Here is a 55,639-nt window from a genome sequence, read left to right on the forward strand (position 1 = left end):
CGTGGACTTGAAGAGTTCAGCGGCGAGATTCTGGCTGCTGCCGACGTTGATCGTACCCACGTTGAGCATGCCGGGCTCTGCCTTGGCCGCCGCAAGGACATCGGCCAGCGTCGAGAACTTTCCTCCCTTCTTCGCCACGAAGACGAAGTCGAAATAGGCGAGGCTCGAGACCGGGACGAAATCCCTCATCGGGTCAAATTGCAGGTTCTCGAAGAGCGGCACGCTGATCGCCGTGCCGTTGGAGAGAAGTGCAAGGGTGTAGCCATCGGCCGGAGCGTTCAACGCCGCCCTTGCCGCGACCGAACCTGCCGCGCCGGGCTGGTTCATGATGATGATCTGCTTGCCGAGCTTCTTGCCGAGCGATTCGGCGACCACCCGCGAGGTGATGTCGGCGATGCCGCCGGGACCGAAGGGAAGGACGAGCGTGATGTCGCGCTCCGGGTAATTTTCCTGTGCCCAGCCGACAGCAGGATCTGCCGTCGCCAGCAGCATGGCCGGCAGCAATGCCTTGATCATCGTGCGTCGGAAAATCCCCGTCCGCTTCGTCGTTGTCTTCGTCATGTCTTCCTCCTCCAGGTGTGTTTGTTCAGGTTGTAAAGCCGTAGAGCCGGGCTGGATTGTCGACCAGCAGCCGCTGCTGCTCCTCCGCGGTCGGCACGATCCGGTCAACGAGGTCGAGAAGATCCGCCTCGTCGACCGGCTCCTTCAGGTTGGGATGCGGGAAATCCGTTCCCCAGAGCGTTCTCTCGGGACTTGTCTCCACAAGCGCCCGCGCGAAGGGTAGGGCCGCGTCGAAAGGATACCGGGAGATGCGCTCGGAGCCGCAGACCTTGACCCAGCAGTCGTCGCGACGGGCGAGCTCCAGCAATGACTGGAAGGCGGGCTGCTCCGTCCCCAGCGTCGTATCGACGCGTCCCATGTGGTCGATCACGAAGGGTATGGGCAGCAGGCGGATCATGTCGGAGAGCGGCACGATGTCGACCGCGTCGAGATGCAGCACGACATGCCATCCGCGCCCCTTGATGCGGTCGATGACGCGGTCGAAGACGGCCATGTCCGGCGCGCCGCCCAGATGCTTGACGAAGTTGAACCGGACGCCGCGAACGCCTCCGTCGTGGAGCGCTTGCAGTGCCGTGTCATCGAACGTGTCATCCACGATCGCGACACCCCGGTAGCTGTCCGGACGCCAGGCGATGGCATCGAGCATGGCCCTGTTGTCCGTGCCGTGGCAGCTTGCCTGTACGATCACGGCCCGCTCCAGGCCAAGCCGCTCGTGCAGTGCAGCCAGTGCCTCCTTTGGCGCGTCCTGCGGCGTGTAGCGCCGGTCAGGCGCATAGGGGAATGCGGCGGCGGGGCCGAAGACATGGCAATGCGCGTCGCAGCTAAGCGCCGGCGCGGTGAAGCTGGGCTTACGCTTCTGCTGGTCCTTGGGAGACGGGGCAGAGGTCATTCAGATACTCGCTTTCCTGATAGTTTTGTTGTCGGCAGCTGCGACCACCGATGCAATTTCCGAGAGGCTCCTGAAGCTGGCATAGGTCGCCTCGACAAGATGCTCGATGGCAGCGTCGCGGTCGTTTCCGTCCACTCTTCCATTTGAGAGGCGGGTGATGCGCTCGGGATTGATGAGGGCATAGTAGAGACCGCCGAGGAGGAACTGGCTGCGCCAGACGAGGCTTTCCGGGGACGCACCCGGCACGCACTCTGCCAGCGCCTCGATGAAGGTCCGGCTGGTCTGGTCGAAGGCATCGGCGATGATCGCCTGCGCGTCCGGATTGCCTTCGGCGGAGAGAACGGCCCGCATGCGGGTGAACTCTGCTCCGCCCCCGTCGCCGTCGGAGGACGAGACGAAAGCCGGCACCACGTAGGCCCGCAGGATCGCCATCAGGCGCTCGTCTGCATCGCTGATCCGTCGCGCTTCCCCGAGTAACTCTAGGCGCCGAGCGTTCATGGGATGCGTGTGACGCTCGTAGATCTCCCGCAGCAGGTTTGCCTTCGAGCCGAAATGATAGGTCAGGCTCCCCACATTGACGCCTGCCGCCTTGGCCACATCGCGGAGGGAGACAGCGTTGTAGCCGCTGCGGGAGAACAGCATGGCGGCGTTTCGCAGGAGGGTCTCTTTTACGTTTGCTCGCATTATTTGTACACTTGTCCAAATTATTCGGTCAGTCAATCGGAGAAGATGCAGCGGCTAAAGAATCGCCCGCCGCCGGGCGTGGGGATGCGGGTTGTCCACAGATCGGACAGGCCGTTAACCATAGGTGAGGGTTTGCGTTGCTCTCCCGGTCGAGAGGCCTAGATTGACTTAATCAATCGTTAACCATGGGCGGGGCGAGCCGTTGCTGCAGGGAACCCATCTTACGGATCGCGCATTGCTGGGCATCATGACGATGTTTTTCGCGGTGCTGGCGCTGGATATTGCCATCCCCGCGGTCCTGCTGAGCCTGATGGCTTTGTTGAGATGGCTGCCGATGGTGGAGTTTCACTTCGTACAGCCGGGAAGGAGGACCGCATGAAGTGGTTCCTGATTCTGTGGGGCGGACCGATCCTGCTGCTCGGCAGTTGGTACGGGCTTTCCTACAACGACATGAGCTTCGGCTTCTTTATGTTGACGCGCGAGACGCATGATCTCGTATTCCAGGTCTATAGTGGTGTGCTCGGCATTCCGGCGCAGGACATCCCGCCGCTCGTCGCCAGGGCAATCGTTGTGGATAGCCTGATCGTCTTCGCAATCATCGCCTTCCGCCGCCGCAGGAGGATCGCCGCCTGGTGGCGCGCGCGTCAGGAGCGATCGGCGTTGAGTTCTCTTCCCAGCGAGGAAAGCCTGTCCAGGGCGCCCTGAAGGATGAAGCTCGCGGCCGCCGAATCGATACGTTCGGCGCGTTTTGCGCGGGAGACATCCATTTCGAGCAGGGCGCGCTCCGCCGCCACCGTCGACAGCCGCTCGTCCCAGAAGACGAAGGGCAGGGCGGTCTTGTCCCCCATCGAACGGACAAAGGCCCGCGTCGCCTGGACCCGCGGCCCCACAGACCCGTCCATATTCATGGGCAGGCCGATGATGAAGGCCGCGACCTTTTCCTTCTCCGCAAAGGCCAGCAGCAGTTCCGCGTCCTTCGTAAACTTGGTGCGCCTCAGGACCGGTCTCGGCGAGGCAAAACGGCGACCGAGGTCCGACATGGCGATACCGATGGTTTTCGTCCCGAGATCGAGGCCTGCGATCGCCTGGCTACTCTGAAGCGTCTCAGCCAGTTCCTCGATCGTCAGCACCGTCATCCGTTTTGCATCCTTTGCGTAGAAACAGGCATGGCGCCGCTTCCAATCGGGCGCCGGTGAGATATCTCTTTAGCATTCCTGCCAGCTTTCGCATCACGTACGAGGAGACTTTTCATGAAGATCACCTGGCTCGGCCATTCCGCCTTCCGCATCGAAACGGCCAAGGCAAAGATCCTGATCGACCCCTTCTTCACCGGCAATCCGGGCTTTTCCGGTCTGAATGCGAAGGACGCAGCCGAAGGCATCAGCCATATTCTTCTCACCCACGGGCATGGGGATCACGTCGGGGATACCATTGCTCTCGCAGAGGAAACCGGCGCCATCGTCCTGGCCAATGCCGATCTCGCGGCCTGGCTCGGCAAGAAGGGGGTGGCGAAGGTGGACATGGGCAATACCGGCGGCACGATCTCCTTCGACGGCTTCACCGTCACCTTCACCCAGGCGCACCATTCCTCCGCGCAGATCACCGAGGATGGCGTCTCCCATTCCCTGGGCAACGCCAATGGCCTCATGCTGCATTTTGACGACGAGCCGTCCGTGCTGCACATGGGCGATACCGACATCTTCACCGACATGGGATTGATCAACGAACTGCATCAGCCGGATATCGGCCTGGTGCCGATCGGCGACCGGTTCACCATGGGTGGCGCCGTTGCAGCGCTCGCGTGCCAGCGCTTCTTCGACTTCAAGCATGCAATCCCCTGCCACTACGGTTCGTTCCCGATCATCGACCAGACGGCGGAGAAGTTCGTGAAGGGGATGGAGGGTACGCGGACCCGCGTGGAGGCGCCGGCGACGGGTACGACGCTCAGCTTCTGATTATCCGCTTCCCCGTTGCGAACGGCGGACGTGGCCATTATAGCGGTAGGAAATTCTTGCCCGGAGCCAATGCCATGTCCGTCGATCTCGCCACCGTCAAGCGCGTCGCGCGTCTTGCCCGCATCGCCGTCAGCGATGACGAGGCGGAACGCATGGTCGGCGAACTGAACGGCATCCTCGGCTTCGTTGAACAGCTTGGCGAAGTCGACGTCACGGGTGTCGAGCCGATGACGTCGGTGACACCGATGCTCATGCGCAAGCGCACCGACGACGTCACCGATGGCAGCAAGGCCGATGATATCGTCGCGAACGCACCAGCCACCGATCGCAATTTCTTCCTCGTCCCGAAGGTCGTCGAGTAGCCGCACCTGCTGTCCTCCGACCATTCCCGACATACCCGCTGAGCGATAGATAAAATGACCGAACTCACCAGCCTCACCATTGCCGAAGCACGCGACAAGCTGAAGGCCAAGGACATCAAGGCCGTCGAACTGACGCAGGCTTATGTCGACGCCATCCAGGCAGCAAACGAGGCGATCAATGCCTATGTCGCGGTAACGCCGGACAAGGCGCTCCAGATGGCCAAGGCGTCGGATGAGCGGATTGCGGGCGGCAAGGCCGGCGCGCTCGAAGGCATTCCGCTCGGCATCAAGGACCTGTTCGGCACGCGCGACGTCCATACTCAGGCCTGCTCGCACATCCTCGACGGCTTCCAGCCCAAGTATGAATCCACCGTCACTCAGAACCTCTGGAACGACGGCGCGGTGATGCTCGGCAAGCTTAACATGGACGAGTTCGCCATGGGCTCCTCCAATGAGACCTCCTATTATGGCCCGGTCATCAACCCGTGGCGGGCGGAGGGCTCCAATCAGCAGCTCGTGCCGGGCGGCTCGTCCGGTGGGTCTGCCGCTGCCGTTGCCGCGCATCTCTGCGCTGGCGCCACCGCGACCGACACCGGCGGCTCCATCCGCCAGCCGGCAGCCTTCACCGGCACCGTTGGCATCAAGCCGACCTATGGCCGCTGCTCGCGCTGGGGCGTGGTCGCCTTCGCGTCCTCCCTGGACCAGGCCGGACCGATCGCCCGCGACGTGCGCGACGCCGCAATCCTCCTGAAGTCGATGGCAAGCGTCGATGCCAAGGACACCACCTCCGTCGATCTGCCGGTTCCGGACTATGAATCCTCGCTCGGCCAGTCGGTGAAGGGCATGAAGATCGGCATTCCGAAGGAATACCGTGTCGAAGGCATGCCGGAGGAGATCGAAAAGCTCTGGCAGCAGGGCATCGCCTGGCTGAAGGATGCCGGCGCCGAGATCGTCGACATCACTCTGCCGCACACGAAGTACGCGCTGCCTGCCTATTACATCGTTGCCCCGGCGGAAGCATCCTCGAACCTTGCCCGTTATGACGGTGTCCGTTACGGCCTTCGCGTCGACGGCAAGGACATCGTCGACATGTACGAGAAGACGCGCGCCGCCGGCTTCGGCAAGGAAGTCAAGCGCCGCATCATGATCGGCACCTATGTGCTCTCCGCCGGCTACTACGACGCCTATTACCTGCAGGCCCAGAAGGTCCGCACGCTGATCAAGCGCGATTTCGAGCAGGTCTTCGATGCTGGCGTCGATGCCATCCTGACGCCCGCCACCCCATCTTCCGCCTTCGGGGTCGCAGACGAGGATCTCGCTGCCGATCCGGTAAAAATGTACCTCAACGACATCTTCACCGTGACCGTGAACATGGCCGGCCTCCCGGGCATCGCCGTTCCCGCCGGCCTCGACCACAAGGGCCTGCCGCTCGGCCTGCAGCTGATCGGCAAGCCGTTCGAGGAAGAGACTCTGTTCCGGACGGCCCATGTCATCGAACAGGCCGCCGGCCGCTTCACGCCGAAGAAGTGGTGGTAAGCCAGGTTGCACCTTGAGAAGCCAACCTCCTTCGGGACGCCGGCTTCATCTTCACCTGTTGTCCTGCTCCCCCCGCACCAGCACGAGACCGCGCTCGGTGATGCGGTAGGGCATGCCGCCGATCGAGCGGATTGCCTTCTTCTGCTTCAGCTTGCGGAATGTGACGATGTCGAGCCCGCCGAACATCCAGCCTTCGCGGGTGAAGAGCTGCAGTTTTTCGACCTTTCGGTTGTCGTCACGGACGAGTTCGATCCTGCCGCCCTGGGCAAGCAGGTGGAGAATGCGCTGTTCTGCGCGCGATATGTCCATTGTCTGAGATCCTGAACGGCGCCCACGTGGTGGGCGCACAAAAACGGTACCGGCGTCACAGAGACGTCGGTGGTTCGTTCTTGCGGGGCCAGGCGTGCTGTAGAGCGCGCCGGCCCTTCAGCGGGACTCAGACTGAGTAGACATCCAAACTCCAATAAGGATGCTCAATGGCTAGAGAGGCCGCCGTTTCAAGTCAAGCTTTACGATCTGTGGCAGCCTGCCCACTTGGCAAAACGCCAGACTCAGTGATCTACTGGATGCAAACAGGGGCGGCCATGGCGAGCATTCGCAACGCGCGTGAGGACGAGACCGGGACGCTGAGCGAGATCGGCCTGCGCGCCTGGGAAAAGGCGATGAGCAGTGTCGGCGAGATGGCAGGCATCCGCGACAATGCGCGCTTGGCCTTCGATACCTTCACACGGTCCGCGTGGTTGACGATTTCGGTGATCGAGCAGGGTGGCGTCATAGCCGGCTGGGGGGCACGGGAAAAGCTGGACGAGCTGATCTCCGACTTCTGGATCGATCCGCCGTACCAGCACCAGGGCCTCGGTGGCGCTTTGCTGGCATCGATCGAGGCAGACATCGTGCGTCAGGGCTTCGACACTGCCCGCATCGAGACACACGCCCGTAACGACGAGGCGGTGGCGTTCTTCGAGAAGCACGGCTATCGCATCAATTGGCTGAGCGCCACGTACTCCCCGAAGCTCGATCGCGAAGTACAGACCGTCGGGCTCACCAAGGTTCTCGTGGAGGAGGCGGCGGAAACCTACGGGCCCGCCTACTGATACACATGGCCTCGGAAGAAGGCGGCGACGGCTTCGGGTGCAACCACCCAAAGCCCGGCCAGGAATGTGGTCAGGCCGATATGAAGCGAGGCAATCAGCGCGAGGATCGTCCGGAACGGCTCCTTGCGCGTCTTGTGACGCAAGAGCCGTTGCGCAAGAATTGCCCCAAAGCTGCCGCCGATAAAGGCCAGCAGCAGCAGAGTGCTTTCGCGCACGCGCCACCTGCCTTCGACTGCGGCACGCTTGTCCCACCAGTAGACGAAGAACACCGCAACATTCAGGAGAAGGTAGAGGACAAGTGTAAGTGATGCCGGTTGCATCTCGCTATCGTGGCACGCGGTGGTTAAGTTTCCGCCAAGCGCGCACGATGTTGCTCCCGGGGAAGGTGCCTGCGCTTGCGCCACCGCCCCATTTGCTCTACCTCACCAACTATCCCAACAAGACGATTTCAAGAGCATTCCATGACCATTGTCGATGTCCGCACGCCCGATCCGAAGCGTCTCATTCCCGGTGCCACGGGGGACTGGGAAGTCATCATCGGCATGGAGGTGCATGCTCAGGTGCTTTCGAAGTCCAAACTCTTCTCGGGCGCCTCGACGGAGTTCGGCAAGGATCCGAATGCGAACGTCTCGCTCGTCGACGCCGCCATGCCCGGCATGCTTCCCGTCATCAACGAGGAATGCGTGCGGCAGGCCGTCCGTACCGGGCTCGGTCTGAAGGCGAAGATCAACAAGCGCTCGGTTTTCGATCGCAAGAACTACTTCTATCCCGACCTGCCGCAGGGCTACCAGATCTCGCAGTTCAAGGACCCGATCGTCGGCGAAGGCAAGATCGTGATCTCTCTGGGGCCCGACCGGCAGGGCAACTTCGAGGATGTGGAAATCGGCATCGAGCGCTTGCACCTGGAGCAGGATGCCGGCAAGTCGATGCACGACCAGCACCCCACCATGTCATTCGTCGACCTGAACCGATCTGGCGTGGCGCTGATGGAGATCGTCTCCAAGCCCGACATGCGGTCTTCGGACGAGGCCAAGGCCTACATGACGAAGCTCCGCTCCATCGTTCGCTATCTCGGCACCTGCGACGGCAACATGGACGAGGGCTCCATGCGCGCCGACGTCAACGTCTCCGTTCGCCGCCCCGGCGAGCCCTTCGGCACGCGCTGCGAGATCAAGAACGTCAATTCCATCCGCTTCATCGGTCAGGCCATCGAATACGAGGCACGCCGCCAGATCGGCATCCTGGAGGACGGCGGCAGCATCGATCAGGAGACGCGGCTCTTTGACCCCAACAAGGGCGAAACGCGTTCCATGCGGTCGAAGGAAGAGGCGCACGACTATCGCTATTTCCCCGATCCGGACCTCTTGCCGCTCGAGTTCGACGACGCCTTTGTCGAGGAACTGAAGAAGCACCTTCCGGAATTGCCGGATGACAAGAAGGAACGCTTCGTCCGCGAACTCGGTCTTTCGGTGTATGACGCCTCGGTGCTGGTTTCGGAAAAGGCAATCGCCGACTATTTCGAGGCGGTGGCCGCTGGCCGCGACGGCAAGACGGCCGCGAACTGGGTTATCAACGACTTGCTGGGCGCCTTGAACAAAGCCGGCAAAGCCATTGAAGAGACTCCGGTTTCACCCGATCAGCTTGGCGGCATCATCGACCTCATCAAGGCCGAGACCATCTCCGGCAAGATCGCCAAGGACCTCTTCGAGATCGTCTGGAACGAAGGCGGCGATCCGGCGGAAATCGTCGAGGCGCGCGGCATGAAGCAGGTGACCGACACCGGCGCCATCGAGGCCGCCGTCGACGAGATCATCGCCGCCAATCCGGATCAGGTCGCCAAGGCCCAGGCAAAGCCTGCACTGGCCGGCTGGTTCGTCGGCCAGGTGATGAAGGCAACCGGAGGCAAGGCCAATCCGCAGGCGGTCCAGGCATTAGTGAAGGCGAAGCTCGGGATCGAGGAATAGGCCGCATGGTCTTCTTTGTCCGCACAGCAGCAGAAGGAGACGTGGAGCAGATCCGCGCCCTTCTCGCAGAGACCTTTCATGCCACCTATGACGCCTTCTATGGTCCCGAGAAGGTTGCGCAACTGATCGGCAGCTGGCACTCCCCTGCAGCCATCCGCGCCAGGATCGTCCGGAAGGACGGTGAATTCCTCTTGGCAGACGATGGTCGGAAGCTCGGCGGGCTCGGCTATGCGGCCATGTACCCGAAGATGGAAAAGACGGTGATGCTGCACCAGCTCTACGTCAGGCCATCCTGCCAGGGCGACGGCATTGGCCGCGACATCTTCGCCGAACTGGAAACCTGTTTTCCCTATGCGGAGGTGATGCGCACCGAGGTAGCCCTGCAGAACCTCCGCGCGATCTCCTTCTATGAACGGCTGGGTTTTTCCGAGGTGGATCGCATGGAGGAATGGGGCGGCCCTAACTCCGGCCTGCCCGCGGTCGTTCTCGAGAAGTCCCTTCGGAACCTGTGAGCGGACTTGTGCAGAAGGATGTGCTGATCCGGCGGGCCCGCGAGCGCGACCTTCCGGCTCTCATCGCGATTTTCGCTTCCGACGCTGTGGGTGGTCACGGCGACACCACCGCTTCGGATGCCTACGACGATTATCTCAAGGCGTTCACCGCGATAGATCTCTCGCCCAACGAGCGGCTTTTCGTGGCCGAACGCAGTGGTGATATCGTCGGCACGTTCCAAATCATGTTCAACCGGACGCTGACGGGCCGGGGCGGCCTTTCCATGATCATCGAGGCGGTCCAGACTCGCGCCGACACGCGCGGCCAGGGGATCGGCGCCATGATGATAGACTACGCGGTCTCCGAAGCGAGGCGCCGCGGGTGCCGCTTGGTACAACTCACCTCCAACATGGCGCGGCAGGATGCGCACCGATTCTACGAGCGCCTCGGTTTCGCGAGGAGCCACTTCGGCTTCAAGATGAAGCTTTGACGCGGCTCGCGCCAACCGGAATCGCTGGACATGGCGCGCCGCAGGTTGCATAAGCGGTCGGACAAATCCTCGGTCGCACGCCGTGCGAATGCCTTTGCCAGAGCTGACGAAGAACACATGAAAAATCTCCTGCTGCAGATATTCACCTGGTGGAACGGACAGACGATCGGAACGCGCTTCTTCACCTGGCGCTCCGGCAAGAAGATCGGGGAAGATGAATTCGGGAACGTCTACTACGAGGGTCCCGAAACCTCCTTCGGCGTGCCGCGCCGCTGGGTCATCTTCAACGGTCCGGCAGAGGCATCGGCGATTCCGCCGGGCTGGCATGGCTGGATGCATCATCGCACCAATGTTGCGCCGTCCCAGGAGACCTATCAGCCACGCGGATGGGAGAAGGGGCACAAGTCTAATCTCACCGGTACTTCCGGCGCCTATCGCCCCAAGGGCTCGCTTGCAGGCGCGGGCGAACGTCCTCGCGTCACCGGCGACTACGACGCCTGGACCCCGGGAAGCTGACACCTGTTTTGGCCACATTCGGCCTCTAGGCCGAAGAGGCGCCTTGGGGCCGCCTTGGGAGCCCTAAGGCGCGACGCAGAATGGGAACATCATCCATGACGAATATCATGCGCAAGCTGACCATTTGCCTTCTTGCAGCGGCTGCGTCTGCGTCTTGCGTCACCTCCGTCTCGGCGGCTCGCATCTCCAATCCGGTCGCGGTCTTCGCCGGCATCGACAAGATCACCGGTCGCATCACCACCTTTGACGTCTATATCGATGAAACGGTCCAGTATGGCGCGCTGCAGGTAACGCCGAAGGTCTGCTATTCCCGGGACGAGACGGAAGCGCAGAGGGTGGACGGTTTCATCGAAGTGGACGAGATCACCCTCGACCGCAAGATCCGGCGGATATTCACCGGCTGGATGTTCGCAGACAGCCCCGGCCTCAACGCCGTGGAGCATCCGATCTATGACGTATGGTTGACCGGCTGCAAGCAGGAATCGGACGTTCCGGCCCCGGAAGCCACGAACTGAACCTAGAATTTCAGATGCGGCGACTCCACCGCCTTTTTCAGCTTCTCCAGATAATCGTCCTTCGGGATGTCGATGGCGCCGAAGGTCTTAAGATGCTCGGTAGTGAACTGGGTGTCGAGCAGCGTAAAGCCTCCCGCCTTCAGTCGCTCGACCAGATGTACCAGGCAGATCTTTGAGGCATCGGTCCGCCGGGAGAACATGCTCTCGCCGAAGAAGGCAGAGCCAAGGGAGACGCCGTAAAGCCCTCCTACGAGCTCCGCGCCCTCGAACGCCTCGACGCTATGGGCATGGCCCATGGCATGAAGCTCGCAGTAGAGCTTGCGGATGGTGGCGTTGATCCAGGTGCTCGGACGGTCTCCGGCAGGTTCGGCGCATTTTTCGATTACCTGCTCGAACGCGCTGTCGAAGCGGATGTCGAAGGGTTCCCTGCGCAGCTTCTTGGCAAGGCTGTGGGAGACGTGGAACTGGTCGAGGGGGAGTACACCCCGCACCTCCGGCTCGACCCAGAAGATCTCCGGGTCGTCCGCAGATTCCGCCATCGGGAAAAGGCCGATGGAATAGGCGCGCAGAAGGATATCCGGTGTGATCGCCGGATAATATCTGCCGCGCCGCCCGACCATGTCCCTCCTAATGCGCCTTGTGATGCGCCAGATAGTGTTCCAGCCAATGGATATCATATTCGCCGTTGGCGATATCCTGATTGGACACCAGATCCTGGAAAAGGGGGAGGGTCGTCTTCACGCCGTCCACGACAAACTCGTCGAGGACCCGGCGCAGACGCATCATGCATTCCACCCGAGTACGGCCGTGCACGATCAGCTTGCCGATGAGGCTGTCGTAATAAGGCGGGATCTTGTATCCGGCATAGGCACCCGAGTCGACGCGCACGCCGAGGCCACCGGGCGCATGGAAATGGGTGATCGTGCCGGGCGACGGCACGAAGGTGCGCGGGTCCTCGGCATTGATGCGGCACTCGATGGCGTGGCCCGAGAAGGTTATCTCGTCCTGGGTCACCGAAAGGCCGGCGCCGGAAGCGACACGGATCTGCTCGTGAACCAGATCGATGTTGGTGATCGCCTCGGTGATCGGATGCTCGACCTGAAGACGCGTGTTCATCTCGATGAAGTAGAATTCGCCATTTTCGTAGAGGAACTCGACGGTCCCGGCGCCGCGGTATTTCATCTTCTTCATGGCGTCGGCGCAGATCTGGCCGATCTTCATCCGCTGCTCGACGTTGAGAGCAGGGGAATTTGCCTCTTCCCAGACCTTCTGGTGGCGGCGCTGCAGCGAGCAGTCGCGCTCGCCGAGATGGATGGCATTGCCTTCCCCGTCACCAACAACCTGCACTTCGATGTGCCGCGGCTTGCCGAGATACTTCTCCATGTAGACGGCAGGATTGCCGAAAGCGGCTGCGGCTTCCGAGCGTGCCGTATCGAAGGCCTCCTGAAGATCGTCCTCCGTCTTGGCGACCTTCATGCCGCGACCGCCGCCGCCGGCCGTGGCCTTGATCAGCACCGGAAAGCCGATCTTGCGCGCCGTTTCCAGCACGTTCTCCGATGTCACCTCGCCATCCGATCCGGGAACGACGGGAATTCCCAGTTCGACTGCCGTCTGCTTGGCGGTGATCTTGTCACCCATCAGCCGGATGTGTTCGGCCGTCGGTCCGATGAAGGTAATGCCATGCGCCTCGAGAATATCGGCGAACTTGGCGTTCTCCGACAGGAAGCCGTAGCCTGGATGAACGGCGTCCGCGCCAGTGATTTCGCAGGCCGCGACGATCTGGTGGATGTTGAGATAGCTGTCACGCGACGGCGGCGGGCCGATGCAGACGCTCTCGTCGGCCAGCCGTACATGCATGGCATCGGCGTCCGCAGTCGAATGGACCGCGACGGTCGCGATGCCGAGTTCCTTGCAGGCGCGCAGGACGCGAAGCGCAATCTCGCCGCGATTGGCTATGAGGATTTTCGAGATCATTGGCGGTCCTATTCGATGACGACGAGCGGCTCGCCGTATTCGACCGGTTGCGCATCGTTGATCAGAATTTCCGTCACCTTGCCGGAGCGCGGGGCGGGAATCTGGTTCATGGTCTTCATCGCTTCGATGATGAGAAGGGTCTGCCCTTCCTTGACCGTCGCACCGACTTCGATGAACGGGCGGGAGCCCGGGGCCGGGGAGAGGTAGACGGTGCCGACCATAGGGGCCATGACCGCGTTGCTGTTGTCACGGGCGGCGGGCGCTGCTGCTGCCGGCGCTGCGGCGGCCGCGGCGGGCGCTGCTGCGGGAGCAGCGGCGTGGTGGGCGATCGGCGCCTGAACGTACTGCGTTGCCGATGCGCGGGAGACACGGATGCGCAGATCGTCTTGCTCGACTTCGATCTCGGTGAGGTCGGTGTCGTTGAGGATGTTCGCGAGATCGCGGATCAATCCCTTGTCGATACCGTTCTTCTTCTCAGACATGGCAATTCCTATTGTTCTGTTATCTTGTCAGTCAGTGATGCTTTTCAAGGCGTGCAGCGCCAGGATGTAGCTGGTCGGGCCGAAGCCGCAGATCACGCCCTTGCATGCCGGCGCGATCTTCGAGTGATGACGGAATTCCTCGCGCGCATGAACGTTGGAGATGTGCACTTCTATCACGGGCACCGTTATTGCCTTGATGGCATCGTGCAATGCAACCGACGTGTGGGTATAGGCGCCGGCATTGATCGCCACGCCGACCGAGTGCTCGCCCGCCTCGTGCAGCCAGCTGACTAGATCGCCTTCGTGGTTGCTCTGACGGAAGTCCACGTCCAGTCCAAGCTCGCGGCCAGCGGAAATGCAGTCGGCCTCCACGTCCTTCAGCGTCTTGCCGCCATAGATGCCGGGTTCGCGCTTGCCGAGCATGTTGAGATTAGGCCCGTTAAGGACAAAGACCGTCTTGCTCATCGTTTCGATGTTCCATCAGAATTGAGCGCCACCTATAGCTCCCAAGACTAGCGAGGAAAAGCCCCCGCGGCCTGAAACGCCCGGCTTTCCCTCTGTGCATCGGTTCTGCAATTGGAGGCTAGCAGGTGCTTTTTCCGCAGGCGCGGACGTTGGCGATCTTCTCCTGGAGCGCATCGTCGCCAACGGCCCCGAACAGGGCCTCATTGCCGACGATATAGGTCGGCGTACCCGTCACGCCGAGGTTGGTGGCCAGTGTGTAGGCATCGCGAACAAGTTGATCATTCGGGTTCTCTGCCATCGACTTGCGGATGTCCGCTTCACTGATCCCGAGGGTTGCCGCGACCTCGATGGCGCTCTCCTCTGTAGCCGTGCCGGTGCTGCCAAGCAGAGCACGATGGAAGTCGCCGTATTTTTCAGGAGCGATGAGACGTACGGCATTGGAGACACGATGCGCGTCAAGCGAGTCCGGCCCGAGGATCGGCAGTTCCTTCAGAATGAAACGAACCTTTGGATCGGTAGCAAGGACCTTTTCCATGTCGGCCAGAGCCCGCTTGCAGTAGCCGCAGTTATAATCAAAGAACTCCACGACGGTGACGTCGCCATCGGGATTGCCAAGCGCAACATCGTCCTGCGAATTGAAGATCGCGTCGTGATTGGCGGCAACCGCCTGGCCAGCCTGCTCCAGGCGCTGCGAGTGCTGCTTCGCCTCAAGGGCGGCCTGAACCTCCAGCATGACTTCCGGATTTTCAAGCAGATACTCGCGGATGAACTGCCCCATCTCCTTCTTCTCATCCTCCTCGAGAGCGAGCGCCGGCGTCAGCCACAATGCGGTCATCAGCATCGAACCGAGTGCTAAAGTCTTGGAGCGGGCAAGCATGGATCTACCTCGTGAGATGGGTGTTGCGGCGGGGATATCCGCGATTTGGGGCAAAGCTAAGCCAAGCGCGGTCGCTACAGGAACAAAAAAACAGAAATGTTCCAGCTGCTGACGATCACTTCTGCGTTGCCGACGCCATTCAAGGAAATGGCCGCCTCACGGCGGCCATTTGATTAGCGAGGACGGGGAAGTCTCAGAAGAAACCGCGTCGCTGCCACCAGCCGGCCTTCTTCGGCTTCGGCGGCTCGCCGTCCGATTCATCAACGGCAGGCTCCGAGCTCTTCACCACGGGGTCCGATGAACTGATGTTGGACGCCCGATTGGCACGCGCAGGCTTCTGTTCTTCTTCCGACGGAGCATCAGCTTGCGGAGCTTCCTCGCCAAGAGCGGCATCGACCTGCGGGGCAATGTTCGCTTCGGCTACGGGCTCTGCGGCCTCAGCAACGATCTCAAGTTCGGCTTCGGCGGGCGTCACTTCAGCAGTCACTGCCTTTTTCCTGCTCCGGCGGGGCTTGGCGGGAGCAGGTACTTCCTCCACCGCCTCGGCTGCAGCGGTGGTTTCCGCAGCCGCCGTCTCACCGGTCGGAGTTTCCGTCGCGGCTACGTCAGGAGTTGGCTCGTTCTCATCGCCGGAGTCATCGGCCTCTTCGGATGCGGATGTCTCCATCCCGTCCTCCGGCCGATTGCGCCGGCCACCGCGCTTGCCCCGGCGGCGGCGCTTGCGGCGTCCGTTTTCATCACCTTCCGCACCCTCGGAGGCTTCGGTGCCGGCTTCGGAATCATCCGCATCGCTGCCTTCCTCGATATCCGAACCCCCGTCGTCGGCCTCTGAAGCGGCCACGCCTTCCTGGCGGTCTCCACCCTTGCCGCCGCGCCGGCGACGCCGACGCTTGCGCTTGCGGCCGTTCTGCTCTTCGCCCTGGGCCGAGGAAGCCGTAGCCGGGGCAGCGTTGGCATTGCCCGCCTCTTCGTCTTCTTCATCCTCCTCGATGACGATGTCGTCATCGTCCTCCTCCACGGGGAAGGCGGCGAACTGCATCAGGCTTTCGATCCTGACGGGGTTCTCCACCGGCTCGCCGCGGTCGATGGCGAAGTGGCTGGAGCCGATTCCGTCATCGGATTCGATGTAAATCGACACGCCAAAACGCTTCTCATAATCCACGACGGTGTTGCGCTTCTGGTTGAGAAGATAGAGCGCAGTCTCCGGCGTGGTGCGCACCGTGATGTCGTGAGTCGTATTCTTGAGCAGGTGCTCCTCGACGCCGCGCAGTACATGAAGCGCAACCGACGACTGGGACCGGACATGGCCGGTGCCGCCGCAGTGCGTGCAGATCTGTGTGGTCGATTCCAGCACGCTGGCACGAATGCGCTGGCGCGACATTTCGAGCAGGCCGAAATGCGAGATGCGGCCCACCTGGATGCGGGCGCGGTCGTTCTTCAGGCAGTCCTTGAGCTTCTTCTCGACAGCGCGGTTGTTGCGCTTTTCTTCCATGTCGATGAAGTCGATGACGATCAGACCGGCAAGGTCGCGCAGGCGAAGCTGGCGGGCGACTTCCTCCGCCGCCTCCAAGTTCGTCTGGAGGGCGGTTTCCTCGATGGAGTGCTCGCGGGTCGAGCGACCGGAGTTGACGTCGATGGCGACGAGCGCCTCGGTCTGGTTCATGATCAGGTAGCCGCCGGACTTCAGCGTCACCTGTGGCTGCAACATCCGGTCGAGCTGAGCTTCGATGCCCGAACGCGAGAAGATCGGATGCAGGTCGCGGTAAGGCTGGACCACCTTGGCGTGGCTCGGCATCAGCATTTTCATGAAGTCCTTGGCTTCGCGATAGCCTTCTTCGCCGGCAACGACGATTTCCGAGATGTCCTTGTTGTAGAGGTCGCGGATCGACCGCTTGATGAGCGAGCCTTCCTCGTAGACGAGGCACGGCGCGGTGGAATTGAGCGTCAGCGTCCGGACGTTCTCCCACAGGCGCATCAGGTATTCGAAATCGCGCTTGATCTCGACGCGAGTGCGGTTGGCGCCGGCGGTGCGGACGATCACGCCCATGCCCTGCGGCACTTCCAGTTCGCGGGCGATTTCCTTCAGGCGCTTGCGGTCCTGCGGCTGGGTGATCTTGCGGGAAATGCCCCCGCCGCGCGCCGTGTTCGGCATCAATACCGAATAGCGGCCGGCAAGCGAGAGATAGGTCGTCAGGGCCGCGCCCTTGTTCCCGCGCTCTTCCTTGGCAACCTGTACCAGCAGGATCTGGCGGCGCTTGATGACTTCCTGGATACGGTATTGTTTGCGGGGCTTGCGGACGACGCGATCGGGAACCTCTTCCATCGCATCTTCGGCGCCGACCGATTCGATTTCTTCCTTCTCGCCATCATCGCTGTCGTCATCGTCGGAGTGACGGCGACCGCGGACGTCTTCGGAGATCGAATCGGTTTCGACCATTGCCGCCATTTCAGTCGGCGTATCCTTGTCCTCGCCCGTGCCTTCGCTGCTCTCTGCGGCGTCGGCCGATTCGGCTTCCGCCGTTTTCTTGCGCGAGCGGCTACGGCGCGGTTTGGCCTTCGGCTTTTCGGCAGCGACCTCTTCGCCGGGGCTGGCCTCGGCAGCCTCGGAGCCGGCTTCGCTTTGCGAAGTGTCAAGCGCCGCATCGTCCGCCTGCGGCTGCGCGGCGTCGGCGGGGTCGCTCGCCTCGTCTTCGGCGATCTTCTTCTGTTCCTCTTCCTCGGCCTGCATCAGCGCCTGGCGGTCGGCCAGAGGGATCTGGTAATAGTCGGGATGGATCTCAGCGAAAGCCAGGAAGCCGTGGCGATTGCCGCCATAATCGACGAACGCGGCCTGAAGCGAGGGCTCAACCCTCGTCACCTTCGCCAGATAGATGTTGCCGCGGATCTGTTTCTTGTGTTGGGATTCGAAATCGAATTCTTCGATACGGTTGCCGCGAACGACGACTACCCGCGTCTCCTCTTCGTGAGACGCGTCGATGAGCATTTTGTCTGCCATGTATATTCTGCTCCTCGGCGCAGCCGAGCAGGTGCAAAAAAGCCTGCCGCACGGACAGGCCTTTCATGCAGGATGGTGATTGCGCCGGAAAAATTGGTTCCCGCAGGATGCGCTTGCGACGACGCCCGGACGGCTGACAGAGCTTCTGGCTCCCTCAGGGTATCCCGGTTCTGAAACACTTGCCGCAACATAAAAGTCCAAACGAGAACGACGATAGCTTAGGCTCGAGGCCCGGTGAGGTGCTCCATGTGAGCGTGGATGGCATGCCATCCGGTATTGTTCCGGCCACTGCCGGGAAGATTGCGTATCAGGATCAAAGTGTACAGACGGCGGATGACTGTCCGGTTTCGGCGCCAGGTCCCTGGGGCTGGCAGGCCTGCCGGAAGACTATCCCGTCAACACCTTAGTCCTCATCCGCCTTGTATGGTTTCTGCGACATAATAGCAAGGGAAAAGCCAGGGCCGCCTTATTGTGGATTAAATGAGAAGGCTACTGGAAGTGGTTGATTCGCCAGTACTGGCGGGCCAGATGTCGAGGGACCATCGGGCTGTCCTTCGATGCGCGTTTCGGCGGTCTGCAAGGACGATCGGCATCATGATGCGCTAGCAGGCGGGATACGGGGTGCAGGAGAGGCAGTTGTTTGTGCGAATCGGTTCAGTCGCTGTGATGGCGATCGGCTTGCTGCTTGCGGCGCTCGTCGCGCACCCGGCGCTCGCCGAGACCGATGGCTCGCGGCCGCTGCTCGCGTTTGCGGCTCGCATTGCCGGGGATGAAGCCAGGACGCGCGTCGTCATCGATTTCGAGGAAAAGCCCGACTTCTCCGTGCACTACATAGATTCGCCGCAACGGGTTGTCGTCGACCTGCCGGCCACGGCGTTCGGTTTCCCGCGCGAAGACCTTGCGGCTCGGGGATTGTTTGAGGATATCCGCTACGGGGCGATGGATGAAGAAAGCGCGCGAATTGTCCTGACCGCCGAGCGTCCGGTCCAGCTCAGCCTTGCAGAAGTGCAGCAAGGGGAGAATGGGGAGTTCCGGCTTGTCCTCGATGCCGAGATGACAACTCCGGATGTGTTTGCGAAGCTTGTCGGTCAGCAGGCTTGGCAGGGCAGCACCGGTCAAATGCCGGATGAGGTCGCATCGCAGGCGGATGACGGCTCTTTCGTCGTCGCCGTGGATGCTGGCCATGGCGGGATAGATACCGGAGCGATCGGCGCTGTTACGAAGACGCCCGAAAAGGCCATCACTCTCGCATTCGCACAGGCTCTGGCCGAACGGCTTGCCGACAGGCCCGGAGTGAGGGCAGTCCTGACGCGGAACGGCGACACCTTCCTTTCTCTCTCGGAGCGGGTGACACTCGCTCGCCAGGCTGGGGCTGATCTCTTCCTGTCTCTGCACGCCGATACGCTCAGCCAGAAGGATATTCGAGGGGCAACCGTCTATACCCTGTCGGACCGCGCCTCGGACCGCATGGCGGAAAACCTTGCAGCGCGTGAGAACCTTTCCGACCAGTTGGCGGGCGTGAGCCTCAAGGACGAGCCGCCCGAGGTTGCCGACATCCTGCTCGACCTAACGCGACGGGAGACGCAGGTGCTTTCCGTCACGCTCGCCAACAACGTCATCCAGTCTTTTGAGGGGCAGGTGGGTCTGATCAACAACGCCCACCGCTATGCCGGTTTTCAGGTTCTGAGGGCGCCCGACATTCCCTCCGTTCTTCTCGAGCTCGGTTTTCTGTCGAATCCCGAGGACGAGAAGCTGCTGGCAGACGAGAAGTGGCGCGCGAAGGTAAGCGACCTTTTGGTCGATGCTGTCCTGCGCTACAGGGACCGCGTCTTTGCAGGCGGTGGTTGAGGCCTGATGCCGGTCTGCCACATGCGCCATTTTCCCCGAGAGATTGGGCTCAAGAGCCCTATTTTGCTCACATTCCCGCCGTTAGTCCCGATGGGCCGGGAGTGTGAATCGACTGGCGAACCAATGTCGACTTGCGCTGGCCGGATCAGCGTGCAAAAGCCCCGTAATCATGCGATGGTGTCCGGGCACCGAGTGAAAGCCGAGCGGTAGCTTCAATATGATCAGACTTATCGGGTATTTCTTTGGATTGGCGTCTGTCCTGTTCCTGGGCGTCGCCGTGGTCGCCGCGGTGTACCTCGTCGGCGTCGCCAGGGATCTACCGGACTACGAAGTTCTCAGTGCCTACGAACCTCCTGTCGCGACCCGTGTTCATGCGGGCAACGGTGCGCTGATGGCGGAATATGCGCGCGAACGGCGACTTTTCCTGCCCATCCAGGCGGTTCCTGATCGCGTCAAGGCAGCCTTCCTGTCCGCCGAGGACAAGAATTTCTACAATCATCCCGGCATCGATCCGGCTGGCCTTGCGCGCGCCGTCGTCAACAACTTCCAGAATCTGGCCTCCGGCCGCCGCCCTGAGGGCGCGTCGACGATCACCCAGCAGGTCGCGAAGAACTTCCTGCTCAGCAACGACCAGACAATAGATCGCAAGATCAAGGAAGCCATTCTTTCCTTCCGGATCGAGCAGACCTATTCGAAGGACAAGATCCTCGAACTCTATCTGAACGAGATCTTCTTCGGCCTGAACTCCTATGGCATCGCCGGCGCAGCGCTCACTTATTTCGACAAGTCGGTGACGGAACTGACCATCGCGGAGGCAGCTTATCTTGCAGCCCTGCCGAAGGGGCCGAACAACTACCACCCCTTCCGCAAGGAACAGGCCGCGATTGAGCGCCGTAACTGGGTCATCGATCGCATGGCGGAAAACGGCTACGTGACGCGTGCCGATGCGGATGAGGCGAAGAAGCAGCCATTGGGCGTCCAGCCGCGCCGCGGCGGCACGCACCTCTTCGCGTCCGATTTCTTCGCCGAGGAGGTTCGGCGCCAGATTATCGAGAAGTATGGCGACGACACGCTGTACGGCGGGGGGCTTTCGGTCAGGACCTCGCTTGACCCGGACCTGCAGGTTTTGGCACGCAGAGCACTGAACAGCGCCCTGGTCGAATATGATGAGCGCCGCGGCTTCCATGGCCCGGTCAAGCAGGTAGACGCGGCCGGCGACTGGGCGACGGAACTTGCCAAGGTCCCGGGTCTTCGTGACGTGCCCGAATGGAAGCTCGCCATGGTGAAGGCCGTCTCCTCCGAGGAGGTCGACATCGTGCTGCAGCCTTCCGTGGATGCCGGCGGCAAGGTCGGCGAAGGGCGGGAAACAGGCGTTATCGCCGCCAAGGACATGAAGTGGGCGTTCCGCGACGCCAAGGGCGAGCGCAAGACAACCAAGTCACCCGAAGGTGTGCTGCAGCCGGGCGACATCGTCTTCGTGGAACCTTTGGCCGACAAAGAGGGCGCCTATCGCCTTCGCCAGCCGCCGAAGGTGCAGGGCGGCTTCGTGGCGATGGACCCGAATACGGGGCGCGTTCTCGCCATGGTCGGCGGCTTCTCCTATGCCCAGTCCGAGTTCAATCGCGCCACCCAGGCGATGCGTCAGCCCGGTTCGTCGTTCAAGCCGTTCGTCTATGCCGCCGCGCTCGACAACGGCTATACGCCCGCTTCCGTTATTCTCGATGCGCCGATCGAGATGGTGGCCGGTGGCAAGGTGTGGCGACCGGAAAACTACGGCGGCGGCTCCGCCGGCCCGCAGACCCTCCGGCTCGGCATCGAGAAGTCCCGTAACCAGATGACTGTCCGGTTGGCTCAGGACATGGGGATGGAGCTCGTCGCCGAATATGCTGAGCGTTTCGGCATCTATGACGACATGCTTCCAGTTCTCGCCATGTCGCTCGGTTCCGGCGAGACCACGGTTCTGCGCATGGTCTCTGCCTATGCCGTGCTTGCCAACGGCGGCAAGCAGATCAAGCCGACCGTGATCGACCGGGTCCAGGATCGCTACGGAAAGACCATCTTCCGCCACGAGGAGCGCACCTGCGACGGCTGCAATGCCTCTGGTTGGACGGGCCAGGACGAGCCGATCCTTGTCGACAACCGCGAGCAGGTGCTCGATCCGATGACGGCCTACCAGATCACGTCGATGATGGAAGGCGTCGTGAAGCGCGGAACCGCGGCCGGCAAGATCAAGATCGACGATCGTCCGGTCGCAGGCAAGACCGGCACGACCAATGACGAGAAGGATGCCTGGTTCGTCGGTTATACGCCGAACCTCGTCGCTGGCGTCTATATCGGCTTCGATACGCCGGCACCGCTTGGACGCGGGGCAACCGGCGGTTCGCTCGCTGCCCCTGTCTTCGCGGAATTCATGGAAGAAGCGGTCAAGCGCACGCCGCCGGAGAAGTTCCACGTGCCGGAGGGCATGCAGTTCATCCCCGTCAACCGCACGACCGGCATGATGGCCTTCGAGGGTGAGCCCGACACGATCGTCGAGGCGTTCAAGCCCGGTACTGGCCCCGCGGATGTATTCGCGGTGATCGGCGATACGGAATACCTGCCACCGGAAGAGATCATGGAGACCTCGCCGCAGGCCCATCAAGCAGTGACGTCGGGCGCAGCCGGCCTCTTCTAACCCCGGATATGATGCATGCCGGCGCGGCCTTTACATCCGCCGCCGGCGCAACTATGTCCACCCCGTCTTCCAATTCCGAAAGAGAGCAAGAAGCAAGCCATGCGGGCTGAAATCATCAGTGTAGTCGACGAAATCAAGCAGGCCGTAAGCCTGCTGAGGAGGCATCTTTGACTGGGACCAGGCGGTAAGACGACTGGACTGGTTGAACAACAAGGCAGAGGATCCGAACCTCTGGAACGACGCCTCCGAGGCACAGAAACTGATGCGCGAGCGCCAGCAGCTCGACGATTCCATCAGCGGTGTGCGGGCGCTGGAACAGCAGCTTTCCGACAATATCGAGCTCATCGAGATGGGCGAAGAGGAAGGCGACGAGGCGATCGTCAAGGATGCCGAGGACGCGTTGAAGGCGCTGAGGACGGAGGCCAATCGTCGGCAGGTCGAGGCAATGCTCTCCGGCGAGGCAGACTCCAACGACACCTATGTCGAAGTCCATTCCGGTGCCGGCGGCACGGAAAGCCAGGACTGGGCGAACATGCTGCTTCGCATGTATATCCGCTGGGCCGAGCGCCAGGGCTACAAGGTCGAGGTACTGGAGGTCCATGAAGGCGAGGAAGCCGGCATCAAGTCGGCCACGATCCTCGTCAAGGGCCACAATGCCTATGGGTGGATGAAGACGGAATCGGGCGTTCACCGGCTGGTCCGCATCTCCCCCTATGACAGCAACGCGCGTCGCCATACCTCGTTCTCGTCGATCTGGGTCTATCCCGTCATCGACGACTCGATCAACATCGAGGTGAACGAGAGCGATTGCCGCATCGATACCTATCGCTCATCGGGTGCCGGCGGCCAGCACGTCAATACGACAGATTCGGCCGTCCGCATCACGCACATCCCGACGGGAATCGTCGTCGCCTGCCAGCAGGAGCGGTCGCAGCACAAGAACCGTGCGAAAGCCTGGGACATGCTGCGCGCTCGCCTCTACGAGGCCGAGCTGAAGAAGCGTGAGGAGGCCGCCAATGCCGAAGCCGCTTCCAAAACCGATATCGGCTGGGGCCATCAAATCCGGTCCTACGTGCTCCAGCCCTATCAGCTGGTGAAGGATCTTCGCACCGGCGTCGAGAGCTCTGCTCCCGATGACGTCCTGAACGGCGACCTCAACGAGTTCATGGAAGCGGCCCTGGCGCACCGGATCAGCGGTAAGCCCGATGCCGCCGTTGCTGACGTGGACTGACCTACGTTGACGTAGCGAATAGGAGAGGGCGCCTGAGGGCGCCCTTTCCGTTCTGCCTTAATTGCTGAACTGCTCGGCCAGGATCCGGTCCGACCAGGTGTGGTCGGGATCGGAGAGGATGCGCGCCGTCATCTCCTCCGACTGCTCCACCTGAACACGCAGCACCGACTTCACCTCCATATTGTCGGCGACGGCGTTCACCGGGCGTTTCTCCGGCTCCAGAATGTGGATGTCCACCTGCACATGATTGGGCAGGAGTGCGCCGCGCCAGCGGCGGGGCCTGAAGGGGCTGACCGGCGTCATCGCCAGCAGCGGCGCCTCCAGCGGCAAGATCGGCCCATGGGCGGAAAGGTTGTAGGCGGTCGAACCCGCAGGGGTCGCGACCATCAGACCGTCGCAGATGAGCTCCGCCAGTCGCTCGCGACCGTCGATCTCCACCCGCAGCTTGGCGGCCTGGTAGGACTGCCGGAAGAGGTAGACCTCGTTGATGGCAAGCGCGATGGAGCTCGTACCGTCGGCATTGGTGGTCTTCATCTGCAACGGATGCAGCACGTTCTCGACGGCCGACTCGATCCGCTCGCGCAGGTCCTCGGTGCGGTAGTCGTTCATCAGGAAGCCGACCGATCCGCAGTTCATGCCATAGATGGCTTTGCCGGAATTGATAGTCCCGTGCAGCGTGTGCAGCATGAAGCCGTCGCCGCCGAGCGCGACGATGACATCCGCCTCCTCGACCGGGCTGTTGCCGTAGATCCGGATGAGTTCGTCCCTGGCCGCCATCGCCTCCGGTGCAGAGGAAGCGCAAAAGGAGAGGCTGCTGACTGTACTCGACATGGGTAACCCTCGTGATGCCGGCATACCTAGCGGAGAAATTCCTTTTTCGACAAGGGCTTTGCCTGCAGGATGCGGTACGGCAGGGTTCGGGTTCGTCACGATCGGCGGTCTCTTTCTGGTTTTTGCGCTTTACACGAAAGCAGAATATGCTAACTCCCGCTGCACTGGATTGCCCTTGTAGCTCAGTTGGTAGAGCACCTGATTTGTAATCAGGGGGTCGCGGGTTCGAACCCTGCCGGGGGCACCATTTTTCTCTTCAGATCCCCGATTCAGTTTTTTGGTTGCGCTTGCGGCTGGCTCGCCTGAAACTGCCTGCATTGGGCTCTGCAGGTCTCGGTGCCAATCGGGTTAGGCGCCGGAGCGGCCGGCCCGTTGGAGGCTAGCCGTGTCCAGAACCGATGATGTCCGCATGCCCGCCGACCCTGCTCGCCCCACCGAAGCCGTCATCCGCGTCGAGCGCTATCCCGCGACGTCGCGGATTCTTCATTGGCTCGTCGCGGTGCTGGTGCTCGCAACCTGGCCGCTAGGGTTCTTCATCCAGTTCACGAAGAAGGAAGTGACGCTCGACTTCTATCTGGTCCACGAAAGCCTGGGATTTCTGGTCCTGTGGATCATGCTGGTGCGGGTCGGCAACAAGCTGGTTACGCGCACGCCGCAACGCGAGGGGCCGGTGGTCGAACGGGTCGCAGCGACAGTCGTTCACGCCTTGCTCTACGTCTTCCTGATCGTCATGCCGATCAGCGGCTTTCTCGCCACCAATGCCCACGGTTTCCCGCTCATCTGGTTCGGGCTCGTGCCGGTTTGGAGCCCGCTCGGCAAGTCTCCTGACATCGCATGGACGCTGTCCGCGATTCACGAGGTCAGCGCATGGAGCCTTCTGGCGCTTTTCGCGTTGCATATCGGCGCGGTGCTGCTTCATCATGTGATCCGGCGCGACAACACGCTGTACAGGATGCTTTAGGGAGCGGGATGTTCAATCTGGAAATGAGCGAGGCAACGTGGTCGGGGCTGCTGGCCCTCCGGCAGGGAACCGGGGAGGCAGTCGCCGGTGACCTTGCCTACCGCCTCTATGGACCGATAGCCGGCGCACCCGGCCGCTTCGTGCTGGCGCAGGTGGGCCAGTCGCTTGACGGCAGGGTTGCAACACCGGCAGGCGACGCCCGCGACATCTCAGGCGAGGACGGCCTGGCGCATCTTCATCGATGCCGGGCACTGGTGGACGCCGTGATCGTCGGAGTGGGAACCGTCATCGCCGACGATCCAAGCCTCTCGGTCAGGATGGTCAAGGGTTTGTCGCCGGTTCGCGTGATCGTCGATTGCCACGGAACGTTGAAGGGATCCGAAAGCCTGTTCCATGACGGCGGTGCACCTGTGATCGTGTTCAGAAGCGCGAGCGCATCCGGTGCCGAAATTCCCCATGCCGAGATCGTCAACCTGGAGCCGAAGGCTGGCGGCCTCGATCCCCGCGACATCCTCGACGCGCTGGCGGCGCGAAACCTGCACCGCGTGCTGGTGGAGGGCGGTGCCCGGACGATAGCACGCTTCATCGACGCCGGCCTCGTCGACCGGCTGCACGTCGCCATTTCCCCAATCATTATTGGCTCAGGCCCCATGGGCATCAGCCTGCCGCCCATCGAGAAGCTTGCAGGCGCCCATCGCCCCGCAACAGATGTCTACAATCTCGGTAGCGACATCCTGTTCGACTGCGTTTTCCGGTCAAGCGAAGCCTCAGCCGGGCAGGGCGAGGAGATCGCGGTGGCCAACCAGGCATGAGGCGCCCTGCGTGCCGATCGCCGCTACCCGAAACTCCAGCCACTCGTCGATTGCAGTGTCCGGCATTTCCGACGCTTCCAGAAGGGGCTGGCGCAAGCCCCTCAGGAACTCTGCCTGCAGGGCCGCCCTGCTCTCGTCCAGCCGCCACGGGCTCTCGGCCGTTGCCACGGTAAACCCGCGCGCCATCAGGTGCTTAGCAAGAGACGCGGTGGCGTCGGGTCCGAGTGCCGGCCCGAACCCCTTGTCGGTCCGCTGGTGGCGGTTGAAAAGGTCGGTCATCTGCCCGTCGAGCGGATGTTCTGGCGACCACCGCATGACGCCATCATAGTTCAGTGCGGCATAGAGGCCGCAGCCGGCCGCAGCCAGATGGTCGGCAAGCGCCGCGCAGAATTCTTCCGAGCAAAGATCGAACAAAGCGGACGCCGTGACAACACTTGCCTCTTCCAGGGGTAGGCCAGCGATGTCGTTGAGGTCATGCTGGCGAAACGCGATATTGGCATTCGTCCCGGCCCGCCGCGACGCCTCCTCCAAAAGCAGGGGATCATAGTCGAGCAGAAGCCACCCGGTGCGGCGGGGGAGATGATCCTGAAGGCTTCTCAGGGTTGAGCCTGTGCCGCAGCCGATATCCAGGATGAACGAACGGTCCATCCCCTGGAGATAAGTCGCAAGCTCCCCCACCAGCCCCATGTCGCGGGCGGCCCGATCGGCCGTTTCTCTTAGCGCCAGCCAGTCCTTGTCGAAACCGCTCACGGAAGTGTCTCCAGTCTGGTTGCGATGATGTCGACGGTCCTGTCCCAGTTCGGCAAGTGAGCGCCCGCATGTCGTGCCGCTTCGGCTTTTCGTTGCCGCAGTTCCCTGTCCGCTACGAGGCTACCGAGTGCCGCGGCGAAGGCATCGATATCGTCGATGCCGGTCAGTATGCCCGCCTCTTCGGGTACGACGTCGGGAACGGCGCCGGTGCGGCATGCGACGATGGGCAAGCCGTGGGAAAGGGCTTCGGCAAACACCATGCCATAACCCTCGAACCTGCTCGCCAGGGCGAATATGTCGGCGCTCGCCAGTATCGGCCTGACATAGGCAACTTCGCCGGCAAGGCTGACGCGCTCGGCAAGCCCGCTCTCTGCCAGCTGCACCTCGATTTCCCGCGCTGTTGTCGGACTGAGATCGTGACTACCGACAATGGTGGCGGTCCAGGAAAGGTGTTCGATCCGTTTGAGCGCCGCAATCAGGACATCATGGCCCTTTCTCGGTATGAGCGTGCCGATCGACACGATATGTGGCGGCTCACCTTCACAGCTGGCGAGAGCCCCGGGCTCGGTGCCTGGTATCGCTACGGTGATCTTCTCGGATGGGACGTTGTAGCTCGATGTCAATTCCCGAGCCGTCATCGGCGACGTCACGATGACATGTTCCGCACAGGCAAGTGCCTGTCGCTCGCTTGCTGCAAGATCTTGTTGCTCGGCGTCCAGGCCGGTCTCGAGGGCGAGGGGATGATGAACGAGAGCGACGATTCGCAGACGCTCGCTCTCGCGTTCAGCCCATGTGTCGAGCACACCGAAAGCGAGACCGTCGACCACGACTTGCGCGCCATCCGGCAGGCGCGACAGCAGATCCTCCGCCCGTGCCTTGATTTCCGGCGAGGGATTGGGAAACCCATCACCGAGCGGCAGGCACTGCACGTCCCAGCTGCGATCACAAAGGCCGTTGATGACGCGCCTGTCATAGGCATAGCCGCCGGTGTTCAACGCCAGATCGCCCGGGAAGGCGAAAGCGATTTTCCGGCTCAAAGGTCGGCCTCGTACCAGCCGCGTGCAGCGTGCGACTCGTGCAGGGTAACCTTCAACCGGCAGATACGGTGGCTTCCTTCCCCCAGCCTTCCGCCGGCGACTGCGGCCGCCAACTGGTCAAAGACGTGCTTGGCGATGACTTCGGTCGTCGTGACCCGGCCGGCAAAGACCGGCAAATCGTCGAGGTTCTGATAGTTGAGCGGCGCCAGGACTTCGCGGAGAACTGAAGTCGCGGCGCCGATGTCCACCGCAAGTCCGTTAGCGTCGACATCGCGCGTGAAGAAAGCCGCGTCCACCACGAAGGTGGCGCCATGCATACCCTGTGCAGGGCCGAACACGGGACGGGGGAGGCTGTGGGCGATCATGATGTGATCGCGGACTTCGACGGCGAACATGCTTCTGAAACTCCGTGGCTATTCAGTAATGGATACGGTGGCAGAGGGTATCCGGATTGGCGAGGATGGCGGGATAGGCGCCTTCGATGTCGGGGAAGGCCGTTTCGCCGGAGATCAGCGCGTCCAGCCGGTCGTCGAGCAGCAGGTCGAGCGACTTGGCGAGGCGACGCGCCGGGCTCCACCGTGCCCGCCGGGTTGGCGGTACGGAACCGACCTGCGAACTGGCAAGCGTGAGCCTGCGAGCATGAAAGGCGCCGCCCAGCGGGATGCTGACGGGCCCGCTGCCATGCCAGCTCGCCTCGACGATATGTGCCTCCTGTGCGGCAAGGCTGATCGCTTGCGCCAGTGCTTCCGCCGATCCCGACGCATTCACCAGCACATCGAATTCTCCGCCCAAGTTAGTCCCTGTCGAGAAGTCGAGCGAGAGATGTTCTGCAAGTGCGCGCCGTCCGGGATTGGGATCGATCAGCACGGGTTCTGTGCCGCAAATCCGTGACGTGAGGTAGGAAACCAGGGCGCCGACAACGCCGCCACCGAAGACGGCGACACGGTCGCCCGGCAGGACATTTGCATCCCAGACGATGTTGAGGGCGGTTTCCATGTTCGCGGCCAGTATGGCCCGTTCCGGCGGCAGCCCGTCCGGAAGCACAAGCAGTTCCGATTCATCGATCGCGAAGAGATCCTGATGCGGATGAAGGCAGAAGACGAACTGGCCGGCCAACAGTGCGCTGCCCGTCTCGACTTTCCCCACGAGGGAGTAGCCATATTTGACCGGAAAGGGGAATTCGCCGGCCATGTGAGGTGCACGCATGCGTTCGAATTCACTGACGGGTACGCGGCCGCTGAAGACGAGGTTCTCCGTGCCCCGGCTGATGCCACTGAAGAGCGTGCGTACGAGGGCCTTTCCAGGGAGGGGCGGCTCCAGCGGCTCATGCCTCAGCTCGCATGCGCCGGCGGCCGTAAGCCAAAGGGCACGGGCTGAGGACATTTCCGTACCTTCCGCAGGGCAAGCATCCAAGTTCATCCGTTTCTCCTTCCGCCGGCCTTTGAACCGCACTTGCACAGGTCGGCAGCGCCGCCTGCAATCATTTCAGGCACCCAGTGGGCTGGCTTTCAATGTCGGCAACGCACAAGGACCCGAACCGGGGTGAGCGCGTTATCTTGTTCTGCGAAGGCGATCTGACAAGACGCCGTCGGGGATCTGTCGGTGCCGAACAAGTGATTGATCCGGCCAAGGGCTCTGCGCGTAGAGGTTGGCACTGGTCGTTTTGGGAAGGATTTTTCAGCGATGTCATTCGTCGAACAGGGTTTTCAGTTTGCCTCCCCCGCCGTTCAGGTCGAGCGTGCAGTTGCGGAACTGCGCTACGGTCGCCCGGTTTTGCTCAGCGATGGCTCACGCAGTCTTGCTGCCCTTGCGCTCGATGGCGTGGCACCGGCTGTCTACGACCAGTTCGCCGATGCGGTCGGTGCCAGACATGCGCTCCTGCTGACCTCACATCGTGCAATGCGCCTCATGCCGGGTACCGCTCAGGACGTCGCTGTTCCGCTTGCCGGCATTTCCTTCGAGCAGGCGTCGCAATTGGCCTATGGGCTTGGGGCATCGGCACCCGACGAGTGGCAGACGGCTGACCGACTGATGAGCATGTCCGCTGAGCTTGCCCGTCTGGCGCTGCTCTTGCCTGCCATGGTTTGCGCCGACGTAACAGGAGTCGAGCATCAATTCGCTGCCTGCTGTAAGCTCGATCACTCTCTCTTGGAAGGGGCCGGCGCTGCACGCCAGAACTTTGAGATCGTTGTCCGGACCCGCGTGCCGCTTAGGGACCTTGGCGACGCCCACTTCGTAATCTTCCGCGGAGGATTGGCCCAGAAGGACCAGATAGCCATCGTCGTCGGCAATCCAGATCTGGCGCGCCCGGTCCCGGTCCGCATACATTCCTCATGTGTGACCGGCGACCTCTGCGGTTCGCTCAAGTGCGACTGCGGCGACCAGCTGCGCAACGGTCTCGCCTCCATGAAGGCCGCGGGCGGCGGCGTGCTTCTCTATCTCGACCAGGAGGGAAGGGGCACCGGTATTGGTGCGAAGATGCGCGCCTACGGGTACCAGCACCGCGGGCTCGACACCATCGATGCCGATGCCGAACTCGGCTATGATGTCGACCATCGCCGCTACGAGGCCGCGGTGGCGATGCTGCGAATGCTGCGTATCGAGAAGATCGTGCTGTTCACGAATAACCCGACGAAGATCGCCGCACTTCGTCGCGCAGGTATCGAGGTGGAAAGCCGTGTCCCGGTAACGGGAGAGGTCACCGTGCAGAATGCGGCTTATCTGCAGACGAAGAAGGATCGGGCCGGCCATATGCTGGACATCGAGGCCCTTCTGGCAGCGGAGTAGGCATGATGTGGTCAAAGGAGGGATCCGCCATACGGATCTCGGCTGCGGCAGCCGGACCGTCCCACGCGCTTCGTGTGAACGCTCTGGCGGTGCTTGGCGGTGTCTTTCTGGGTGCGATTGTTGCCTACTCGGCGATCTCATTCCATCTGTCGCTCGGCAGCGCCACAGTCATTGCCGCTGCCGTACTGCTTCTTGTGATTTTCGCCCTTGTGATCGGAAGCCTGCACCGTCACCGTTTCGACAGCTTCGGTCTCGCGAACACGGTGACCGCAATCAGATCGGCGATCGTCAGCCTGGTCGCTGCCGCAGTGATCGTTCCCAATGCTCCTGAGAATGCCTCATGGGCCCTCGTGCTCCTCGTGACAGTGGCGCTTACGCTGGATGGCTTCGACGGATACCTCGCACGCCTCCAGAGGCAGGAGTCGGAACTTGGCGCAAGGTTCGACATGGAAGTCGATGCCTTCCTTATCCTCTGCCTGTCAGCCGCTGTTTTCATCCTCGATAAGGCGGGGGCGTGGGTTGTTCTGATAGGCCTGCTTCGCTACGCTTTCATGATGGCGCAGTACTTCGTGCCCAGCCTGACGGCACCTCTGCCGCCATCGCTACGGCGCAAGTTCGTCTGCGTGGTCCAGGTTGCCGCGCTCTGCCTGATCCTCGTTCCAGGCGTGATGGCACCCATATCCGTCTGGCTAGCCGCTGTTGCGCTCCTCTTGCTCATCTACTCGTTCGCGGTCGACTGCCTCTACCTCTTGCGCGATCCAGAGGTGGGAAGGTGAGCGCCGCCGCAGGCCTTGATACGGCAATCGGTGTCGCGCGCTCGCTGGTGGTCTACTACGGCCAGCCCTGGCGCCGGGTGCAACTGAGGCGGTTCTACAGCGGGATCATCAAGCCCGGGGATCTTGTCTTCGATATCGGCGCGCATGTGGGCAGCCGAAGCAGGACCTTGCTGTCTCTGGGGGCAGAGGTCGTGGCCGTGGAGCCGCAGCCCGTGTTCGCCGACATGATCGAGAAGCATCTCGCCAGCCGCTTGAAGGGATTCGAGCGCGCGGCCGTGGGCGCGACGGAAGGTGAGGCGAGGCTGCGCATCTCACGTCGTCATCCCACCGTATCCACCGTGTCGGAGCGGTTCGTCGAGAGTGTCAGCCATGCCGAGGGATTTCGCGACGTGGTCTGGGACCATGAAGTCGTCGTCCCCATGACGACGCCGGACCGGTTGATCGAAAAATATGGAATTCCGGCCTTCTGCAAGATCGACGTGGAGGGCGCTGAGGCCGACATCCTCCGCGGACTTTCAAGCCCGATCCGCCTCGTCGCGTTCGAATATATTCCGGCACTGCCCGAAATCGCGCATGACGTCATCGGGTTGCTTGAGAAGCTCGGCAGCTACCGCTTCAATCGCGTGGTCGGCGAGAGACACCGCTTTGAAAACGAAGAATGGCGTGACGCCGCGGCGCTTCTCAATGACCTTTCTTCGCTGGCGCCGGGAGATCCGTCAGGCGATGTCTATGCGCGGTTGGCTACGTGATCTCATCGGACGATTCCTGCACCCCGCCTCCAGCCGCCAAGCGCCGACGTGCCGTATACGATCAGGCCTGGGAGCGCGGTACCGGCGAGCGAGAAGGCACCGTAAAGAAGGCTCGCAGCAAGGCCCTGGGCGCTCGTGTATCCCAGGAGCGGCCAAAGCACCGCTGCGGCCGCTTCGCGGCTTCCCCACCCGCCGATACCCACTGGCACCAGCATCGCCAGCAGGCAGAGCGGAATGATCGCGAATGCTCCGGCGAGAGGGAGTGGTGCGCCAGCCGCATCGGATGCAATGACGAAAACCGCCACGTAGCTTGTCACGATCAGGGTGCTCAGTCCGCCCTGGATCGCGAAGGCTCGGTCTTTCCAGAAGACCGCCGAAAGGTCAGGGAGGTGCTGGACACTCCACGCCCTGAGAGGTCTGACCAGAAAAAACGCCGCTACGATTGCGAGGACGCCCGCCAGCCCGGCGGCGATCAGTGCCCAGAGGTCCGGAATGCTGTCCTGCGGCAACAGCACCACCCAGCTCAGCAATCCCACGACCGTCAGCAGCAAAAACGCGAGCTGCCCCGAGAGCCGCTCCAGCACGACAGCTGCGGTTGCCCGCTTCCAATCACCGGCGGCGTCGCCGCTGCTGCGATATGCGCGGACGGCGTCGCCGGCGATGCCGCTTGGGAGGGTCTGGTTGAGGATGCCGCCGAGATAGTATTCCCGTATGGCAGTGGCTCGCCGCATGGGGTGACCGAGCCGGGAGGCGGTGAAGCGCCAGCGCAGCGCGGAAAGCAGGATCTGGACCTGGACGATAATGATGGCGACGAGTGCATGGCCTGGCGGCACGCCTGCGAGAGCCTCGGCGAGGCTCGCAGGATCGACGGCAAGGACGAGGAGAGGCAGAAGCAGGAGACCTGCAGCCATCGCGACCACCTTCAGTATTCGCATGGCTATCGATTGCCTCCTTCGTCGTTCATGATCCTGCTCCGGTGGAGTGATGCTCGGGGTGGTATACGAGCGGGAGGAGCGTTCGGATGAACCGGACCGGCACGATACACCAAATTCGTGGATGGCGAGCCGCCCTGGCAATGACGATTTTCGTCGCGATCGCTTTCGTGGCGTGCGTGATGCCGGATACGCCGGGCGGCATCCAGCCCACCCGCGCCTTGCGTCTGCCGATAGAAATACCGCTACTGGCTCTTGCCTTGCTGCTGCTGCCGAGGAGGATGGCTATCGGGGTGGCGGTTCTCTCGACGACCGTGGTCTTCTGCCTTCTGCTTCTCAAGATCGGCGACCTTGCGGTCCTCTCGGCATTCCAGCGCCGCTTCAATCCCTATCTCGACCTGAAGATGATCTTTGACGGATGGAACCTGCTGTCCGGCTCGGTCGGCACGTTCACTGCTGCCGTCTCGATCGGCGGCGCCGTCGCCTCCCTGGCTGCCTTGGTGCTGGCCTTCTCCTGGGCGTGCATCCGGATCACGAACCTGTCGGACCAAGTCCGAAAGACAGCGGTTGCGGTTTTCGCGCTGCTGCTGGTTGCTGGCGTCGTGCTGCAGGCGGCGAATGTCCGCGCCGGCGCTGATGCTGTGGCTCAATTGCGCGTGGCGGACTATCTCGGAGAGCGGCTGTCATCGGTGGCTCGATCAGTTGCCGATATTCGAGCATTTGAGTCGGAGCTGCATGAGGACGCGGGATATCCCGCCGGAGCGCCGTCCTTCGACCGTATCAAGGGGCGCGACCTGATCCTTGTCTTCATCGAATCCTACGGGCGAAGCGCGATCGAGGATCCGCGCTACAGCCCGCTGATCGGTCCGAGGCTGGAGGGTGTCGAGCGGCAGCTTTCCGAGGCCGGCTTCGCATCTGCGAGCGGCTGGACGAGGTCACCGACCGTGGCGGGTCTCAGCTGGCTCGCCCATGGCACGCTTCTCTCGGGGCTCTGGACCGATAGTCAGGCGCGCTATGATCGGCTGATGACCAGTGACCGGCCGAGCCTCAACCGGATGTTCCGCGATTCGGGGTGGCGAACGGTGGCCGTCATGCCTGCTATCACCATGGATTGGCCGGAGGCTGCCTATTACGGCTACGACGAGATCCTGGCGGCGAAGGACCTCGGCTACCGCGGCAAGCCGTTCAACTGGGTGACAATGCCGGACCAGTACACCTTGTCTGCCTTCGAAAGCCTCGCCCGCTCGCCGGCAAGGGACGCGGGCGTGCCTGTGATGGCGGAGATCGCGCTCATATCGAGCCATGCTCCATGGACGCCGATCCCCCGGCTGGTCGACTGGAATTCAGTCGGCGATGGGGCGATCTTCGACGGCCAGGCGGAGAGTGGCGATCCACCGGCGGTCGTGTGGGCGGATCAGGATCGGGTTCGTCGGCATTATATCGCGACGATTGACTACGCGCTGGAAACTCTGGGATCCTATATCAGCCATTTCGGCCGGGATGCCGTCTTCGTGGTCCTGGGAGACCATCAGCCCGCCGCGCTGATCACCGGCCCGGATGCATCGCGATCCGTACCGATCCACATCGTCAGCCGTGACCGTGCCCTCGTCGACAGTTTCAAGGCCGATGGTTTCTCTATCGGCATGACACCCTCTCCGCAGGCACCGGAGCCATCAATGGACAGGATGCGCGACGTGCTGATCAGCAGGTTCGGCGGCGGGCAGGTGGACTGAGGCGCGGCTGCGCCTGTCGTCAGGGTGCTGGGTCGACGGATCGAGTGACAAACCCGCTCTTCTGCAAGCCGCCCCGGGCGATGAAATAGGGATTGGCGAAGTCGATGTTGTCCGTCTGCTGCGTCTTCCCGTAGACGAGGGGCTTTACGTCCAGCGTCGTGGTCGTGCCACCGGCAGCCCGGAGCACGGCATCGCCGGCCGCCGTGTCCCATTCCATAGTCCGGCTGAGCCGCGGGTAGATGTCCGCTTGCCCTTCGGCGACCAGACAGAATTTCAGCGACGATCCGATCGCGCAGGTCTCCGCAATATTGTTGGCCTTCAGGAACGCCTCCGTCTCCGGCGTGCTATGGGAACGGCTGGCGACCGCGACCATCGAAGGCGCGGCCTCACGAACACGGATCGACTTCCTCGCGTCGACACTGAAGTCTGCCCCGATCGTCAGTCGGTACGCCACATCGCCATCGCCCGTATAGACGATGCCGAGCGCGGGGGCGTAGACGACGCCTGCGACCGGCACACCGGACCTGATGAGGGCAATGTTGACCGTAAACTCATCGCGACCCGCGATGAACTCCTTCGTGCCGTCAAGCGGATCGACCAGGATGAAGGGGCCGCCGCCAATGGCCGGAATGCGTCCGGCGGCAACCGCCTCCTCGGCAATGACCGGGATGTCGGGAACAGCCTGACGAAGCGCCTCGAGGATGATGCGCTCGGCCTGCTCGTCCGCTTCCGTCACCGGGGAGCAATCGGCCTTGTAGCTGGTTGTGGGGCCCGCCCGGTAGACCTCGAGGATCGCGCGGCCGGCATCGAGCGCAGCGGATGTGAAGAGATCAATGAGCTTCGTCATGGTGCTGCCGGCTCTCGCGCAATTCCTGGCTCTTCATTGTCATGCGGGCCCATCGCGACCAGCAGTCACAGCAGGTTCGCGGGGTTCACGATCTACTACGGGCCAGATGCATCCGCGTCGCATAAAGGGCGACCGCTGCGGCGTTCGACACGTTGAGCGACTTGATCTCTCCCGGCATGTCGAGGCGGGCCAGCGCAGTGACGGTTTCACGCGTCTTGTGGCGCAAGCCCTTGCCCTCCGAGCCCAAGACCAAGGCTATCTTGTCTCCGGCAAGGGTCTCCTCCAGCGGCTGCGGGCCTTCGGAATCGAGGCCGACGGTCTGGAAGCCGAGCGCGTGGAGTTCGTTCAGGGCATCGGCAAGATTGGTGACCTGGATATGGGGAATGAGTTCCAGTGCACCTGAGGCCGATTTCGCAAGAACGCCTGATTCCACCGGGCTATGTCTCTGGGTGGTGACAAGCGCGCCGGCCCCGAAGGCGACGGCAGAACGCATGATCGCCCCGACATTGTGTGGATCGGTGACTTGGTCGAGCACCAGCAGGAGAGGGCTGTCCTTCAAAGCTTCAAGCCGCCGAACGGGCAGCGGCTGCGTCTCCAGCATCACCCCCTGATGGATGGCATCCGGGCCCAGCACCTTGTCGAGGTCCTGAGGCTGGACAAGGTCGACCGGGCAGGGAAGAGACGCAGCGTCTCCCATGTCGAGGCGGGCCAGCGCGTTTTGCGTGACGGAAAGCCTGATGAGTTTCCGTTGCGGATTGGCAAGTGCTGCGCGCACCGTGTGCAGACCGTAGAGAAAGACCTGGTCGGGCTGAAGCTGGGGCGGCGCCCAGGCGGCGTCCTTGCGGCGGTTCTTGCGCGGGTCTGGGGTGGGAATCTCGCCACGTTCCCGCTTCGCATCCCTTACCGCCCGTCGAAGAGTGGCATAGTGGCTGTCGCGGCCGGACTTGTCGTCTTTGTCATTCTTGCTCATGCGGCCTTATAGCGTTGGCAGCTTCCGGAGCATAGTCGTGACCCCCGCGATAAGCCTCGAAGGAGGCGGGATTTTTTTCGCGGAGTTGAGGCCTGAGGCGTGTTGACAGACGGCGAGCGGGCCGTCATATACGCGGCGCAGATCGAAGCCCGGCGCATCGATCCAGCGAGCTTGGTTACGATCCCGACGGATATGGAGGGATGCCCGAGTGGTTAAAGGGGACGGACTGTAAATCCGTTGGCTCAGCCTACGTTGGTTCAAATCCAACTCCCTCCACCATTCGTCACCGGATCGGCCACCCCGCGGGTATAGCTCAATGGTAGAGCAGCAGCCTTCCAAGCTGAATACGCGGGTTCGATTCCCGCTACCCGCTCCAGCTTCCCCATCATCAACTGTTCACGTGTACGACCGCAGGGCTTCTGCTGCTTGTTTGCGGCGCTTCCTTGGATTTGCCACAGGCGTGTCCAACGCTTTTGCGTTGGATGGAGGGCGTGATGCAGGAGCATATTCAACCTGAAAGGCATCGCAGCCGGTATCGGATGGTATTCCTCATCCTCTCGGCTCTGGTGCTGCTCGTCCCGATGATCGCCATGCGCTTCACTTCGGAGGTGAACTGGGGCGCGGAAGACTTCGGGGCGGCGGCGGCCCTCCTAGTCACCGGCTGGCTCTCGACCGAGCTCGGATTTCGCCTTGTGAGGAGTGGTCGTGGCAGGCTGCACATATCGGCCGCCGTTGCACTCGCAGTGCTCGGTCTATGGGCGCATCTTGCGGTGGGCATTTGACCGATGGATGGTGGATGACGCCTTCCGTCTGCCGTGGATGCCCCATAAGGTGGCGCGGCGTCACAGTGTCACGACAAGGCGGAGAGCGTTATGCCGAACAAGCGGAAACTTGGCCGTGTTCTCGCCGTCGTCATATCCATCCTCTCCCTCCAGGTGGCACTTCCGGCACCGGCGGCGGCGCAGCAGCGCGTGACCATCTTCGCGGCGGCCAGCATGAAAAATGCGCTCGACGCGGTAAGCGCAGCTTGGACCCAAAAAAGCGGTATCCAGACCAGCATTTCCTATGCCGCCACCTCGGCACTCGCGAAGCAGATCGAAGCGGGTGCGCCCGCGGATGTCTTCATCTCGGCGGATGCCGAATGGATGGATTATCTTGAGGAACGGGATCTCATCCAGGACGGAAGCCGCACCGATCTTCTCGGCAACCGTATCGTTCTGATCGCAGCCAGCGGCGCGGCGAGCGTCACAATCGCTCCAGGCTTCGACCTCCTGGGCCTCCTCGGTGATGGCAGGCTTGCCATGGCTTCGCCGGATGCCGTTCCGGCTGGCCGCTATGGCAAGGCTGCCCTGCAGGCGCTGGGTGTGTGGGATGTGGTCGAATCGAGAGTTGCCGGGGCAGAGAATGTTCGCGCCGCCCTCCAATATGTCTCCCGCGGGGAAGCCCCTTACGGCATCGTCTACGAGACCGACGCGAAGGCGGATCCGGGCGTCGCCGTGGTGGGAACCTTTCCCGAAGATACCCATCCGCCCGTCGTCTATCCGGTGGCATTGCTGAAGGAGGGCGAAAGTTCGGCTTCGGCCGATTGCCTCGAATTTCTCAAGTCAGCCGAGGCGGGCGCCCTGTTCGAAGCTGAGGGCTTCAAGGTTCTGGCGGCCAGCCCCTAGCGCCCCTGCGCAGGCGACGGTGAGGTCTCCTTCTCCGCAGCCGCGGCCGCAAGCAATTATGTCTTGCGCATCTTGAGCGAAAGCCTTAAACGGCCACACCAAACCCGCGCGCCGGGTCCACATCAGTCCACAGGAAGCATTCAATGGCAAAGAGCAAGTTTGAGCGGACGAAGCCGCACGTCAACATTGGCACGATTGGTCACGTTGACCATGGCAAGACGTCGCTGACGGCAGCGATCACGAAGTACTTCGGCGAGTTCAAGGCGTATGACCAGATCGACGCCGCTCCTGAAGAGAAGGCGCGCGGCATCACGATTTCGACGGCCCACGTCGAGTACGAGACGGCCAACCGTCACTATGCGCACGTCGACTGCCCCGGCCACGCCGACTACGTGAAGAACATGATCACCGGTGCTGCCCAGATGGACGGCGCGATCCTGGTCTGCTCGGCTGCCGACGGCCCGATGCCGCAGACCCGCGAGCACATCCTGCTTGCCCGTCAGGTTGGCGTTCCGGCGATCGTCGTCTTCCTCAACAAGGTCGACCAGGTCGACGACGCAGAACTTCTCGAGCTCGTCGAGCTGGAAGTTCGCGAACTCCTGTCGTCCTACGACTTCCCTGGCGACGACATTCCGGTCGTCAAGGGCTCGGCTCTTGCTGCCCTGGAAGATTCGGACAAGAAGATCGGCGAAGACGCGATCCGCGAGCTGATGGCTGCTGTCGACGCTTACATCCCGACGCCTGAGCGCCCGATCGACCAGCCCTTCCTGATGCCGGTCGAAGACGTGTTCTCGATCTCGGGCCGCGGCACGGTTGCCACGGGTCGCGTCGAGCGCGGCGTCATCAAGGTCGGTGAGGAAATCGAGATCGTCGGCATCCGTCCGACGACGAAGACGACCTGCACCGGCGTTGAAATGTTCCGCAAGCTGCTCGACCAGGGCCAGGCCGGCGACAACATCGGCGCGCTGCTTCGCGGTGTCGACCGCAACGGCATCGAGCGTGGCCAGGTTCTCTGCAAGCCAGGTTCGGTCAAGCCGCACAAGAAGTTCAAGGCAGAAGCCTACATCCTGACGAAGGAAGAGGGCGGCCGTCATACGCCGTTCTTCACGAACTACCGTCCGCAGTTCTACTTCCGCACGACGGATGTGACGGGTATCGTGACGCTTCCGGAAGGCACGGAAATGGTCATGCCCGGCGACAACGTCACGGTTGACGTCGAGCTGATCGTTCCGATCGCGATGGAAGAAAAGCTGCGCTTCGCTATCCGCGAAGGCGGCCGCACCGTCGGCGCCGGCATCGTCGCCTCGATCATCGAGTAATCGACCTTTCCCTCACGGGAAATACGAAAGCCCCGCCAGCAACGGCGGGGCTTTTTTCGTTGGGGCGGGCTGCGCGAGGTGCTTCACCGGGCGGTGACCTCGGGCCAGGGAAGAAAGTCCGGGGCAGGGGCTTTTTGCCGCGAATAATGCTTGTCATTGCCACGCAAGTTGAATATTAACCCGCCTGTTCCGGCGGCACGATGCGCCGCGGGGATGATCAAGGGGTATAGCTCAGTTGGTAGAGCGGCGGTCTCCAAAACCGCAGGTCGTCGGTTCAAGCCCGGCTGCCCCTGCCAGTCCTTCCGCTGCGCGGACCGTCGCGGCGGCGTCGAAGGGCGGGGCTGCCGGTCGTGCGGCTGGCGAATTTCATCGGACATCGATTCCCTCTTGTGAAAGCGGGAATGGGAGTCTATGTAGGGCAAAACAGACACGCGGTGCGTGGGGCTGAGCGAGATCAGCTTTACGTGCCGTAATGGCGTGGACATCGATGGCTTCCAAGACCAACCCAGTACAGTTTCTGCAGCAGGTTCGCTCCGAGGCCTCCAAGATTACCTGGCCTTCGCGCCGGGAGACGATGATCTCCACTGCGATGGTCCTGCTGATGGTCATATTCGCTGCGCTGTTTTTCTTTGCTGCTGACCAGCTTATCGGCTGGCTGATCGGCCTTGTGCTGAACATCGGCAATTGATTGTGGAGATGAAGATGGCGGCGCGTTGGTACATCGTCCACGCATATTCGAATTTTGAGAAGAAGGTTGCCGAGGACATCGAGAACAAGGCGCGCCAGAAGGGCCTTGATCATCTGTTCGAAAAGATCCTGGTGCCAACCGAGAAGGTGGTGGAGGTTCGTCGCGGCCGCAAGGTCGATTCGGAGCGCAAGTTCTTCCCCGGCTATGTGCTGGTGCGGGCGAACCTGACTGACGAAGCCTACCATCTGATCAAGAACACGCCGAAGGTGACGGGTTTCCTTGGGTCCGATTCGAAGCCGGTCCCGATCCCGGATTTCGAGGCCGAGCGCATCCTGGGCCAGGTCCAGGAAGGCGTCGAGCGTCCCAAGTCCTCGATCAGCTTCGAAATCGGCGAGCAGGTTCGGGTATCCGACGGTCCGTTCGCTTCGTTCAACGGCACCGTGCAGGATGTCGACGAGGAGCGCTCGCGCCTCAAGGTCGAGGTTTCGATCTTTGGTCGCGCGACCCCGGTTGAACTGGAATACGCTCAGGTCGAGAAGGTCTGATCGCAAGGAGGGGCAACTCTCCGAACCGCGTGGGAGACGGCGGCCTGAAGCCGGGCCTTAACCGATCCGACCACGCAACCGCAGCCGCCGGCCTTGCCGGCAGTCATTGGCCGGGACACCGGTCAGAGTAGAAAGGCAGAGAGAAATGGCTAAGAAAGTTGCAGGCCAGCTCAAGCTGCAGGTCAAGGCAGGATCGGCAAACCCGTCCCCGCCGATTGGTCCCGCACTTGGTCAGCGTGGCATTAACATCATGGAATTCTGCAAGGCGTTCAATGCCGCCACGCAGGAAATGGAAAAGGGGATGCCGATTCCGTGCGTCATCACCTATTACCAGGATAAGTCCTTCACCTTCGCGATGAAGCAGCCGCCGGTGACCTACTGGCTGAAGAAGGAAGCGAAGATTCAGTCCGGTTCGAAGACGCCCGGCAAGGGCGGCAAGGCCGGCACGATCACCAAGGCCCAGGTGCGTACGATCGCCGAGGCCAAGATGAAGGATCTCAACGCAGCCGACATCGAAGGCGCAATGGCAATGGTCGAGGGCTCCGCCCGCTCCATGGGCCTGGAAGTGGTGGCTTGATCATGGCTAAGCTCGCAAAGCGTATTCAGAAGATCCGCGAAGGCATCGATCCGACCAAGCTGGTCGCGCTGTCGGATGCGATTTCCCTCGTCAAGGAACGGGCAGTCGCCAAGTTCGACGAAACCATCGAGATCGCCATGAACCTCGGCGTCGATCCGCGTCACGCCGACCAGATGGTCCGCGGCGTCGTCAACCTGCCGAACGGCACGGGCCGTGACGTCCGCGTCGCCGTCTTCGCTCGTGGTGCCAAGGCTGACGAAGCCAAGGCAGCCGGCGCCGACATCGTCGGTGCGGAAGACCTGCTGGAAATCGTCCAGGGTGGCAAGATCGACTTCGATCGCTGCATCGCCACGCCGGACATGATGCCGCTCGTCGGTCGTCTCGGTAAGGTTCTTGGGCCACGTGGCATGATGCCGAACCCGAAGGTCGGGACCGTCACCATGGACGTCACGGGTGCCGTCAAGGCGTCCAAGGGCGGCGCTGTCGAGTTCCGCGTCGAAAAGGCTGGTATCGTTCATGCCGGCATCGGCAAGGCCTCCTTCGACGCCAAGGCCCTCGAAGAGAACATCAAGGCTTTCGCTGACGCCGTGATCAAGGCAAAGCCGGCCGGCGCCAAGGGTAACTACGTCAAGCGCGTGGCGATCTCCTCGACCATGGGTCCGGGCGTCAAGATCGATCCGTCGACGGTTACGGCCTGAGACGAACAAGCGGGGCCGCTTGCGGCTCCGGCTAAGAATTCCCGGTCCTTTGGGGCCGGGAATGTCCAGGGAAACCTGGATTTCCTGTCCGAGATTGCAGGTGGTTCATCCTTAATCACTTTGCCTGCATGAGACGGGTAAGAACGGATTTCATCGCAGACTTCGCGTCTGGATGTTCGGTTCGAGCCTTGTGTGCCTTGTGCCTGGAGCCGCTTCGGCGACAGTGCGGGGGGACAGGATCCTCAAGCGTCGCTTGGGATCTTGATTAAGAGATCCCTTGGGGCAAAGGCAAACCGATGGGGCCTGCAGGATTGCGGTCCCGTCAACTGGAGACAGACAGTGGAAAGAGCGGAAAAGCGCGAATTTGTCACGGAGCTGAACGAAGTCTTCAAGGCTTCCGGTTCGGTTGTCGTGGCCCACTATGCTGGTGTCACAGTTGCGCAGATGAACGATTTTCGTTCGAAGATGCGCGCTGCTGGCGGCACCGTCAAAGTCGCGAAGAACCGTCTGGCCAAGATCGCTCTTCAGGGCACGGAGTCGGAAGGGATGTCGGACCTGTTCAAGGGTCAGACGCTCATCGCTTACAGCGAAGATCCCATCACCGCTCCGAAGGTCGTCATGGATTTCGCCAAGACCAACGACAAGATCGTTGTCCTGGGCGGCTCCATGGGAGCAACCACGCTCAGCGCCGATGCAGTCAAGTCGCTTGCGACCCTGCCTTCGCTGGACGAGCTGCGCGCAAAGCTGCTGGGCATGATCCAGACGCCGGCGACGCGTATCGCTGGGGTTGTTCAGGCACCGGCAGCTCAGCTTGCTCGCGTGTTTGCGGCCTACGCAAAGAAGGACGAAGCCGCGTAAGGCGGTTTTTCGCTGTAATTATCGAACCAGTTCGAACCGAACACAAAAGGAAATACGAAAATGGCTGATCTCGCAAAGATCGTTGAAGACCTCTCCTCGCTGACCGTCCTGGAAGCTGCCGAGCTGTCCAAGATGCTCGAAGAAAAGTGGGGCGTTTCTGCCGCTGCTCCGGTAGCTGTTGCTGCTGCTGGCGGTGGTGCTGCTCCGGCTGCTGCCGAAGAAGAAAAGACCGAGTTCGACGTCATCCTCACCGATGCCGGCGCCAACAAGATCAACGTCATCAAGGAAGTCCGCGGCATCACCGGCCTCGGCCTCAAGGAAGCCAAGGACCTCGTCGAAGGCGCTCCGAAGGCTGTCAAGGAAGGCGTTTCCAAGGCTGAAGCTGCTGACCTCAAGAAGAAGCTTGAGGACGCCGGCGCCAAGGTCGACGTTAAGTAATATCGGAATACGGCGGGAGGGGACGACAGTCCTCTCCCATCGCTCATTCCCCTGAACTTATTACCCAAAAGCCCGTGAAACGGCTTTTGGGTAATGGGTTCTCAAGAGGATGGTCCCCGTTCGAAAGGCTCGGCAATCCGGCCGGCAGTTCGAAAAGCGGGACGAGTTTGACACCCATGTTGACGGGATCGACTGGCCAGCGAATCCCGTCCGTTGTAGGCCCGGATGCATTTTTGAAGGAGCGACGATGGCTCAGACCCTTACGTTCAATGGTCGCAGGCGCGTACGCAAGTTTTTTGGTAAGATCCCCGAAGTCACTGAGATGCCGAACCTCATCGAGGTTCAGAAGGCGTCCTACGATCAGTTCCTCATGGTGGAAGAGCCAGAAGGTGGCCGTCCGGACGAAGGTCTGAACGCAGTCTTCCGGTCGGTGTTCCCGATCACCGACTTTTCCGGCGCCTCGATGCTTGAATTCGTCTCCTATGAATTCGAGCCGCCGAAGTTCGACGTCGAGGAGTGCCGCCAGCGCGATCTCACCTATGCAGCGCCGCTGAAGGTGACGCTTCGTCTGATCGTGTTCGATATCGACGAGGATACCGGCGCGAAGTCCATCAAGGACATCAAGGAACAGTCCGTGTACATGGGCGACATGCCGCTCATGACCGACAACGGTACGTTCATCGTGAACGGCACCGAGCGCGTCATCGTCTCGCAGATGCACCGTTCGCCGGGCGTCTTCTTTGACCACGACAAGGGCAAGAGCCATTCTTCCGGCAAGCTGCTCTTCGCTGCCCGCGTGATTCCGTACCGTGGTTCCTGGCTCGACATCGAGTTTGACGCCAAGGACATCGTCTACGCCCGTATCGACCGCCGCCGCAAGATTCCGGCGACGTCGCTGCTGATGGCGCTCGGCATGGACGGCGAAGAGATCCTGTCGACCTTCTACACGAAGTCCGACTACGTCCGTGACGGCGACGGCTGGCGGATTCCGTTCCAGCCCGAGACGCTGAAGGGCGCCAAGGCTCTGTCCGACATGATCGACGCCGACACCGGCGAAGTGGTCGTGGAAGCCGGCAAGAAGCTCACGCCGCGCCTCCTTCGTCAGTTGACCGACAAGGGTCTGAAGGCCCTCCGCGCCAGCGACGAAGACCTCGTCGGCAACTTTGTTGCTGAAGACATCGTCAACCCGGAAACGGGCGAAGTTTACATGGAAGCCGGCGAAGAGTTGGAGATGGCAGTCGATGCCAAGTCCGGCGAACGCAAGGGCAACCTGGTGGACCTGATGGCCCTCGGCTTTACCGAGATCCCGATCCTCGACATCGACCACATCAACGTCGGTGCCTATATCCGCAACACGCTTGTCGCGGACAAGAACGAGAACCGTCAGGAAGCGCTCTTCGATATCTACCGCGTCATGCGTCCGGGCGAGCCGCCGACCATGGAATCGGCCGAAGCCATGTTCAACTCGCTGTTCTTCGATGCGGAGCGCTACGACCTCTCCGCGGTTGGCCGCGTGAAGATGAACATGCGTCTCGACCTCGACGCTCCGGACACCGTCCGCACGCTTCGCAAGGAAGACATCCTGGCCGTGGTCAAGATGCTGGTCGAACTGCGTGACGGCAAGGGCGAGATCGACGACATCGACAACCTCGGCAACCGTCGTGTTCGTTCCGTCGGCGAGCTGATGGAGAACCAGTACCGTCTCGGCCTGCTCCGCATGGAGCGTGCGATCAAGGAGCGCATGTCGTCGATCGAGATCGACACCGTCATGCCGCAGGACCTGATCAACGCCAAGCCGGCTGCTGCCGCCGTCCGCGAATTCTTCGGCTCCTCTCAGCTGTCGCAGTTCATGGACCAGGTGAACCCGCTTTCGGAAATCACCCACAAGCGCCGTCTCTCGGCTCTTGGCCCGGGTGGTCTGACCCGCGAGCGTGCAGGCTTCGAGGTCCGCGACGTTCACCCGACCCACTACGGCCGCATCTGCCCGATCGAGACGCCGGAAGGCCCGAACATCGGTCTGATCAATTCGCTTGCGACCTTCGCCCGCGTCAACAAGTACGGCTTCATCGAAAGCCCGTACCGCAAGATCGTCGACGGCAAGGTCACCAACGACGTGCTCTACCTCTCCGCCATGGAAGAGGCGAAGTACTACGTTGCGCAGGCGAATGCGGAACTGACGAGCGATGGTTCCTTCGTGGAGGAATTCGTCGTCTGCCGTCACGCCGGTGAAGTCATGCTCGCTCCGCGCGACACCATCAACCTGATGGACGTCTCGCCGAAGCAGCTCGTCTCGGTTGCCGCCGCTCTCATTCCGTTCCTCGAAAACGACGACGCCAACCGCGCTCTCATGGGCTCGAACATGCAGCGTCAGGCCGTGCCGCTGGTCCGTGCCGAAGCGCCGTTCGTCGGTACCGGCATGGAGCCGGTCGTCGCGCGTGACTCCGGCGCTGCCATCGCGGCGCGTCGTGGCGGCGTGGTCGACCAAGTCGACGCGACGCGTATCGTCATTCGCGCCACGGAAGATCTCGAGGCCGGCCGTTCCGGCGTCGATATCTATCGCCTGCAGAAGTTCCAGCGTTCGAACCAGAACACCTGCGTCAACCAGCGCCCGCTGGTTGCCGTCGGTGACGTTCTGAACAAGGGCGACATCATCGCGGACGGTCCCTCGACCGACCTCGGCGATCTGGCCCTCGGCCGTAACGCGCTCGTCGCGTTCATGCCCTGGAATGGCTACAACTACGAAGACTCGATCCTGCTCTCCGAGCGCATCGTGTCCGACGACGTGTTCACCTCCATCCACATCGAGGAATTCGAAGTGATGGCGCGTGACACCAAGCTTGGTCCGGAAGAAATCACCCGCGACATTCCGAACGTATCGGAAGAAGCGCTGAAGAACCTCGATGAAGCCGGCATCGTCTACATCGGTGCCGAGGTGCAGCCGGGCGATATTCTCGTCGGCAAGATCACGCCGAAGGGTGAAAGCCCGATGACGCCTGAAGAAAAGCTTCTGCGCGCCATCTTCGGCGAGAAGGCATCGGACGTTCGCGACACCTCCATGCGCATGCCGCCGGGCACCTTCGGCACCGTTGTCGAAGTACGTGTCTTCAACCGTCACGGCGTCGAGAAGGACGAACGCGCAATGGCGATCGAGCGCGAGGAGATCGAGCAGCTCGCCAAGGACCGCGACGACGAGCAGGCGATCCTCGACCGTAATGTCTACGGCCGCCTGATCGACATGCTGCGTGGCCAGAAGTCCGTCGCCGGCCCGAAGGGCTTCAAAAAGGGCGTCGAGCTCAGCAACGACGTCGTCTCGGAGTACCCGCGGTCGCAGTGGTGGATGTTCGCGGTCGAGGACGAGAAGGTCCAGGGCGAGATCGAAGCCCTGCGTGGACAATACGACGAATCCAAGTCGCGCCTTGAACAGCGCTTCATGGACAAGGTCGAGAAGGTCCAGCGCGGTGACGAAATGCCCCCGGGCGTCATGAAGATGGTCAAGGTCTTCGTCGCTGTGAAGCGCAAGATCCAGCCGGGCGACAAGATGGCCGGCCGTCACGGCAACAAGGGCGTCGTGTCGCGCATCGTTCCGGTCGAGGACATGCCGTTCCTCGAAGACGGTACGCATGTCGACATCGTCCTGAACCCGCTCGGCGTGCCGTCGCGCATGAACGTCGGCCAGATCCTCGAGACGCACCTCGCCTGGGCTTGCGCCGGTATGGGCAAGCGCATCGGCGAAATGCTCGAGGAGTACAAGAAGTCGAACGACATCAGCGACCTGAAGCGTGAGCTGAAGGACGTGTATGCCAGCGTGGCCAACGACGAAGTCGCAAGCTTCGACGATGACTCGCTCGTTCGGCTCGCCGAGCAGTCCAAGCGCGGTGTTTCGATCGCCACTCCGGTCTTCGATGGTGCGCATGAAGCTGACGTTTCGAACATGCTGCGCAAGGCAGGTCTCGATTCTTCGGGCCAGTCCGTCCTCTACGACGGACGTACGGGTGAAGCCTTCGACCGAAAGGTGACCGTCGGCTACATGTACATGATCAAGCTGAACCACCTCGTGGACGACAAGATCCACGCCCGTTCGATCGGTCCGTACTCGCTCGTGACGCAGCAGCCGCTGGGCGGCAAGGCGCAGTTCGGCGGTCAGCGCTTCGGGGAAATGGAGGTCTGGGCTCTCGAGGCTTACGGCGCCGCCTACACGCTGCAGGAAATGCTGACCGTGAAGTCGGACGACGTGGCTGGTCGTACCAAGGTCTACGAAGCGATCGTCCGCGGCGACGACACGTTCGAGGCCGGCATTCCGGAGAGCTTCAACGTTCTCGTCAAGGAAATGCGCTCGCTTGGTCTCTCCGTCGAGCTCGAAAACTCGAAGCTTGACGCCGAGGCAGGCCAGTTGCCGGACGCGGCCGAATAATCTCCGACAGGGCGCGCGCTACAGGCTGGCGCGCGCCGCTCTCCTCCCGTTCGGCCAGGGCTGAAAGGGCAGGGGAAGTTTCGCCGCATTCTGCGGCTATGACCATTTTGAGCGACAGACCTTCCGTCCCGGGAATTGGGAAGGTCATGATCGCAAGTTGAGGGCGTTTGCCCCGTAAGGAGATAGGCATGAACCAAGAGGTCATGAATCTTTTCAACCCGCAGGTGCCGGCACAGCACTTCGATTCGATCCGTATCTCGATCGCGAGCCCCGAGAAGATTCTCTCCTGGTCCTACGGCGAAATCAAAAAGCCGGAGACCATCAACTACCGTACGTTCAAGCCCGAGCGCGACGGTCTCTTCTGCGCGCGCATCTTTGGCCCGATCAAGGACTACGAGTGCCTGTGCGGCAAGTACAAGCGCATGAAGTACAAGGGCATCATCTGCGAAAAGTGCGGCGTCGAAGTCACGCTGTCGCGCGTTCGTCGCGAGCGCATGGGCCATATCGAGCTCGCCGCTCCGGTTGCCCATATCTGGTTCCTGAAGTCTCTTCCGTCGCGCATCTCGACGCTGCTCGACATGACGCTGAAGGATGTCGAGCGCGTTCTCTATTTCGAGAACTACATCGTGACGGAGCCGGGCCTGACGTCTCTGAAGGAGAACCAGCTCCTTTCCGAAGAGGAGTACATGATCGCCGTCGACGAGTTCGGCGAAGATCAGTTCACCGCCATGATCGGTGCCGAGGCAATCTACGAGATGCTCGCCTCCATGAACCTCGACAAGATCGCCGGTGATCTGCGCTCCGAGCTTGCCGACACCACGTCGGATCTGAAGCAGAAGAAGCTGATGAAGCGGCTGAAGATCGTCGAGAACTTCATCGAGTCCGGCAATCGTCCGGAATGGATGATCATGAAGGTTGTGCCGGTGATCCCGCCGGACCTGCGTCCGCTCGTTCCGCTCGATGGCGGCCGCTTCGCGACCTCTGATCTGAACGATCTCTATCGTCGCGTCATCAACCGTAATAACCGTCTGAAGCGCCTGATCGAACTGCGCGCCCCGGGCATCATCATCCGCAACGAAAAGCGCATGCTGCAGGAATCTGTGGACGCGCTGTTCGACAACGGCCGTCGTGGCCGCGTCATCACCGGCGCCAACAAGCGTCCGCTGAAGTCGCTCTCCGACATGCTGAAGGGCAAGCAGGGCCGCTTCCGCCAGAACCTTCTCGGCAAGCGCGTCGACTACTCCGGCCGTTCCGTCATCGTGACCGGTCCGGAACTCAAGCTGCACCAGTGCGGCCTGCCGAAGAAGATGGCGCTCGAGCTCTTCAAGCCTTTCATCTATGCCCGTCTCGACGCAAAGGGTTACTCCTCGACCGTCAAGCAGGCCAAGAAGCTGGTCGAAAAGGAGAAGCCGGAAGTCTGGGATATCCTCGACGAGGTCATCCGCGAGCATCCGGTCCTCCTGAATCGCGCGCCGACGCTGCACCGCCTGGGCATCCAGGCCTTCGAACCGATCCTGGTCGAAGGCAAGGCTATCCAGCTGCACCCGCTCGTCTGCACCGCCTTCAACGCCGACTTCGACGGTGACCAGATGGCCGTTCACGTGCCGCTGTCGCTCGAGGCTCAGCTCGAAGCCCGCGTGCTGATGATGTCGACGAACAACATCCTGCATCCGGCGAACGGCGCCCCGATCATCGTTCCGTCGCAGGACATGGTTCTCGGCCTCTACTACCTGTCGATCCAGAACCAGAACGAGCCGGGCGAAGGCATGGCCTTCTCCGACATGGGCGAACTGCACCACGCTCTGGAGAACAAGGTCGTCACCCTGCATGCCAAGATCAAGGGCCGCTTCAAGACGGTCGACGAGAACGGCAAGCCTGTCTCGAAGATCTACGAGACGACCCCTGGCCGCATGATCATCGGTGAGCTTCTGCCGAAGAACCCGAACGTACCCTTCGACATCTGCAACCAGGAAATGACCAAGAAGAACATCTCCAAGATGATCGACACGGTCTACCGTCACTGCGGCCAGAAGGACACGGTGATCTTCTGCGACCGCATCATGCAGCTCGGCTTCACCAATGCCTGCAAGGCCGGCATCTCCTTCGGCAAGGATGATATGATCATCCCTGAAACCAAGGTGAAGATCGTCGGTGACACTGAAGCTCTGGTGAAGGAATACGAGCAGCAGTACAACGACGGCCTGATCACTCAGGGCGAGAAGTACAACAAGGTCGTCGACGCCTGGGGCAAGGCGACCGAGAAGGTTGCCGAAGACATGATGGCCCGCATCAAGGCTGTCGAGTTCGATCCGGAAACCAACCGCCAGAAGCCGATGAACGCCATCTACATGATGTCGCACTCGGGTGCTCGTGGTTCTCCGAACCAGATGCGCCAGTTGGGCGGTATGCGTGGCCTGATGGCCAAGCCGTCGGGCGAGATCATCGAGACGCCGATCATCTCGAACTTCAAGGAAGGCCTGACCGTGAACGAGTACTTCAACTCGACGCACGGCGCCCGTAAGGGTCTCGCAGACACCGCCTTGAAAACGGCGAACTCGGGTTACCTGACCCGCCGTCTCGTCGACGTTGCGCAGGACTGCATCGTCAACATGGTCGATTGCGGCACCGAGAGGGGCCTCACGATGACGGCCATCGTCGATGCCGGCCAGGTCGTGGCGTCGCTGGGAGCCCGCATCCTCGGTCGTACGGCGCTTGACGACATCGATCATCCGGTCACGGGTGAGCGGATCGTTGATGCCGGCAAGATGATCCTCGAGCCCGATGTCATCGAGATCGAGAAGGCTGGTATCCAGTCGATCCGCATCCGTTCGGCGCTGACCTGCGAAGTCCAGACGGGTGTCTGCTCGGTCTGCTACGGCCGTGACCTTGCACGCGGTACGCCGGTCAACATGGGCGAGGCCGTCGGCGTCATCGCTGCACAGTCGATCGGTGAACCGGGCACGCAGCTCACCATGCGTACGTTCCACTTGGGTGGCACGGCAACGGTGGTTGACCAGTCGTTCCTCGAAGCCTCCTACGAGGGCACCGTCCAGATCAAGAACCGCAACATCCTCCGCAACTCGGAAGGTGTTCTGGTGGCGATGGGCCGCAACATGGCCATCACCATTCTGGACGAGCGCGGGGTTGAGCGTTCTTCGCAGCGGGTGGCTTACGGCTCCAAGCTGTTCGTCGACGATGGCGACAAGGTCAAGCGCGGCCAGCGTCTGGCCGAGTGGGATCCTTACACCCGCCCGATGATGACGGAAGTCGAAGGCACCGTTCAGTTCGAAGACGTGGTCGATTCGATCTCCGTCTCCGAATCGACCGACGAATCGACCGGCATTACCAAGCGTCAGGTCATCGACTGGCGGTCGACGCCGCGCGGTACCGACCTGAAGCCTGCGATCGTCATCAAGGATGCATCCGGCAACATCATGAAGCTCGCCCGTGGTGGCGAAGCCCGCTTCATGCTGTCGGTCGACGCGATCCTGTCCGTCGAGCCCGGCCAGAAGGTCAGCCAGGGTGACGTCCTCGCGCGTGTTCCGATGGAAAGCGCCAAGACCAAGGACATCACCGGTGGTCTGCCGCGCGTTGCCGAGCTGTTCGAGGCTCGTCGTCCGAAGGATCACGCCATCATCGCAGAGATCGATGGTACGATCCGCCTCGGCCGCGACTACAAGAACAAGCGTCGCGTGATGATCGAGCCTGCCGAAGATGGTGTCGAGCCGGTCGAGTACCTGATCCCGAAGGGCAAGCCCTTCCATCTTCAGGATGGCGACTACATCGAGAAGGGTGACTACATCCTCGACGGCAATCCTGCGCCGCACGACATCCTGGCGATCAAGGGCGTGGAAGCTCTGGCTTCCTACCTCGTCAACGAGATCCAGGAAGTCTACCGACTGCAAGGCGTTGTCATCAACGACAAGCACATCGAGGTGATCGTCCGTCAGATGCTGCAGAAGGTGGAAATCACCGATGCGGGCGACAGCCAGTATATTGTCGGGGACAATGTCGACCGGATTGAACTGGACGACGTCAACGACCAGCTGGTCGAGGAAGGCAAGAAGCCGGCCTCGGGCGAACCTGTCCTGCTCGGCATCACCAAGGCTTCGCTGCAGACGCCGTCGTTCATCTCGGCCGCATCCTTCCAGGAGACCACCAAGGTTCTCACGGAAGCGGCGATCGCCGGAAAGACCGACACGCTGCAGGGGCTGAAGGAGAACGTCATCGTCGGCCGCCTGATCCCGGCCGGTACGGGCGGCACCATGACCCAGATCCGCCGTATCGCCACCGCGCGCGACGACCTCATCCTCGAGGAGCGCCGCAAGAGCTCGGGTGCTTCGGCCGCAACGCCGATGCTGCAGGAACTGTCGGGCGAGAACACCCCCGCCGAGTAATCGGTGGTGTTGTAATCATCCGTTCGAAAAACAAAAAACGCCCGGCTCAGCCGGGCGTTTTCGCATTCTGGGGCCGATGGAGTATTAGCAACCGCTGAAGTCTTGACCTATGGCAATGCGCTACCTTGGAAGCCTTCTAGATTGAGTCATGTTCACTCAAGAACGGAGGCTCAAATGAAAAAGCTCATGTCGTCAGTCGCCCTGGGCGTCTTGCTGGCGACAGCCGCAATCGCGGCCGAACCGGTTCCCGAAGATCTCAGGGAAACCGCGCTCGAACTCTTCAAACCCCTGCCGTCGACGATTCCGTCGGTCAAGGACAACAAGATCACGCCGGAAAAGATCGAACTGGGCAAGGCCCTCTTCTTCGACCCGCGTGTCTCGGCATCCGGCGTCTTCTCGTGCAACTCGTGCCATAACCTGGCGACGGGCGGAGACGACAACCTGGAGACTTCGATCGGCCACGGCTGGCAGAAGGGCCCGCGCAACTCGCCGACGGCGCTGAACGCGGTCTTCAACATCGCCCAGTTCTGGGATGGCCGCGCCGACGACCTTAAGGCCCAGGCCAAAGGGCCGGTCCAGGCTGGAGTCGAAATGGCCAACACGCCGGACAACGTCATCGCGATGCTGAAGTCGATGCCCGACTACGTCACGTGGTTCAAGGCAGCCTTCCCGGATGAGGAAGATCCGGTCACCTTCGATAACTTTGCCAAGGCGATAGAAGCCTTCGAGGCGACGCTCATCACGCCTGCACCCTTCGATGCCTTCCTGAATGGCGACACCGATGCGATGACCACCGAAGCCAAGCAGGGTCTGGCTCTTTTCATCGACAAGGGCTGCACCGCTTGCCATGCCGGCATCAATGTCGGTGGTGAGGGCTACTACCCCTTCGGTCTGGTCGAAAGACCCGGCGCCGATGTTCTCCCGGAGAACGACAAGGGGCGCTTCATGGTCACGGAAACGGCGGACGATTCCTACGTCTTCCGCGCAGCGCCCCTGCGCAACATCGCCGTTACCGCGCCATACTTCCACTCAGGCAAGGTATGGGATCTGAAGCAGGCGGTCGCGATTATGGGTGAATCGCAACTGGGCGAGAATCTCGCCGATGAGGAAATCGACCTGATCGTGGCGTTCCTCAATTCGCTGACAGGCAGGGTTCCGGAAATCACCTATCCGATCCTTCCGGCCGAGACGGCCGAAACCCCGAGGCCAATCAGCATCATCCCGTCCTCCCAGTAAGGGAAAATGCTGCTTGAATGAATTGGGCACCCGCCGGCGCGCCGGCGGGTGCTCCTGATTCATGGGGCAAAACGGATAATGGCAACTTCGCCCTCGAGCGCACCCTGATAGGCGGAAGCATGCGGCTCTTCGAGCGGCACTTCCTGCAGCACGCCGATTTGGTCCAGGTCTGCTTCCACGAAACCCTCTTCCGACAGGGCGTTCAGCGCCTCGCGTACGGCGGAATCGTCATCCGGCGCCTGCAGCATGATGTGCAGGTCAATACCCTGCATGTCTTTGCTCTCATAGGCCTTGCCGATGATGATGAACACCATTGGTCCTTCCAGATTGTTATCGTTGTCGGGGGCGGTCACCATACTGAACTCCGTTGGGGTATTTATCGAGCGGGACTCACCTTGAGTCCTCGTTGGCTGAATGGTAGGCGCATCGCGGGCCTTCGCAAAGTATCGACGGTGGGCTGCGCCCACTCGCTTGCGCAATGCGGTGTGAAGTCTTAACTTTATGTCGTCGACCGGCGCTTGGAAGGCTGAAAGCCATTATTTTCCGCCTCGGTCTTGACGGGGAGGGGCTAAAACAGTAAACGCCCCACCATCGGAAGCGACGTGAGGCTTGTCCGTCCGGAACGACTCGTCCCGGAGTACGTCTCAAACGCGGTTCCAGACGCACGTTGAAGACACGAATGCTGCACGCATGACGCATGAGGAATGCGTCCTCTGCCTTCTGTGGTCCATCCGGATTTCGGATAGGGCCACGTTTTGCGCATGAATGTGTGTGTCGCCGCCGGAGACGGCATCAGATTGGCCCGAAAGGGTTTGGAAGAAGATTTTGCAAGGGATGGTTATATGCCTACCGTAAACCAGCTGATCCGCAAGCCGCGTCAGGCACAGGTAAAGCGCAACAAGGTTCCTGCTCTGCAGGAGAATCCGCAGAAGCGCGGCGTTTGCACCCGCGTCTACACCACGACCCCGAAGAAGCCGAACTCGGCTCTGCGTAAGGTCGCCAAGATCCGCCTGACGAATGGCTTCGAAGTCATCGGCTATATCCCGGGCGAGGGGCATAACCTCCAGGAGCACTCCGTGGTGATGATCCGCGGCGGCCGCGTCAAGGACTTGCCGGGTGTTCGCTACCACATCATCCGCGGCGTCCTCGATACCCAGGGTGTCAAGAACCGCAAGCAGCGCCGTTCCAAGTACGGTGCGAAGCGTCCGAAGTAATCCTTCGGATTTCATTCTATTCGGCGCTGCGCGAGGTTCTCCGCGTGATAAAGCGCCTGCAACTCTTGAGAGACGAGAAGTATGTCCCGACGTCACAGTGCAGAAAAGCGTGAGATCAACCCGGACCCGAAGTTCGGCGATCTGGTCGTCACCAAGTTCATGAACGCCATCATGCTCCACGGCAAGAAGTCCGTGGCTGAAAGCATTGTCTATGGTGCGTTCGACTCCGTGCAGAACAAGGCGAAGCAGGAGCCCCTGGCAATCTTCCACCAGGCTCTCGACAACGTCGCTCCGCATGTCGAAGTCCGTTCGCGCCGCGTCGGTGGTGCAACCTACCAGGTTCCGGTCGATGTTCGTCCGGAGCGCCGTCAGGCTCTTGCGATCCGCTGGCTCATCGCCGCAGCCCGCAAGCGCAACGAAACCACGATGATCGATCGCCTCTCGGGTGAATTGATGGATGCCGCCAACAACCGTGGCAGCGCCGTCAAGAAGCGCGAAGACACGCACAAGATGGCCGACGCCAACCGCGCCTTCTCGCATTACCGCTGGTAATCTTCATCCGATCGAATTTCGAAAGGCAGTCCTATGGCTCGCGAATATAAAATCGAAGACTACCGAAACTTCGGTATCATGGCGCATATCGACGCCGGCAAGACCACGACGACCGAGCGCATCCTGTATTACACGGGCAAGTCGCACAAGATCGGCGAAGTTCACGATGGCGCAGCCACCATGGACTGGATGGAGCAGGAGCAGGAGCGCGGCATCACGATCACGTCCGCTGCCACCACGACCTTCTGGA

General features: G+C 61.7%; 56 protein-coding genes and 4 tRNA genes (2 of these 60 running past the window's edge). 39 read left to right on the forward strand and 21 right to left on the reverse strand.

The window, feature by feature from the left end; genetic code table 11:
• From FN060_RS04655 to FN060_RS04665, 3 genes are all read right to left on the reverse strand, one after another.
• Positions 1–516, reverse strand: the 5' portion of a protein-coding gene (locus tag FN060_RS04655) for a Bug family tripartite tricarboxylate transporter substrate binding protein (protein ID WP_425312140.1). Its footprint begins 450 nt before the window's first position; only the first 516 of its 966 coding nucleotides appear in the window; its start codon is at positions 514–516; its stop codon lies beyond the left edge, outside the window.
• A 70-nt stretch (positions 517–586) separates the two neighbouring features.
• Positions 587–1,450, reverse strand: a complete 864-nt coding sequence (locus FN060_RS04660; protein ID WP_142587060.1) for an amidohydrolase family protein — start codon at positions 1,448–1,450, stop codon at positions 587–589.
• Positions 1,451–2,134 carry a TetR/AcrR family transcriptional regulator gene (locus FN060_RS04665; protein ID WP_142587061.1) on the reverse strand — a complete coding sequence of 228 codons (684 nt, stop codon included), beginning with the start codon at positions 2,132–2,134 and terminating at the stop codon, positions 1,451–1,453.
• 202 nt (positions 2,135–2,336) lie between these two features.
• Here FN060_RS04665 and FN060_RS04670 point away from each other — a divergent pair, with 202 nt between their 5' ends.
• Together FN060_RS04670 and FN060_RS04675 are read left to right on the forward strand one after the other, a co-directional pair.
• Positions 2,337–2,513 carry a hypothetical protein gene (locus tag FN060_RS04670; RefSeq protein ID WP_183949839.1) on the forward strand — a complete coding sequence of 59 codons (177 nt, stop codon included), beginning with the start codon at positions 2,337–2,339 and terminating at the stop codon, positions 2,511–2,513.
• Positions 2,510–2,839, forward strand: coding sequence for a DUF6105 family protein (locus tag FN060_RS04675; protein WP_142587062.1), 330 nt, complete (start codon positions 2,510–2,512; stop codon positions 2,837–2,839). The genes FN060_RS04670 and FN060_RS04675 overlap by 4 nt, the downstream gene beginning before the upstream one ends.
• Here FN060_RS04675 and ruvX read toward each other — a convergent pair.
• Positions 2,779–3,270 carry a Holliday junction resolvase RuvX gene (ruvX, locus tag FN060_RS04680; RefSeq protein WP_142587063.1) on the reverse strand — a complete coding sequence of 164 codons (492 nt, stop codon included), beginning with the start codon at positions 3,268–3,270 and terminating at the stop codon, positions 2,779–2,781. The two genes, FN060_RS04675 and ruvX, sit on opposite strands and share 61 nt — an antisense overlap.
• Before the next feature lie 114 nt (positions 3,271–3,384).
• On the opposite strand from ruvX, the gene FN060_RS04685 reads away from it, so the two are divergent.
• From FN060_RS04685 to gatA, 3 genes are all read left to right on the forward strand, one after another.
• Positions 3,385–4,089, forward strand: coding sequence for a metal-dependent hydrolase (locus tag FN060_RS04685; RefSeq protein WP_142587064.1), 705 nt, complete (start codon positions 3,385–3,387; stop codon positions 4,087–4,089).
• 74 nt (positions 4,090–4,163) lie between these two features.
• Positions 4,164–4,451 (forward strand): Asp-tRNA(Asn)/Glu-tRNA(Gln) amidotransferase subunit GatC, encoded by a 288-nt coding sequence (gatC, locus tag FN060_RS04690; protein ID WP_142587065.1) that lies wholly within the window; start codon positions 4,164–4,166, stop codon positions 4,449–4,451.
• A gap of 54 nt (positions 4,452–4,505) precedes the next feature.
• The gene (gatA, locus tag FN060_RS04695) at positions 4,506–5,987 is read left to right on the forward strand and encodes an Asp-tRNA(Asn)/Glu-tRNA(Gln) amidotransferase subunit GatA (protein ID WP_142587066.1); all 1,482 of its coding nucleotides are present in this window, start codon (positions 4,506–4,508) and stop codon (positions 5,985–5,987) included.
• 51 nt (positions 5,988–6,038) lie between these two features.
• Here the strand turns inward: gatA and FN060_RS04700 are convergent, their stop codons facing one another.
• The gene (locus FN060_RS04700) at positions 6,039–6,296 is read right to left on the reverse strand and encodes a YjhX family toxin (RefSeq protein WP_142587067.1); all 258 of its coding nucleotides are present in this window, start codon (positions 6,294–6,296) and stop codon (positions 6,039–6,041) included.
• Between the two features lie 275 nt (positions 6,297–6,571).
• On the opposite strand from FN060_RS04700, the gene FN060_RS04705 reads away from it, so the two are divergent.
• Entirely contained in the window at positions 6,572–7,081 is a 510-nt protein-coding gene (locus FN060_RS04705) for a GNAT family N-acetyltransferase (RefSeq protein ID WP_142587068.1), read from the forward strand.
• Here the strand turns inward: FN060_RS04705 and FN060_RS04710 are convergent.
• The gene (locus FN060_RS04710; protein ID WP_142587069.1) at positions 7,075–7,401 is read right to left on the reverse strand and encodes a DUF1294 domain-containing protein; all 327 of its coding nucleotides are present in this window, start codon (positions 7,399–7,401) and stop codon (positions 7,075–7,077) included. The two genes, FN060_RS04705 and FN060_RS04710, sit on opposite strands and share 7 nt — an antisense overlap.
• Before the next feature lie 141 nt (positions 7,402–7,542).
• Here FN060_RS04710 and gatB point away from each other — a divergent pair, with 141 nt between their 5' ends.
• From gatB to FN060_RS04735, 5 genes are all read left to right on the forward strand, one after another.
• Entirely contained in the window at positions 7,543–9,045 is a 1,503-nt protein-coding gene (gatB, locus tag FN060_RS04715; RefSeq protein WP_142587070.1) for an Asp-tRNA(Asn)/Glu-tRNA(Gln) amidotransferase subunit GatB, read from the forward strand.
• Between the two features lie 5 nt (positions 9,046–9,050).
• Positions 9,051–9,557, forward strand: a complete 507-nt coding sequence (locus FN060_RS04720; protein ID WP_142587071.1) for a GNAT family N-acetyltransferase — start codon at positions 9,051–9,053, stop codon at positions 9,555–9,557.
• A complete protein-coding gene (locus tag FN060_RS04725) occupies positions 9,554–10,027 on the forward strand; it encodes a GNAT family N-acetyltransferase (protein ID WP_142587072.1) in 474 nt (157 codons plus the stop codon). Before FN060_RS04720 ends, FN060_RS04725 begins: the two co-directional genes overlap by 4 nt.
• A 117-nt stretch (positions 10,028–10,144) precedes the next feature.
• A complete protein-coding gene (locus FN060_RS04730) occupies positions 10,145–10,543 on the forward strand; it encodes an NADH:ubiquinone oxidoreductase subunit NDUFA12 (RefSeq protein ID WP_142587073.1) in 399 nt (132 codons plus the stop codon).
• A gap of 107 nt (positions 10,544–10,650) precedes the next feature.
• Positions 10,651–11,058: a DUF2155 domain-containing protein gene (locus FN060_RS04735; protein ID WP_244467731.1), complete on the forward strand. Its 408-nt coding sequence runs from the start codon at positions 10,651–10,653 to the stop codon at positions 11,056–11,058.
• A gap of 2 nt (positions 11,059–11,060) precedes the next feature.
• On the opposite strand, the gene aat is transcribed toward FN060_RS04735, so the two are convergent.
• From aat to FN060_RS04765, 6 genes are all read right to left on the reverse strand, one after another.
• Positions 11,061–11,678, reverse strand: coding sequence for a leucyl/phenylalanyl-tRNA--protein transferase (gene aat, locus FN060_RS04740; RefSeq protein ID WP_142587075.1), 618 nt, complete (start codon positions 11,676–11,678; stop codon positions 11,061–11,063).
• A gap of 7 nt (positions 11,679–11,685) precedes the next feature.
• Entirely contained in the window at positions 11,686–13,032 is a 1,347-nt protein-coding gene (gene accC, locus FN060_RS04745; protein WP_142587076.1) for an acetyl-CoA carboxylase biotin carboxylase subunit, read from the reverse strand.
• A gap of 8 nt (positions 13,033–13,040) precedes the next feature.
• The gene (gene accB, locus FN060_RS04750) at positions 13,041–13,514 is read right to left on the reverse strand and encodes an acetyl-CoA carboxylase biotin carboxyl carrier protein (protein WP_142587077.1); all 474 of its coding nucleotides are present in this window, start codon (positions 13,512–13,514) and stop codon (positions 13,041–13,043) included.
• Between the two features lie 27 nt (positions 13,515–13,541).
• Entirely contained in the window at positions 13,542–13,979 is a 438-nt protein-coding gene (aroQ, locus tag FN060_RS04755; RefSeq protein ID WP_077547214.1) for a type II 3-dehydroquinate dehydratase, read from the reverse strand.
• Positions 13,980–14,097: 118 nt separating this feature from the next.
• The gene (locus tag FN060_RS04760; protein WP_142587078.1) at positions 14,098–14,856 is read right to left on the reverse strand and encodes a DsbA family protein; all 759 of its coding nucleotides are present in this window, start codon (positions 14,854–14,856) and stop codon (positions 14,098–14,100) included.
• A gap of 193 nt (positions 14,857–15,049) precedes the next feature.
• The gene (locus FN060_RS04765) at positions 15,050–17,851 is read right to left on the reverse strand and encodes an Rne/Rng family ribonuclease (RefSeq protein WP_142587079.1); all 2,802 of its coding nucleotides are present in this window, start codon (positions 17,849–17,851) and stop codon (positions 15,050–15,052) included.
• Between the two features lie 666 nt (positions 17,852–18,517).
• On the opposite strand from FN060_RS04765, the gene FN060_RS04770 reads away from it, so the two are divergent.
• From FN060_RS04770 to prfB, 3 genes are all read left to right on the forward strand, one after another.
• Positions 18,518–19,699, forward strand: coding sequence for an N-acetylmuramoyl-L-alanine amidase (locus FN060_RS04770; protein WP_142587134.1), 1,182 nt, complete (start codon positions 18,518–18,520; stop codon positions 19,697–19,699).
• 217 nt (positions 19,700–19,916) lie between these two features.
• Positions 19,917–22,373 carry a penicillin-binding protein 1A gene (locus FN060_RS04775; protein ID WP_142587080.1) on the forward strand — a complete coding sequence of 819 codons (2,457 nt, stop codon included), beginning with the start codon at positions 19,917–19,919 and terminating at the stop codon, positions 22,371–22,373.
• 99 nt (positions 22,374–22,472) lie between these two features.
• A protein-coding gene (gene prfB, locus FN060_RS04780) for a peptide chain release factor 2 (RefSeq protein ID WP_139346164.1) occupies positions 22,473–23,604 on the forward strand; the annotation gives its coding sequence in 2 pieces (ribosomal slippage) (positions 22,473–22,541 and positions 22,543–23,604; 1,131 coding nt in all).
• A 57-nt stretch (positions 23,605–23,661) separates the two neighbouring features.
• On the opposite strand, the gene FN060_RS04785 is transcribed toward prfB, so the two are convergent.
• A complete protein-coding gene (locus FN060_RS04785) occupies positions 23,662–24,435 on the reverse strand; it encodes an NAD kinase (RefSeq protein WP_142587081.1) in 774 nt (257 codons plus the stop codon).
• A 171-nt stretch (positions 24,436–24,606) separates the two neighbouring features.
• Here FN060_RS04785 and FN060_RS04790 point away from each other — a divergent pair.
• The 3 genes from FN060_RS04790 to FN060_RS04800 all read left to right on the forward strand — a co-directional run bounded on the left by FN060_RS04790 (position 24,607) and on the right by FN060_RS04800 (position 26,208).
• Positions 24,607–24,682, forward strand: a tRNA-Thr gene (locus tag FN060_RS04790).
• A gap of 162 nt (positions 24,683–24,844) precedes the next feature.
• On the forward strand, positions 24,845–25,396 hold the full coding sequence (locus tag FN060_RS04795; RefSeq protein WP_142587136.1) for a cytochrome b: 552 nt from the start codon (positions 24,845–24,847) through the stop codon (positions 25,394–25,396).
• An 8-nt stretch (positions 25,397–25,404) separates the two neighbouring features.
• The gene (locus tag FN060_RS04800; RefSeq protein WP_142587082.1) at positions 25,405–26,208 is read left to right on the forward strand and encodes a RibD family protein; all 804 of its coding nucleotides are present in this window, start codon (positions 25,405–25,407) and stop codon (positions 26,206–26,208) included.
• Here the strand turns inward: FN060_RS04800 and FN060_RS04805 are convergent.
• Genes FN060_RS04805 through FN060_RS04820 form a run of 4 tightly spaced genes read right to left on the reverse strand, consistent with a single transcriptional unit; the run spans position 26,164 to position 29,414 of the window.
• The gene (locus FN060_RS04805; protein ID WP_142587084.1) at positions 26,164–26,958 is read right to left on the reverse strand and encodes a class I SAM-dependent methyltransferase; all 795 of its coding nucleotides are present in this window, start codon (positions 26,956–26,958) and stop codon (positions 26,164–26,166) included. The two genes, FN060_RS04800 and FN060_RS04805, sit on opposite strands and share 45 nt — an antisense overlap.
• Positions 26,955–27,995, reverse strand: a complete 1,041-nt coding sequence (locus tag FN060_RS04810; protein ID WP_142587085.1) for a glycosyltransferase family 4 protein — start codon at positions 27,993–27,995, stop codon at positions 26,955–26,957. Before FN060_RS04810 ends, FN060_RS04805 begins: the two co-directional genes overlap by 4 nt.
• Positions 27,992–28,390: a 6-pyruvoyl trahydropterin synthase family protein gene (locus FN060_RS04815; RefSeq protein WP_142587087.1), complete on the reverse strand. Its 399-nt coding sequence runs from the start codon at positions 28,388–28,390 to the stop codon at positions 27,992–27,994. The genes FN060_RS04810 and FN060_RS04815 overlap by 4 nt, the downstream gene beginning before the upstream one ends.
• A 22-nt stretch (positions 28,391–28,412) precedes the next feature.
• Positions 28,413–29,414, reverse strand: a complete 1,002-nt coding sequence (locus FN060_RS04820; RefSeq protein WP_142587088.1) for a zinc-dependent alcohol dehydrogenase — start codon at positions 29,412–29,414, stop codon at positions 28,413–28,415.
• A 264-nt stretch (positions 29,415–29,678) separates the two neighbouring features.
• Here FN060_RS04820 and ribA point away from each other — a divergent pair, with 264 nt between their 5' ends.
• The 3 genes from ribA to FN060_RS04835 are packed head-to-tail and all read left to right on the forward strand — an operon-like array spanning position 29,679 to position 32,307.
• A complete protein-coding gene (gene ribA, locus FN060_RS04825; protein ID WP_142587090.1) occupies positions 29,679–30,782 on the forward strand; it encodes a GTP cyclohydrolase II RibA in 1,104 nt (367 codons plus the stop codon).
• Positions 30,783–30,784: 2 nt separating this feature from the next.
• Complete coding sequence (locus FN060_RS04830; RefSeq protein ID WP_235864214.1) at positions 30,785–31,558, forward strand: CDP-alcohol phosphatidyltransferase family protein; 774 nt, start codon at positions 30,785–30,787, stop codon at positions 31,556–31,558.
• Positions 31,555–32,307 carry an FkbM family methyltransferase gene (locus FN060_RS04835; RefSeq protein WP_142587091.1) on the forward strand — a complete coding sequence of 251 codons (753 nt, stop codon included), beginning with the start codon at positions 31,555–31,557 and terminating at the stop codon, positions 32,305–32,307. The genes FN060_RS04830 and FN060_RS04835 overlap by 4 nt, the downstream gene beginning before the upstream one ends.
• A gap of 2 nt (positions 32,308–32,309) precedes the next feature.
• Here the strand turns inward: FN060_RS04835 and FN060_RS04840 are convergent, their stop codons facing one another.
• Complete coding sequence (locus FN060_RS04840; protein ID WP_142587094.1) at positions 32,310–33,242, reverse strand: lysylphosphatidylglycerol synthase transmembrane domain-containing protein; 933 nt, start codon at positions 33,240–33,242, stop codon at positions 32,310–32,312.
• 86 nt (positions 33,243–33,328) lie between these two features.
• Here FN060_RS04840 and FN060_RS04845 point away from each other — a divergent pair, with 86 nt between their 5' ends.
• Entirely contained in the window at positions 33,329–34,972 is a 1,644-nt protein-coding gene (locus FN060_RS04845) for an LTA synthase family protein (protein WP_142587095.1), read from the forward strand.
• Positions 34,973–34,991: 19 nt separating this feature from the next.
• On the opposite strand, the gene cysQ is transcribed toward FN060_RS04845, so the two are convergent.
• Both cysQ and rlmB read right to left on the reverse strand, forming a co-directional pair.
• Positions 34,992–35,819: a 3'(2'),5'-bisphosphate nucleotidase CysQ gene (cysQ, locus tag FN060_RS04850; protein WP_142587097.1), complete on the reverse strand. Its 828-nt coding sequence runs from the start codon at positions 35,817–35,819 to the stop codon at positions 34,992–34,994.
• Positions 35,820–35,904: 85 nt separating this feature from the next.
• Positions 35,905–36,789, reverse strand: coding sequence for a 23S rRNA (guanosine(2251)-2'-O)-methyltransferase RlmB (rlmB, locus tag FN060_RS04855; protein WP_142587099.1), 885 nt, complete (start codon positions 36,787–36,789; stop codon positions 35,905–35,907).
• Between the two features lie 194 nt (positions 36,790–36,983).
• Between rlmB and FN060_RS04860 the strand changes: the two genes are divergently transcribed.
• The 15 genes from FN060_RS04860 to FN060_RS04930 all read left to right on the forward strand — a co-directional run bounded on the left by FN060_RS04860 (position 36,984) and on the right by FN060_RS04930 (position 53,623).
• Positions 36,984–37,068: transfer RNA gene (locus FN060_RS04860), tRNA-Tyr, on the forward strand.
• 23 nt (positions 37,069–37,091) lie between these two features.
• Positions 37,092–37,165 (forward strand) — tRNA-Gly (locus tag FN060_RS04865).
• 118 nt (positions 37,166–37,283) lie between these two features.
• Complete coding sequence (locus FN060_RS04870) at positions 37,284–37,571, forward strand: hypothetical protein (RefSeq protein ID WP_142587101.1); 288 nt, start codon at positions 37,284–37,286, stop codon at positions 37,569–37,571.
• Between the two features lie 90 nt (positions 37,572–37,661).
• The gene (gene modA / locus FN060_RS04875; protein ID WP_142587102.1) at positions 37,662–38,456 is read left to right on the forward strand and encodes a molybdate ABC transporter substrate-binding protein; all 795 of its coding nucleotides are present in this window, start codon (positions 37,662–37,664) and stop codon (positions 38,454–38,456) included.
• A gap of 143 nt (positions 38,457–38,599) precedes the next feature.
• Positions 38,600–39,775, forward strand: a complete 1,176-nt coding sequence (gene tuf / locus FN060_RS04880; RefSeq protein WP_052638114.1) for an elongation factor Tu — start codon at positions 38,600–38,602, stop codon at positions 39,773–39,775.
• Positions 39,776–39,995: 220 nt separating this feature from the next.
• Positions 39,996–40,071 (forward strand) — tRNA-Trp (locus FN060_RS04885).
• A gap of 191 nt (positions 40,072–40,262) precedes the next feature.
• Positions 40,263–40,463, forward strand: coding sequence for a preprotein translocase subunit SecE (secE, locus tag FN060_RS04890; RefSeq protein ID WP_052638091.1), 201 nt, complete (start codon positions 40,263–40,265; stop codon positions 40,461–40,463).
• 14 nt (positions 40,464–40,477) lie between these two features.
• Positions 40,478–41,008: a transcription termination/antitermination protein NusG gene (gene nusG / locus FN060_RS04895; protein ID WP_142587103.1), complete on the forward strand. Its 531-nt coding sequence runs from the start codon at positions 40,478–40,480 to the stop codon at positions 41,006–41,008.
• Between the two features lie 145 nt (positions 41,009–41,153).
• Positions 41,154–41,585 (forward strand): 50S ribosomal protein L11, encoded by a 432-nt coding sequence (gene rplK / locus FN060_RS04900; RefSeq protein ID WP_052638095.1) that lies wholly within the window; start codon positions 41,154–41,156, stop codon positions 41,583–41,585.
• A gap of 2 nt (positions 41,586–41,587) precedes the next feature.
• Complete coding sequence (gene rplA / locus FN060_RS04905; RefSeq protein ID WP_142587105.1) at positions 41,588–42,283, forward strand: 50S ribosomal protein L1; 696 nt, start codon at positions 41,588–41,590, stop codon at positions 42,281–42,283.
• A 339-nt stretch (positions 42,284–42,622) separates the two neighbouring features.
• A complete protein-coding gene (rplJ, locus tag FN060_RS04910; RefSeq protein ID WP_077546166.1) occupies positions 42,623–43,141 on the forward strand; it encodes a 50S ribosomal protein L10 in 519 nt (172 codons plus the stop codon).
• Positions 43,142–43,201: 60 nt separating this feature from the next.
• Positions 43,202–43,579 (forward strand): 50S ribosomal protein L7/L12, encoded by a 378-nt coding sequence (gene rplL, locus FN060_RS04915; RefSeq protein ID WP_052638101.1) that lies wholly within the window; start codon positions 43,202–43,204, stop codon positions 43,577–43,579.
• A 247-nt stretch (positions 43,580–43,826) separates the two neighbouring features.
• Entirely contained in the window at positions 43,827–47,990 is a 4,164-nt protein-coding gene (gene rpoB / locus FN060_RS04920; protein WP_077546167.1) for a DNA-directed RNA polymerase subunit beta, read from the forward strand.
• A gap of 188 nt (positions 47,991–48,178) precedes the next feature.
• Positions 48,179–52,387, forward strand: a complete 4,209-nt coding sequence (gene rpoC, locus FN060_RS04925; RefSeq protein ID WP_142587106.1) for a DNA-directed RNA polymerase subunit beta' — start codon at positions 48,179–48,181, stop codon at positions 52,385–52,387.
• Between the two features lie 174 nt (positions 52,388–52,561).
• On the forward strand, positions 52,562–53,623 hold the full coding sequence (locus FN060_RS04930) for a cytochrome-c peroxidase (RefSeq protein ID WP_142587108.1): 1,062 nt from the start codon (positions 52,562–52,564) through the stop codon (positions 53,621–53,623).
• Between the two features lie 59 nt (positions 53,624–53,682).
• On the opposite strand, the gene FN060_RS04935 is transcribed toward FN060_RS04930, so the two are convergent.
• The gene (locus FN060_RS04935) at positions 53,683–53,979 is read right to left on the reverse strand and encodes a hypothetical protein (protein WP_052638107.1); all 297 of its coding nucleotides are present in this window, start codon (positions 53,977–53,979) and stop codon (positions 53,683–53,685) included.
• A 486-nt stretch (positions 53,980–54,465) separates the two neighbouring features.
• On the opposite strand from FN060_RS04935, the gene rpsL reads away from it, so the two are divergent.
• The 3 genes from rpsL to fusA form a co-directional block, all read left to right on the forward strand.
• A complete protein-coding gene (gene rpsL, locus FN060_RS04940) occupies positions 54,466–54,837 on the forward strand; it encodes a 30S ribosomal protein S12 (protein WP_003507760.1) in 372 nt (123 codons plus the stop codon).
• A gap of 81 nt (positions 54,838–54,918) precedes the next feature.
• On the forward strand, positions 54,919–55,389 hold the full coding sequence (rpsG, locus tag FN060_RS04945) for a 30S ribosomal protein S7 (protein ID WP_052638109.1): 471 nt from the start codon (positions 54,919–54,921) through the stop codon (positions 55,387–55,389).
• A gap of 33 nt (positions 55,390–55,422) precedes the next feature.
• On the forward strand, positions 55,423–55,639 hold the 5' portion of the coding sequence (gene fusA, locus FN060_RS04950) for an elongation factor G (RefSeq protein ID WP_142587110.1). Its footprint extends 1,883 nt past the window's final position; 217 of the gene's 2,100 nt are visible here — the first part of the coding sequence; the start codon lies at positions 55,423–55,425; its stop codon lies beyond the right edge, outside the window.

Source organism: Pseudorhizobium halotolerans (genome assembly GCF_902153235.2).
Classification (GTDB): domain Bacteria; phylum Pseudomonadota; class Alphaproteobacteria; order Rhizobiales; family Rhizobiaceae; genus Neorhizobium; species Neorhizobium flavum.

Excerpts from the sequence above, each read along its gene's own strand:
- FN060_RS04660 (WP_142587060.1), bottom strand. The coding sequence starts at position 1,450 with ATGACCTCTGCCCCGTCTCCCAAGGACCAGCAGAAGCGTAAGCCCAGC.
- FN060_RS04665 (WP_142587061.1), bottom strand. The coding sequence starts at position 2,134 with ATGCGAGCAAACGTAAAAGAGACCCTCCTGCGAAACGCCGCCATGCTG.
- FN060_RS04675 (WP_142587062.1), top strand. The coding sequence starts at position 2,510 with ATGAAGTGGTTCCTGATTCTGTGGGGCGGACCGATCCTGCTGCTCGGC.
- ruvX (WP_142587063.1), bottom strand. The coding sequence starts at position 3,270 with ATGACGGTGCTGACGATCGAGGAACTGGCTGAGACGCTTCAGAGTAGC.
- FN060_RS04685 (WP_142587064.1), top strand. The coding sequence starts at position 3,385 with ATGAAGATCACCTGGCTCGGCCATTCCGCCTTCCGCATCGAAACGGCC.
- gatC (WP_142587065.1), top strand. The coding sequence starts at position 4,164 with ATGTCCGTCGATCTCGCCACCGTCAAGCGCGTCGCGCGTCTTGCCCGC.
- gatA (WP_142587066.1), top strand. The coding sequence starts at position 4,506 with ATGACCGAACTCACCAGCCTCACCATTGCCGAAGCACGCGACAAGCTG.
- FN060_RS04700 (WP_142587067.1), bottom strand. The coding sequence starts at position 6,296 with ATGGACATATCGCGCGCAGAACAGCGCATTCTCCACCTGCTTGCCCAG.
- FN060_RS04705 (WP_142587068.1), top strand. The coding sequence starts at position 6,572 with ATGGCGAGCATTCGCAACGCGCGTGAGGACGAGACCGGGACGCTGAGC.
- FN060_RS04710 (WP_142587069.1), bottom strand. The coding sequence starts at position 7,401 with ATGCAACCGGCATCACTTACACTTGTCCTCTACCTTCTCCTGAATGTT.
- gatB (WP_142587070.1), top strand. The coding sequence starts at position 7,543 with ATGACCATTGTCGATGTCCGCACGCCCGATCCGAAGCGTCTCATTCCC.
- FN060_RS04720 (WP_142587071.1), top strand. The coding sequence starts at position 9,051 with ATGGTCTTCTTTGTCCGCACAGCAGCAGAAGGAGACGTGGAGCAGATC.
- FN060_RS04730 (WP_142587073.1), top strand. The coding sequence starts at position 10,145 with ATGAAAAATCTCCTGCTGCAGATATTCACCTGGTGGAACGGACAGACG.
- FN060_RS04735 (WP_244467731.1), top strand. The coding sequence starts at position 10,651 with ATGCGCAAGCTGACCATTTGCCTTCTTGCAGCGGCTGCGTCTGCGTCT.
- aat (WP_142587075.1), bottom strand. The coding sequence starts at position 11,678 with ATGGTCGGGCGGCGCGGCAGATATTATCCGGCGATCACACCGGATATC.
- accC (WP_142587076.1), bottom strand. The coding sequence starts at position 13,032 with ATGATCTCGAAAATCCTCATAGCCAATCGCGGCGAGATTGCGCTTCGC.
- accB (WP_142587077.1), bottom strand. The coding sequence starts at position 13,514 with ATGTCTGAGAAGAAGAACGGTATCGACAAGGGATTGATCCGCGATCTC.
- aroQ (WP_077547214.1), bottom strand. The coding sequence starts at position 13,979 with ATGAGCAAGACGGTCTTTGTCCTTAACGGGCCTAATCTCAACATGCTC.
- FN060_RS04760 (WP_142587078.1), bottom strand. The coding sequence starts at position 14,856 with ATGCTTGCCCGCTCCAAGACTTTAGCACTCGGTTCGATGCTGATGACC.
- FN060_RS04765 (WP_142587079.1), bottom strand. The coding sequence starts at position 17,851 with ATGGCAGACAAAATGCTCATCGACGCGTCTCACGAAGAGGAGACGCGG.
- FN060_RS04770 (WP_142587134.1), top strand. The coding sequence starts at position 18,518 with ATGGCGATCGGCTTGCTGCTTGCGGCGCTCGTCGCGCACCCGGCGCTC.
- FN060_RS04775 (WP_142587080.1), top strand. The coding sequence starts at position 19,917 with ATGATCAGACTTATCGGGTATTTCTTTGGATTGGCGTCTGTCCTGTTC.
- FN060_RS04785 (WP_142587081.1), bottom strand. The coding sequence starts at position 24,435 with ATGTCGAGTACAGTCAGCAGCCTCTCCTTTTGCGCTTCCTCTGCACCG.
- FN060_RS04795 (WP_142587136.1), top strand. The coding sequence starts at position 24,845 with ATGCCCGCCGACCCTGCTCGCCCCACCGAAGCCGTCATCCGCGTCGAG.
- FN060_RS04800 (WP_142587082.1), top strand. The coding sequence starts at position 25,405 with ATGTTCAATCTGGAAATGAGCGAGGCAACGTGGTCGGGGCTGCTGGCC.
- FN060_RS04815 (WP_142587087.1), bottom strand. The coding sequence starts at position 28,390 with ATGTTCGCCGTCGAAGTCCGCGATCACATCATGATCGCCCACAGCCTC.
- FN060_RS04820 (WP_142587088.1), bottom strand. The coding sequence starts at position 29,414 with ATGAACTTGGATGCTTGCCCTGCGGAAGGTACGGAAATGTCCTCAGCC.
- ribA (WP_142587090.1), top strand. The coding sequence starts at position 29,679 with ATGTCATTCGTCGAACAGGGTTTTCAGTTTGCCTCCCCCGCCGTTCAG.
- FN060_RS04830 (WP_235864214.1), top strand. The coding sequence starts at position 30,785 with ATGATGTGGTCAAAGGAGGGATCCGCCATACGGATCTCGGCTGCGGCA.
- FN060_RS04840 (WP_142587094.1), bottom strand. The coding sequence starts at position 33,242 with ATGCGAATACTGAAGGTGGTCGCGATGGCTGCAGGTCTCCTGCTTCTG.
- FN060_RS04845 (WP_142587095.1), top strand. The coding sequence starts at position 33,329 with ATGAACCGGACCGGCACGATACACCAAATTCGTGGATGGCGAGCCGCC.
- cysQ (WP_142587097.1), bottom strand. The coding sequence starts at position 35,819 with ATGACGAAGCTCATTGATCTCTTCACATCCGCTGCGCTCGATGCCGGC.
- rlmB (WP_142587099.1), bottom strand. The coding sequence starts at position 36,789 with ATGAGCAAGAATGACAAAGACGACAAGTCCGGCCGCGACAGCCACTAT.
- FN060_RS04870 (WP_142587101.1), top strand. The coding sequence starts at position 37,284 with ATGCAGGAGCATATTCAACCTGAAAGGCATCGCAGCCGGTATCGGATG.
- modA (WP_142587102.1), top strand. The coding sequence starts at position 37,662 with ATGCCGAACAAGCGGAAACTTGGCCGTGTTCTCGCCGTCGTCATATCC.
- tuf (WP_052638114.1), top strand. The coding sequence starts at position 38,600 with ATGGCAAAGAGCAAGTTTGAGCGGACGAAGCCGCACGTCAACATTGGC.
- secE (WP_052638091.1), top strand. The coding sequence starts at position 40,263 with ATGGCTTCCAAGACCAACCCAGTACAGTTTCTGCAGCAGGTTCGCTCC.
- nusG (WP_142587103.1), top strand. The coding sequence starts at position 40,478 with ATGGCGGCGCGTTGGTACATCGTCCACGCATATTCGAATTTTGAGAAG.
- rplK (WP_052638095.1), top strand. The coding sequence starts at position 41,154 with ATGGCTAAGAAAGTTGCAGGCCAGCTCAAGCTGCAGGTCAAGGCAGGA.
- rplA (WP_142587105.1), top strand. The coding sequence starts at position 41,588 with ATGGCTAAGCTCGCAAAGCGTATTCAGAAGATCCGCGAAGGCATCGAT.
- rplL (WP_052638101.1), top strand. The coding sequence starts at position 43,202 with ATGGCTGATCTCGCAAAGATCGTTGAAGACCTCTCCTCGCTGACCGTC.
- rpoB (WP_077546167.1), top strand. The coding sequence starts at position 43,827 with ATGGCTCAGACCCTTACGTTCAATGGTCGCAGGCGCGTACGCAAGTTT.
- rpoC (WP_142587106.1), top strand. The coding sequence starts at position 48,179 with ATGAACCAAGAGGTCATGAATCTTTTCAACCCGCAGGTGCCGGCACAG.
- FN060_RS04930 (WP_142587108.1), top strand. The coding sequence starts at position 52,562 with ATGAAAAAGCTCATGTCGTCAGTCGCCCTGGGCGTCTTGCTGGCGACA.
- FN060_RS04935 (WP_052638107.1), bottom strand. The coding sequence starts at position 53,979 with ATGGTGACCGCCCCCGACAACGATAACAATCTGGAAGGACCAATGGTG.
- rpsL (WP_003507760.1), top strand. The coding sequence starts at position 54,466 with ATGCCTACCGTAAACCAGCTGATCCGCAAGCCGCGTCAGGCACAGGTA.
- rpsG (WP_052638109.1), top strand. The coding sequence starts at position 54,919 with ATGTCCCGACGTCACAGTGCAGAAAAGCGTGAGATCAACCCGGACCCG.